This window comes from Actinacidiphila yanglinensis (assembly GCF_900107965.1).
Taxonomy (GTDB): domain Bacteria; phylum Actinomycetota; class Actinomycetes; order Streptomycetales; family Streptomycetaceae; genus Actinacidiphila; species Actinacidiphila yanglinensis.
On record NZ_FNVU01000003.1, the window covers coordinates 460,354 to 515,757 of the forward strand.

Genomic DNA, 55,404 nt, shown 5'->3' on the forward strand with positions numbered 1-55,404 from the left:
CCGGAGGGGCCGCCGAAGAGGTCTGGACCACTGAAGTTATCCACAGGCTGAGAGGGGGGCTGGCACGGCCGTCCGCGGGCCGCGTAACGTGACGTGCCATGACGAAGATCCTCATCTCGGCGGACATGGAAGGTGCGACCGGCGTGACGTGGCCGGCCGACGTCCTGCCGGGCAGCGAGCAGTGGCAGCGCTGCCGCCATATGTTCACGTCCGACGTCAACGCGGCGATCGCCGGCTTCTTCGACGGCGGCGCCGACGAGGTCCTCGTCAACGAGGCGCACTGGTCCATGCGCAACCTGCTGCTGGAGAAGCTGGACGAGCGGGCCCAGATGCTCACCGGCCGCCACAAGGACCTCTCGATGGTCGAGGGCGTCCAGCACGGCGACGTCGACGGCATCGCCTTCGTCGGCTACCACACCGGCGCCGGCACCGAGGGCGTCCTCGCCCACACCTACCTCGCCAACTCCATCACCGGCGTGTGGGTCAACGGGGAGCCGGCCAGCGAGGGCCGGCTCAACGCCCTGGTCGTCGCGGAGTACGGCGTGCCCGTCGTGCTCGTCACGGGCGACGACCGCACCGGGATCGACGCGCGGGGATACGCCCCCGAGGCCCACACGGTCGCCGTCAAGGACTACGTGTCGCGGTACGCCGCGGTGTGCCGCCCGCCCGCCCGTACCGCCGCCGACATCCGGGCCGCCGCCAAGGAGGCCGCCGCGCTCGCCGTGCGGTACGAACCCTCCGCCGCCGGTCCGTACACCGTGGAGCTGGAGTTCGACGCGGTGCACCTGGCCGGGGCCGCCACCGTGGTGCCCGGCGTCGAGCGCACCGGAGAGCGGCGGGTGGCCTACACCCTGCCGACCATGTACGAAGGAATCCGTGCCTTCAAGGCCGTGACCACACTCGTTTCGCAGGCCGTGGAGGAGCAGTATGGCTGAGCAGTCCGTCGACACGCAGGCACTCGACGAGGTGGTCCGCTTCACCTCCGACCTGATCCGGATCGACACGACCAACCGCGGCGGCGGCGACGGCAACGAACGCCCGGCCGCCGAGTACGTCGCCGAGCAGCTCGCCGAGGCCGGCATCGAGCCGCGGATCCTGGAGTCCGCCCCGGGCCGGGCCAACGTGATCGCCCGCATCCCCGGCACCGATCCGTCCGCCGACGCCCTCCTGGTGCACGGCCACCTCGACGTGGTCCCGGCCGAGGCCGCCGACTGGAGCGTCCACCCGTTCTCCGGCGAGATCCGCGACGGCGTGGTCTGGGGCCGCGGTGCCATCGACATGAAGAACATGGACGCGATGGTGCTCGCCACCGTCCGCAGCTGGGCCCGGGCCGGCCACCGACCGGCCCGCGACATCGTGCTCGCCTTCACCGCCGACGAGGAGGACAGCGCCTCCTACGGCTCGGGATTCCTCGCCGACAAGCACCCCGAGCTCTTCGAGGGCTGCACCGAGGGCATCAGCGAGTCCGGCGCCTTCACCTTCCACGCCAGTGACACCCTGCGGATCTACCCGGTCGCCGCCGGCGAGCGCGGCACCGCGTGGCTCAAGCTCACCGCACACGGCCGGGCCGGCCACGGCTCGAAGGTCAACGCGGAGAACGCGGTCAGCCGGCTCGCCGCGGCCATCACCCGGATCGGCGAGCACCGCTGGCCGATGCGGCTGACCGGCACCGTGCGCGCCGCCCTGGCCGAACTCGCCGCACTCCAGGGCGTGGAGGTCGACCTCGACCGCATCACCGACGGCGACGGCGCGACCGACCCCGACAGCATCGACGCGCTGCTCGACAAGCTGGGCCCGGCCGCCACCCTCGTGCGCCCCACCGTGCGCAACAGCTCCAACCCGACCATGCTCCAGGCCGGTTACAAGGTGAACGTCATCCCCGGCTCCGCCGTGGCCTACGTCGACGGGCGCGTGCTGCCCAGCGGCGAGGAGGAGTTCACCACCACCATGGACCGGCTGACCGGGCCCGACGTCGACTGGGAGTACCACCACCGCGAGGTCGCCCTCCAGGCCCCCGTCGACTCGCCCACCTACGCGGCGATGCGCGAGTCCCTGGAGCACTTCGACCCCGACGCGCACGTGGTGCCGTACTGCATGTCCGGCGGCACCGACGCCAAGCAGTTCTCCCGCCTGGGCATCACCGGGTACGGCTTCTCGCCGTTGAAGCTGCCGCGGGACTTCGACTACCACGCCCTCTTCCACGGAGTGGACGAGCGGGTCCCCGTCGAGGCACTCCACTTCGGGGTCGAGGTGCTCGACCGCTTCCTGCGCCGCACCGGTTCACCGGCCGCCGCCCTGCCCGGTGCCGCCACGACCGCCGGCGAGGTCCGCCGATGACCGCCGGCCGGCCGGAGAGCGGCCAGGACACCACCGTGCGGGCGCCCGTCGGCCACGGCAGCTGGCCGTCGCCGATCGACGCCGCCACCGCCGCCTCGCACGACGGCAGCCCGGAGTTCGTGGGCATGGTCGGCGACGAGGTGTGGTGGACCGCGCCCCGGCCCGCCGAGGGTGGCCGCCGCGCGCTGGTCCGCCGGCTGCCCGACGGCAGCGAGCAGTGCCCGCTGCCCGCGCCGTGGAACGTCCGCAGCCGCGTCATCGAGTACGGCGGCACCCCCTGGGCGGGCGCGGTCGTCGACGGCTCGGTGCTGATCGTCTTCGCGCACCACCCCGACCAGCGGCTCTACGGGTTCCGGCCCGACCTTCCGGGCAGCGAACCCCGCCCGCTCACCCCGGTCTCGCCGGTCGGCGGCGGGCTGCGCTGGGCCGACCTGACCATCGACCCGGTGCGGGGCGAGGTCCGGGGCGTCCTGGAGGAGTTCACCGGGGACGGCCCGTCCGACGTGCGCCGGGTGCCCGCCGCCGTCCCGCTGGACGGCTCGGCGGCCGGCGACCGCGGCGCCGTGCGCGAACTCGCCGCGGACTCGCACCGCTTCGTCACCGGACCGCGCCTGTCGCCCGACGGCACCCAGGCGGTCTGGCTCGCCTGGGACCACCCGCTCATGCCGTGGGACGGCACCGAGCTGCGGATCGCCGGCGTGACCGCCGACGGCGGGTTCGGCCCGGCCCGTACCCTCATCGGCGGCCCCGAGGAGTCCGTCGCGCAGGCCGAATGGGCGCCCGACGGCACCCTGCTCGCCGCCACCGACCGCACCGGCTGGTGGAACATCCACCGGGTCGACCCGGCCAGCGGCGAGGCGGTGAACCTCTGCCCTCGCGAGGAGGAGTTCGCCGGTGCGCTGTGGAAGCTGGGCCACCGCTGGTTCCGGCCGCTGGAGCACGGCCTGATCGCGGTGCTGCACGGCGTGGGCGCACCCCGGCTGGGGCTGCTCGACACCGCGACCGGCGCCGTCACCGACGCACCCGGCCCGTGGACGGAGTGGAACCCCACCCTCGCCGCCACCGGCAGCCGGGTGATCGGTGTCGCCGCGAGCGGCCGCACCTCCTACGAGGTGGTCGAGCTCGACACCGTCACCGGCCGTACCCGCGTGATCGGCAACGCCCACCACGACACGGTCGACCCGGCCTACCTTCCCGACCCGGTCGCCCGCACCTTCACCGGCCCCGGCGGCCGCGAGGTGCACGCCCACATCTACCCGCCCCGCCACCCGGACCTCACCGCCGACGGCCCCGCGCCGTACGCGGTCTGGGTGCACGGCGGGCCGACCAGCCGTTCCCCGATGGTGCTCGACCTGGAGATCGCCTACTTCACCTCGCGCGGCATCGGAGTCGCCGAGGTCAACTACGGCGGCTCCACCGGCCACGGCCGCGCTTACCGCAACCGGCTGCGCGAGCAGTGGGGCGTGGTCGACGTCGAGGACTGCGCCGCGGTCGCCGCCGGCCTGGTCGCCGAGGGCGCCGCGGATCCGGACCGGCTCGCCATCCGCGGCGGGAGCGCCGGCGGCTGGACCAGCGCGGCCGCCCTCACCACCTCCGACACGTACGCCTGCGGCACCGTGATCTACCCGATCCTCGACCTGCTCGGCTGGTCGAAGCAGGGCGGGGAGACCCACGACTTCGAGTCGCAGTACCTGGAGTCGCTGATCGGACCGGTCGACGAGGTGCCCGAGCGCTACCGCGACCGGTCGCCGGTCCACCTCAGCGACCGGATCTCGGTGCCGTTCCTGCTGCTGCAGGGGCTGGACGACGTGATCTGCCCGCCCGTGCAGTGCGAGCGGTTCCTCGAAGCGGTCGCCGGGCGCGGCATCCCGCACGCCTACCGCGCCTTCGAGGGCGAGAGCCACGGATTCCGCCGGCTCGACACCATGGTGACCTGCCTGGAGTCCGAACTGTCCCTCTACGGGCAGGTGTTCGGCTTCACCCCGGCCGGGGTGCCGAAGCTGGAGCTGACCACATGACCGGGCAGGAGCAGACACCATGACCGAACGGCTGCGACGGGTCGCCGACGTCGTCGGCGTGCCCGTCCCCGCGCTGATCCGGCCGCGCCGGCTCACCGCCGGCGACCGGATCTCCGTGGTCGCCCCCAGCGGGCCGGTCCCGGCCGACCGGCTCGACGCGGGCCTGGCGGTGCTGCGCGGCTGGGGCCTGGAGCCGGTGGTGGCCCCGCACGTCCTGGACGGCCACACCTCCGGGTACCTCGCCGCCACCGACCAGGCCAGGGCCGACGACTTCCAGGACGCCTGGTGCGACCCCACCACCACCGCGGTGCTCTGCGCCCGCGGCGGCTACGGGGTGCAGCGGATGGTCGAGTTGCTGGACTGGGACGAGATGCGGGCCGCGCCGCCCAAGTCGCTCATCGGCTACAGCGACATCACCGCTTTGCACGAGGCCGTCGCCACCCGGCTCGGCCTGGCCACGCTGCACGGCCCGATGGCCGCCACCGGCACGTTCCTCGACGACGCCCCGACCCGCGACGGGCTGCGGCGCACCCTGTTCGAGCCCGAGACGGTCCAGGTGCTGGCCCCGCCCACGGCCCGCACTCTCGTGCCCGGCCGCGCCGAGGGAGTCACCCTGGGCGGCTGCCTCTCGCTGCTGGCCGCCGACCTCGGTACGCCGTACGCCCGCCCGTCGGCGGCCGGCGGCATCCTGCTGATCGAGGACGTCGGCGAGGAGCCCTACCGCCTCGACCGCTACCTCACCCAGCTGTTGCGGGCCGGCTGGTTCGACGGCGTCAGCGGGATCGTGCTCGGCTCGTGGGCCGAGTGCGGTCCGTACGACGCGGTGCGGGAGATGTTCCTCGACCTGCTCGGGCCGCTGGGGGTGCCCATGGTCGAGGAGTTCGGCTTCGGCCACTGCCCCTCGACCCTGACGATGCCGCTGGGCGTCCCGGCCGTCCTGGACGCGCCGCCGCCCGGCGCCCCGGAGACGGCCGGGCCGGTCCTCAGCGCGGGCGTGCCCGCGCTGGCGTGACCGGGGCGGCCGTGCCCTGGCCCGCGCTCTGACCGGCGGCCGGGCCCTTGCCCGTGCCCATCTCGCCGTCCCAGCGGGCGAGATCGCGCAGCCAGGCGCGCGCCGTGCCGTCCGACGGCGCGCGCCAGTCGCCGCGCGGCGAGAGGGAGCCGCCGGCCGAGACCTTCGGGCCGTTGGGCATCGCCGACCGCTTGAACTGCGCGAAGCCGAAGAACCGGCGGCAGAACACCTCCAGCCAGTGCCGGATCTCCGCCAGGTCGTAGGCCGCCCGCTTCTCCTCGGGGAAGTGGGGCGGCCAGGCGCCCGCGTCCCGGTCGTGCCAGGCGTGCCAGGCGAGGAAGGCGATCTTCGACGGGCGCAGGCCGTACCGCAGCACATGGAAGAGGACGAAGTCGTGCAGCGCGTACGGGCCGATCTGTGACTCCGTGGACTGCAGTTCCTCGCCGGGCACGAGTTCGGGGCTGATCTCCGTGTCGAGGATCGCGGCCAGCGTCGCGCCGGTCTCCTCGTCGAGCTGCCCGCTGCCGATGACCCAGCGGATCAGGTGCTGGATGAGGGTCTTCGGCACTCCGGAGTTGACGTTGTAGTGGCTCATCTGGTCGCCGACGCCGTAGGTGCACCAGCCCAGCGCCAGTTCGGACAGGTCGCCGGTGCCGAGCACGATGCCCCCGCGCTGGTTGGCCAGCCGGAAGAGGTAGTCGGTCCGCAGCCCGGCCTGCACGTTCTCGAAGGTGATGTCGTACACCGGCTCGCCCGCGGAGAAGGGGTGGCCGAGTTCCTTCAGCATCAGCCGCGCGGTGGGGGTGATGTCGAGTTCGGCCGCGGTGACACCGAGCGCGTCCATCAGCCGGAGGGCGTTGGCCCGGGTGTGCTCGCTCGTGGCGAAGCCGGGCAGGGTGAAGGCGAGGATGTCGCTGCGCGGCCGCCCCGCGTCGTCCATCGCCCGAGCGGCGACGATCAGCGCGTGGGTGGAGTCCAGGCCGCCGGACACCCCGATGACGACCTTCGGCTCGCCGATCGCGGCCAGCCGCTGCCGCAGCCCCGCGACCTGGATGTGGTACGCCTCGTAGCAGTCCAGGGCCAGGCGGTCGCGGTCGGCCGGCACGAAGGGGAACCGCTCGACCCGGCGGCGCAGCCCGAGATCCGCCGCCGGCGGCCCGAGCCGGAACGCCACCTGCCGGAAGTCGCCGGTCCGCGCGGCGTGGGTACGGCGGTTGTCGTCGAACGTGCCCATCCGCGACCGCTCCTGCCGCAGCAGGTCCAGGTCGACGTCCGCCACCGCGTACTGCTCCTCCCGCGGGAACCGCTCGGTCTCGGCCAGCAGGACGCCGTTCTCGTGGATCATCGTCTGGCCGTCCCAGGCCAGGTCGGTGCTCGACTCACCCTGCCCGGCGGCCGCGTAGACGTACGCGGCCAGGCAGCGCGCCGACGCCGAGCGGCACAGCAGCTTCCGGTCCTCGGCGCGGCCGACCGTGATCGGGCTGCCCGAGAGGTTGGCGAGCACGGTCGCACCGGCGAGGGCCGCCTCGGCGCTCGGCGGCACCGGGACCCACATGTCCTCGCAGATCTCCACCGCCAGGACCAGGCCGGGCACGTCCTGCGCCGCGAAGAGCAGGTCGGCACCGAACTGCACGGTCGCCTCGCCGACCCGGATCGTCCCGCCGCGCTCGTCGTCGCCCGCGGCGATCTGCCGCCGCTCGTACAGCTCGCGGTAGTTGGGGACGTACGACTTGGGGACCACGCCGAGGATGCGGCCACGGTGCACGACCACCGCGCAGTTGTAGATCCGGTTGCGGTGGCGCAGCGGGGCGCCGACGACGAGCACCGTCATCAGGTCCGCGGACCCCGCCACGAGGGTGCGGACGGCCTCCTCGACTTCGTCGAGCACCGCGTCCTGGAGGAGCAGGTCCTCGATCGAGTAGCCGGTCAGGCCGAGTTCGGGGAAGACCGCGACGGCGACCCCCTCCTGCGCGCACCGGCGGCCCTGCCGCAGCACCGCCTCGGCGTTGGCGGGCGGGTCGGCGAGGGCGGTGTGCCCGGTGCACGCGGCGACCCGCGCGAAGCCGTGCTGGTAGATCGACCAGAAGTTCATCGGGACCCCGCGTCCAGCCACGGCCGGCGCCCGGGTCCGGTGGGGTGCGTGCCGGTGACCCCCATGACCACCGAGTACAGGCTGGTCCGGGCGGCGATGAACAGGCGGTTGCGCTTGGCCCCGCCCCAGGCGATGTTGGCCACCCGCTCGGGGATGACGAGCCGGCCGATCAGCGTGCCGTCGGGGTCGTAGCAGTGCACGCCGTCGTCGAGCGCGGCCGCCCAGAGCCGTCCGGCCTCGTCGAAGCGGAGGTTGTCGAAACGGGCCGCGGGGCGGGCCGAAGCCTCGGCGAAGACCTCGCCGTCCGACAGCGTGCCGTCCTCGCGGACGTCGAAGACCCGGATGAGGCCGGCGCCGGTGTCGGAGACGAACAGCCGCCGCTCGTCGGCCGAGAAGACCAGGCCGTTCGGGGCACCGAAGCAGTCCGCGACCAGCCGCACCTCACCGCTGGCCGGGTCGACGCGGTAGACGTTGTTGGAGCCGATCTCGCTCGCCGCGCGATAACCCTCGTAGTCGCTGGTGATGCCGAAGTCCGGGTCGGAGAACCAGACGGAGCCGTCCGACGTCACCGCCGCGTCGTTCGGGCTGTTGAGCCGCCGGCCCTGCCAGCGGTCGGCCAGCACCGTGACGGTGCCGTCGTGCTCGGTGCGCGTCACCCGGCGGTTGCCCTGCTCGCAGGTGATCAACCGGCCCTCGCGGTCGAGGGTGTTGCCGTTGGTGTGCCCGGCGGAGCGGCGGAAGACGCCGACGGCGCCGGTCTCCTCGTCCCAGCGCAACATCCGGTCGTTGGGGATGTCGCTCCACACCACCTGCCGCCAGGCGGGCACGTAGAGCGGCCCCTCGGCCCAGCGGCAGCCGGTGTAGAGCACCTCCAGGTCCTTGTCGCCGTTCATGCACCGACCGGTCCGGAATCGTTCGTCGAGCATCTCGTACAGCGGGGGTGGCGCGCCGGTCATGCGGGTCCTTCCCATCCGGAGAGGATCTGCCGAACATCCTTCGGCTTGATGGGCATCCTGCAAGATGGGATATGGTCCTCACAAGGCACGGCTGAACGGAGAGTCGTGGATCACATCGACCGCGAGCTGCTGGCGCACCTCCAGCAGGACGCCACGCTGTCCTATGCCGCACTCGGCCGGGCGGTCGGGCTGTCCACCGGTGCCGCCCACGAACGGGTGCGGAAGCTGCGCGAGCGCGGCGTGATCCGGCGCACCACCGTGGACGTGGACCCGGAGGCGCTCGGCAGCTCCGTCCTCGCCTACGTGATGGTCGACTCGATCGCCTGGATGGGCGATTCGGCGCAGAGCTTCGCCGCGCTCCCGGAGGTCGTGGAGGCGCACGTCATCGCGGGCAGTGCGTCGATCCTGGTGAAGGTGCGGACCGCGGACACCGGGCAGTTGCAGGACGTGCTGCGCCGCATCCACGCGATCGACGGGGTCAGCGGGACGCGGGCGACGGTCGTACTGGAGACGTTCTTCGAACGGCCGGTGTCGCCGCGGTAGTCGCCCTTCCCCCCGGCATCGTGTCCGACAGTCAGGGCGTATCAGGGCGCCGCGGGGAGCAGGACCTCGAAACGGCAGCCACCCGGCACGTTCTGCACCGAGGCGCGGCCGTGGTGCGCCTCCACGATGCCGCGCACGATGGCGAGTCCGAGCCCCGCGCCCGCGGGCGGCGTGCGCGCCCCGGTACCGCGCCAGCCCGTGTCGAAGACCCGTGGCAGGTCGTCCGCCGGGATGCCGCCGCAGCCGTCGGTGACGGACAGCACCACCGAGTGCGACGCCGAGTCGTGCCGCGCCGAGACCGCCACGGTGCCGTCGGCCGGGGTGCGGTGGATCGCGTTGGCCAGCAGGTTCGCCAGTACCCGGGTCATCTCCCGGCCGTCCACCTCGATGGGCACCTGCTCCACCCGGTCGCCGACCAGCCGCACCCCGTGCTCGGCGGCCAGCGGGTTGGCGCCCGCGATCGCGTCGCCCACCAGGTCGTAGACCGACATGCGGGCGGGCGCCAGCGCGAGCACCCCGGCCTGGATGCGGGACAGCTCGAACAGGTCGCCGACCATGCCGCTGAGCCGGTCCACCTCGGCGCGGATCTGCCGGTGGTAGCGCGCGGGGTCCTCCGCTATGCCGTCCTCCAGCGCCTCGGTCATCGCCCGCAGCCCGGCCAGCGGGGTGCGCAGGTCGTGCGAGATCCACGCGACGAGCTCCCGCCGGGACGCCTCGAGGGCGCGCTCCCGCTCCCGGGAGGCCGCCAGCTTCGCGCTGGTCGCGGCCAGCTCCCGCCCCAGGTCGGCGAGTTCGGCGGTGGGCGCCAGGGCGGGAGCGGCGAAGGGGTCGCCGTCGCCGAAGGCGCGGGTCGCCTCGGTCAGGGCCCGGCTGCCCGCCACCACCCGGCGGCCCAGGATAAGGGCGACCGCGAGCGAGACGACCGCGGCTATGGCGCACACCGTGGTCACCACCCCGAGGTCGTGCTCGGACAGGAACATCGCCCAGGCCACCGACAGGGTGCCCGCGAGCATCGCCGCGACCGTGACCGCCGCGACCACCGCGAGGGACAGCGCGAAGGAGCGGTGCCGCAGCACCCGCAGGGCCAGCGCGCCCAGCAGGCCGGCCGCCGCGGCGCCCATCGCCGCGTAGGCCGCGATCAGAAGGAGGTCATGCACCGCGGGCCTCCCTCGCACCGCTCGCGCCCGGATGCACCTCCGAGCCGTCACCGCGGTCCCGGTCCCCGGCCGGCCCCCGCAGCCGATCCGCTTCGGTGGCGCCGGTGGTGTCGGCGGTGGTGTCCGATGTGCCGGTCGTGCCGGTCGGGCTCGCAGCGTCACCGGGGTCGGCCGGGTCGAACCGGTAGCCCACCCCCCATACGGTGCTGATCAGCCGCGGCCGGGCCGGGTCGTCCTCGATCTTCTCCCGCAGCCGCCGGACGTGCACCGTGACCGTCGACAGGTCGCCGAACTCCCAGCCCCACACCCGCCGCATCAGCTCCTCGCGGCCCAGCACGCGGCCGGGCTGCCGCAGGAAGAAGGCGAGCAGGTCGAACTCGCGGATGGTCAGGGCCAGCTCCGCGCCGCCCCGCAGCGCGCGGCGCGCGGCGGGATCCAGCGCCAGCGACCCGGACCGCAGCCACGGCCCCGCGGCCGGCGGGCTGCCCGCCCGCCGCAGCACGGACTCCACCCGCAGCACCAGCTCGCGGGGACTGAAGGGCTTCGTCACGTAGTCGTCCGCACCGACCTCCAGGCCGAGGATGCGGTCGTCCTCGTCGCCACGCGCGGTGAGCATCACCACCGGCAGGGGGCCCGCCTCCCGCAGCCGCCGGCACACCTCCAGCCCGTCCATGCCCGGCAGCATCAGGTCGAGCACCACCAGGTCCGGCCGGCTCACCGCGGCCCGCGACACCGCCGACGGACCGTCCGCGACCCGCTCCACCGCGAAGCCCGCCCGGTCCAGGTAGCTCGCGACGACCTCGGCCACGGTCGGGTCGTCGTCCACGACCAGGACCCGCCGCCGCGGGTCCCGCGGCGGCGGCGATACGGATACGGGTGCGCTGCTCATGGTCCCGAGTCTGACACCCGCCACTGACAGTGACCATGGCCGAGGGTCCGTACCGCCCCGCCGTCCGCGTTTCGTAAGGACCGGCCGTCCGATATGTCCGGTGGGCGTCCCTAGGGTGTGACGGGTGACCGAGCCCGCGCCAGCCGCCGACATCGTCCTGCCCTGCCTCGATGAGGCCGCCGCTTTGCCCTGGGTGCTGGGGCGCATCCCCCCGGGCTGGCGGGCGATCGTGGTCGACAACGGCTCCACCGACGGCTCGGCGCGGATCGCGGAGGAGGCCGGCGCGCTCGTCGTCCGCGAGCCGGTCCGGGGATTCGGGTCCGCCTGCCACGCCGGGCTACGGGCGGCCACCGCCGAACTGGTCTGCTTCTGCGACTGCGACGGCTCCCTCGACCCGGCGCTGCTGCCGGACCTGGCCGCGCCCGTGCTGGCCGGCCGCGCGGACCTGGTGCTCGGGCGCCGCCGGCCCACCGCGTTCGGCGCCTGGCCGCCGCACGCCCGCCTCGCCAACTTCCAGCTGGCCCGGATGGTCCGCCGCCGCACCGGCCTGCGCCTGCACGACCTCGGCCCGATGCGGGCCGCCCGCCGCACCGCGCTGCTCGACCTCACCCTCACCGACCGCCGCAGCGGCTACCCGCTCCAGATGGTGGTCCGGGCCGCGGACGCGGGCTGGCGGATCGCCGAGACCGACGTCCCGTACACCCCGCGCTCCGGCCGCTCCAAGGTCACCGGCACCTGGCGCGGCACCTGGCACGCGGTGCGCGACATGTCCGCGGTGCTGCGGGACATCCCCGTCGCTCCCACAGTTCTCCCGCCGCCGCGCCCCGCACCGGAGTCCGGCCCGCACCTGCCCGCCCGGCCGCCGGACCCCGCCGTGGGCGACCCGGCCGCCTCCCGTGCGACGGGAGCGGGCCGATGAGCGGTGCCACCACCGCGCCCGCGGGGCCCGCCCCGTCCTGGGGCGGCGACCCCTACGGCCGGGCGCTGGCGCGGGGCCGCGGCCCGCTCTTCCTGCGCCGGCACGACGGCTGGCTGCTGCCGCTGGAGGTCGAGCGCTGGTGCGCGCCGCCGGACGAGGCCGACAGCACGCTGCTGGCGCGCTGCCGCGGACCGGTCCTCGACATCGGCTGCGGCCCCGGGCGCCTGGTCGCGGGCGTGGCCCGGCGCGGTCTGCCGGTCCTGGGCCTGGACGTGAACCCGATCGCTGTCGAGCGCACCAGGGTCGCCGGTGGCGCGGTGCTGCGCCGGTCCGTCTTCGACCGGGTGCCGGCGGAGGGCCGTTGGGGCACCGGGCTGCTCGCCGACGGCAACATCGGCATCGGCGGCGACCCGGTGGCGCTGCTCCGCCGGGTGCGCCGGATCGTCGCGCCGGCCGGACACCTGCTCGCCGAGGCCGCCGCGCAGGAGGTCGACGAGCGGCTGACGGTACGCGTCGAGGACGGCCGCGGCCGGTACGGGCGGGAGTTCCCCTGGGCCCGGCTCGGCCCCCGGGCACTGCGCGCCGCCGCGCGGGCGGCCGGCTGGCAGATCGCCGAGGAGTGGTCGGTCTCCGGCCGCCGCTTCGCCGCGCTGCTCAACTCACCGCTGCCCGGACCCAGGTCGGCGCCGACTTCGTCAACGCGCCTTCTATCAGGCTGACTTGACGTACCGTCACGCCAACATCGCTGATCGTCCTCCTCCCTGGCGCAGCCGGCCGGGTCCGGGTCGCCGGCGGCCGAAGCGCTCCGCGCGGGACGGCGCGAGGTCCGCTCATCCCGTGATCGGGTCCCGGCCCCGGCCCACCTGCGTATCGACCCTGCGGCGGTCGCCGTCGTCCCGCTGGGGTATCTGCCGTAGTTCGTTCGGTCCGGACCTGGGGGACGCAGCGCCCGGGGGAGCGGCGAACAGGGGGGCGCCGCGCGGGTCGTGGGCGGACGGGTCGAGGGCGTGGCCGGGGCGCCGGGGCGGAACGCGCGGTCGGCGACGGCGCCCGGGCGGCCGGCGCGGCGGGGGAGCGGGGTCGCGGGCGCGGCGCCGTACCGGCACGTCGCGCGGGTGCATCACCGCTGCTCCGTGGCATATTCCGGCTGCACGTGGTGCGAGCGCCGTGGCCGGGCTCCCGGGTGGGCGCCGGGCCGCCGGGGCACGCTCGTCCTCGCCGCCGTCCCGGATCCGCGCGGAGCCGGCGCCCTGCGGTGGCGGTCCGACGTGCCGGAAGGGGCCGCGCGCCGGCCAACGGCCGCTGCCCGGGGCAGCGGTGGCGGTTGCGGCACGGCTCGGGAACGGTGTGGGTAGCACCGTTGACACCCCCGCAGGGCCGTGACCTACTAACGGAACCGGACTCGGCGATGTCACGAGGGGAGCGGACTCGGGGGTCCGCGACAGGGGGGTTGCGGTGGTGGGAGAGCACTATCCGACGACAGCAGAAGTCACTGAGGGTGCGCGTTTGCTCACCCTTTGCCATCCGGGGATCTGCCGGCTGGGGGAGGTCGGCAGATCGAGGGCCGGCCGTCCGCTGCTCCTGCTGACGGTCGGCCCCGAAACGGCACACGAGAGAACGCGCGACGTCCTGGTGGTGGCCGGGCCCCACGCCAACGAGGCGGCGGTGGGCGGCGCGACGGTCCTGCGGCTGGCCGGGCAGATCGCCGAGGCGTGCCGGTCCGGCAGCTGGGACGGCAGTACCTGGCACTTCCTGCTCTGCATCGATCCCGACGGCGCCGCGCTCAACGAGCCCTGGCTGTCCGGTCCGTACACCCTGCGCGACCACTACGAGCACTTCTTCCGCCCGTGTGCCGCCGAGCAGCCGGAGTGGCTGCCGCACGAGGGGGCGGCGGGGTCCGCGATGCTGCCCGAGACCCGCACCCTGGTCGGGCTCCTCGACCGGCTGCGACCGGTGCTCCAGTGCTCGCTGCACGGCATCGACGTCGGCGGCAGCTTCGTCCAGCTCACCCGGGACGTACCCGGCGTGCCCGAGCGGATCGGCAAGTCCGCGGCCGAACTCGACATCCCGCTCGAGAGCGGGTCGTCCGACGCCTTCCAGTGGCCCAGCCCGGGCCCCGGGGTCTACGTCATGCCGCCCGCGTCCGATCCGGCCGCGGGCGACGGCGCCCACTCCACCTGGGCGCACGCCGAGCGGTACGACGGCATGACCGCCATCATCGAGGTGCCGATGTGGGCCTGCGACCGGGCGGCCGACACCACCCCGCACCCCGACGCCGACCGCGCGCTGCGCACGGCGGGGGCCGCGCTGCGCCGCGACCTTCCCGCTGTGGCGGAGGTGCTGGCCCGGCTCGACCCCGAGACGATCGGCGACGACGGGCCGCTCCTGCGTACGGTGCGCGAACTGGTCGGCATCGGACCGCAGTTGAGCGCGGAATGGGACCCCGCGGTACGCCCGCCCGGCGCCGCCCCGCTGCCGGAGATGACGACCGCGCGCGTCACCAGCATCGAGGTCTACGCGCAGCGCATCCCGCTGCGCGCCGCCGCGATGCTGCGCCGGATCGCCGCGACGCCGGCCGTGACCGCCCTGGTCGACTCCTGGTGCGAGGCCTACGAGACCGCGTACCGGCCGCGCTGGGTGCCGGTCGCCGACCAGGTGGAGCAGCAGGCGCGCAGCGTGCTGGCGGTCTACGAGGAGCTGCTGCTGTGAGCGGCCCCCGCCCGCCGGCCGTGCCGTAGCGGTGGCCGTAGCCGGCCGCTCACCGTCCGCACTCACCCGTTCGGAGTAGTCTGCGGCCCCTCCGGGGGCCGCTGCGGCGACGATGGGTAGGGCGAAGGTGATCGCGGAGCGGGAGGCGGGCGAGCGCGATGAGCAATGACAAGGTGCCCAGCAGTCGCATGCGGGAGATGATGACGCCGCGCCGGATCGTCGCGCTGGTGCTCACGGTCCTCGCCCTGGTCTTCATCTTCGAGAACACCCATGACGTGCGGATCCGGGTGATCGTCCCCGAAGTGACGATGCCGCTGTGGTTCGCCCTGCTGATCACGTTCGTGGCCGGCGGGCTGATCACGCTGCTCCTGCGGTGGAGCGGCCGGAGGCGCAGGCGGCGCGCCGCAAGGTGAGACGGACCGCCGACTGGCCGTCGCCCTTCACCTGCTGCCCGGCCCTCCCCGCGACGGGCGGAGGGCGGTCAGGGGGTGAGGGGCTTGCCCATGTGCACGCTCAGCGGCTCGTGCCGGTAGTAGCCGAACGCGCCCACGGGCAGGTAGCCGCAGGAGGCGTACAGCGCGATCGCCTCGGGCTGCTTCTGCCCGGTCTCCAGCACCATCCGGGTGCGCCCGGCGGCGGTCGCGGTGGCCTCCAGTTCGGCCAGCACCGCCCGCGCGAAGCCCAGGCCGCGGGCCTCCCGCAGCACGAACATCCGCTTGATCTCGGCGTCGCCGGCCTCGAACCCGTCGGCCGGCGCGTCCTGCGCCCGCCAGCCGCCGCTGGCGACCGGCTTCCCGTCGGCGTCGTACCCCAGCAGGTACAGACCCTGCGGGGGCTCGAAGTGCTCCGGGTCCATGTGGGTCATGTCCCCGTCGCCGTACCGCTCGGCGTACTCCAGCTGCACCAGGTCGTTCAGACGTATGGCGTCGGCGTGGTCGAAGCGGGTCTTTCTGATCTCCATCCGGCCATCCTAGACGGACCCGCCGGACCCGCCGACAGGGCCGTAAGCCCGCCCAGCCCCTTACCGAGGGAAAGGCGTGGAAGGCGGGCGCGGGGCGGTGGGATGCTGGTCACGTGAGGCGAAACAGCGAGGGCCTGCCGCGGATCAGCCTGCGGATCGCCCCTGAACTGCGGGTTTTCGTGGCGGTCGAGAGACGCGGGGACATCACCGACGTGTCGACGGACGGAGCGTCGTCGCTCGGGCACGTGGTGGAGTCCCTGGGCATCCCGCTCACCGAGGTGGGCCGGCTGAGCGTCGGCGGTCTCGACGTACCCGTCGGGCACGTGCCCGCGGCGGGCGAGGAGATCACCGTCGAGGCGGTGCGGCGGCCGCAGCGGGTGCCCGGCCCGTCGCCGACGTTCCTGCTCGACGTCCATCTGGGCACCCTGGCACGGCGGTTGCGGCTGCTCGGCGTCGACGCCGCCTACGAGAACGAGGACATCGGCGACCCCGCGCTCGCCCGCCGGTCCGCGCTGGAGCGGCGCGTGATGCTCTCCCGGGACCGGGGCCTGCTGCGCCGGCGCGAGATCTTCGCCGGGGGATACGTCTACAGCGACCGGCCGGAGGACCAACTCCGCGACGTGCTGGGCCGGTTCGCGCCGCCGCTCGCCCCCTGGACCCGGTGCGTGGCGTGCAACGGCACCCTGACCGCGGCGGACAAGGACACCGTCCGCGACCGCCTGCGCGACGGCACCCGGAAGTCCTACGACGTCTTCGCCCGCTGCACCGCCTGCGAGCGCGTCTACTGGAAAGGGGCCCACCACGCCCACCTCGAGGCGGTCGTGGAGTGGGCGATGCGGGAGTACGGTCCCGCGCCGACGGCCCTCGGCTCCGCCGGCTGACCCTTGCGCCCGTCCCGCCCTCCCGATCCGGCCGGGCGGGAGGGCACCCGGTCCACCGCCCCCTCCCGTCGTCCGGCCTGCTCAGTCGCCGTCCGCCGCCTGTCCCCGCGCGGCCAGCCCGGACCGTACGGAGGCGAGGGAGGCGGCGGCCTCGGGCAGGTCCGCCTCCTCGCAGCGGGCGATCGCCGCGGTGAGGCGGGCGTCGGCCGCGGGGACGTCGCCCAGTGCGTTGCCCTCGATCAGGGCGGCGACCCGGACGGCCTCGGCGCGCGGCTCCTCGCCCGCCCGGCCGCCCTCCGTGTACGCGGCGATCGACCGTTCCATCTCGGCGAGGGCGTCGTCGTACGACCCCGCCGCGGCGTAGGCGCGGGAGCGCTGGTACTGAATCGCGCCGGAGTGGTACCAGTGGGCGAAGTCCGCGTTTTCGGAGGGGACTTCGGCGCACAGCGTGTCGGCGTCCGCCAGGTGCCGCAGCGCGGCGGGAAGCCCATCGGCCTCCTGCGCGGCCATCGTCAGCCGGGCGAACTCGCGCATCATGCCCACCACCGGAGCCGGGCGCGGTGCCCGGGCGTGGGAGGCGACGGCCCGGTCGTACGCGGTGCGCGCGGCCTCCCACTGCCCGGACGCCGCCAGGGCCACCGCGGCCTCGCACGCGACCAGGGTGTGGGTGAAACGGTCGTCCTCCCAGCCGGCGACCACGTCGGCGAGCCCGACGAACTCCGCCGCCGCCTCGCGCAGTTCGCCGAGCGCGGCGAGGCCGCGCGCGAGGTCGAGCCGGACCTGGGCGAGCAGCCGCGGGTCCAGCGCCGCGGTGTCGCCGAGCACGATCGACTCCAGGACCGCGACCGCGTCGGCCCTGCGGCCCTGATCGCCCAGCAGTTCGGCGAGCTCGAGGCGGACCTGCGCCGCGTGGTCCTCGGCACCCTCCCGGTCCATCCGGTCCGCCGCCTCCGACAGGTGCCGGACGGCGCCCGCCGGGTCGCCGGCGTGCGCGTAGGCGTGCCCCAGCAGCGCGTGGAACGGGCCCAGCGACAAGGACGCGTCCGGCCAGCGGGCGGCCGCCGACAGCGCCTGGTGCATCAACGGCACGGCTTCCGCGGCCCGGTCGCCGCGCATCCTGAGCTGCGCGAGCAGTGCCAGCGGCCGCGGGGTGCGCCACGGGTGGCCGGCGCGCTCCACCAGGTCCAGCGCGTCGGCGAGTTCGGCCTCCGCCCGTTCGAGGTCGCCCACACGCGCGGCCACGTCCGCGGCGTACTGCCGGGCGGCCGACGCCCGGGGCAGCGACTCCAACCGCTCCGCCTCCGCGCGCAGCCGTGCCACGGACGTCTCGAAGGCGGCCGTCAACGCCGCGTCCGGCTCGGGCAGGTCGCCGATCAGGCGGTGCCGTGTGGTCATCGCCTCGCACTGCAGGACGGCCAGGTAGCGGTCCGGCTCGATCCGGCCGGCGGCCATCAGGTCGGCGGCGAGCCCCAGTTCCGTGGCGAGTTCGGCGAGGGGGAGCGCCAGGTCGGTCTTCGGGTCCGGTACGGTCGCCGCGACCGACGCCGTGGCGGCCCTGGCCCGCGCGGCACAGGCACGCCCCGGCAGGTCCGCCTCCTCGTAGAGCCCCGCCGCCTGCAGCATGTCCGTGCGGGCCTGCGCCCACTCCTCCCGGTCGATGCCGCCGAAGGCGGCGCGCTCGGTGAGTTCGGCGGTCAGCATGAGCTCCACGCCCAGCGCGTCCTCGTCGTGGACGTGCCCGTCCTCGGCAGTACGGGCCCGGACCCGTTCCCACAGCCGGTCGGCGTCGGGACGACCCTGCGCCGCCAATTTCCTTGTCAGGAGGACGAGTTCGGTGAAGTCCGCGGGTATCGGCTCGGTGTCGGCGCTGGTGGAGGCGGCTCCGGCGATCCGTTCGGTGCCCGGTTCCGCGCCGGTGCCGGGCGCGGACGTCGCCGTACCGGTCTTCGCCCCGGCTCCCGTCGAGGGCGCCGCGTCCGGCGCCGCCGCCCGTACCCCCAGCGCCAACGGACCGTCCAGCAGGGGACGTTGGGCCAGCCGCTGCCTGCGGCGGGTACCGATCTCCGCCGTGCCGTTGCGCCGGTCGAAGGCCGCGGCCAGCGGATCCGCCTCCGCCCGGACGTGCGCCAGCAGCGCGTCCACCGTCCACGTGCGGCCGGGCGGTCCGGCGACCGCCAGCCCGCCGTGGCCCTGGTCGGCCAGCCGCGCGAGCAGCACCTCCACTCCGGTCAGCCAGTTCAACCGGTCCAGCGGCGAGCCCACCACGTCGAACATCGACCGGTTCTCCGCCAGCACCTCCAGCCCGCGGCCCTCGTTGCGGGACAGCGCGCAGAACTCCAGGTGCAGGCCGAGCGCGTGGGGCATGTCCGGCTTGCCGCGGGCGAACCGGTAGCCGACCAGGTGGTGCGAGCGCGCCTCGTCCAGCCGGCCCGCCCGCAGCAGCGGCAGCAGGGCGTGCGCCATGCTCACATACGGCTCCTCCATGCAGGTCTGGCCCCCGTCGAGGACCGGCTGCCACTCCTCCAGCGCCCGCGCCTCGTCCCCCGACTCCGCGTGGTGCAGGGCCCGGTGCCGCGTCTCGCAGGCCTCGCAGTCGCTCAGGTCGGTCCGCGGGCGGGTGGCCCACAGGTCGTAGCCGTCCTCCCGGCCGGCCCCGATGTGCGCGGCGATGTGGTGCCGCATCGCGTAGACCGGCTGGAGGCCGTGCCCGGCCGCGCGGTAGCGCTTCTCCATCTCCCGGGTCCAGCGCCGCACCGCCTCCAGCGGCACGTCGGGGACCTGGAGCAGCGCGGTGGTCACCCACTTGAAGCGCCAGTACAGCTGGCGCTCCTCCCACTCGCTGAAGTCCGACGGGTGGTCGTCCCACATCCGCACGATCCGCGCGAAGACCACCGGGGACTTCCGCTCCTCGCCCGCGTAGGTGTACGCCGACATCAGCTCGAACAGCGACGTCACCAGGGCGCCCCTGTCGTCGAGTTGCTCCGCGGCCTCGACCAGTTCCTCGGCCCGCACGGTGCGCTGCCGCCCGAACGGCCGCTCGTTGTTCTCCCGCAGCGCGTCGAAGACCGCATCCGCAGTGTCCAGCATCACCGCATCACCCCTCCTCGTGCATCGCGTGGTCGAGCAGGCCGATGAAGGCACGGTTCAGCAGTGCGCTCTCCGAGGCGCGCAGCGGGCGCCGGGCCAGCAGCAGCGCCTGCCCGTAGAGCGCCTCGACCGCGGTCACCGCCAGGCCGTGCTCCCCGATCGAGGCGGCCCTGCGCACCAGCGGGTTGAGATGGTTGAGCACCAGTTGGGCGCGCGGTGCCTCGGACCGCAGGGAGCCGAGGATGTCCGCCCACAGCCCGTCCGTCTGCCCGGCCAGCTCGCCGCGGGCACGCTCGTGCCTGGCCTCGCGGTTGTCCAGGAGCAGCGACGGCGCGCTGACCGGGTGGAAGGCCCGCAGCACCACGTCGCAGTCGAACTGCGCGACCACCTCCCGCGCGGTGTGCAGGAAGGCCGCCGCCGCCAGCTCCGCGGCCGGGTCCACCGCGTCCAGGTGCGCGGTGACCGTCGCCGGGTCGAGGTCCACCACCGATGTGCCCGGCCGTACCTCCGGCAGCCGGTGCACCAGGTCCCGGTCGTACGCGTAGCCGCCGTTGACCACCCCGAGCCCGGCCGCCGCGGCGATCGGCGCGACCTGCCGGAACTCCTCGACGGTCTGCGTCACGAGGACCACCGGGTGGGCGCGCGCGAACTCGTCCAGCGTGACCTGCCCGTCGGTGGTCTCGAACGGCAGCCACGGAAGCAGCAGCCGCAGCAGCTCGTCGTCGTAGCGGGCCAGCGCCTTGACCGCGAGATGGTGGACCGCGATGAACTGGTGCAGCAGGGCCGGATCGCTCGCCGAGATCCCGGTCAGCCAGTCCCGGATGCGGGCCCCCAGCGTGTCCCGGATCGCCGCCAGCGTCTCGTCCTCGTACAGCGCCTCGCGGGACGCGGTCGGCCGCAGGCTGTCGGCGTCGACCACGCAGCGCACGAAGAACGCCCACTCCGGGAGGAGTTCGGGCGCCTGGTCGGACAGCAGCATGCCCTTCAGGTGCACGCGGTGGCCGGCCTGCCGCGACGGATGCACCGACGTGGGAAGCACGTAGGCGACGCCGCGCAGTCCCACCACGGGCAGGTCCAGCTCGATGCTGTCCAGGGGGACGAAGTCGAACGTCCTGCGGCAGTAGTCGGCGAGGGCCTGGCGGCGGGCGGTCGGGGACGCGTGCGGAGCCTGCCAGGGCGGCGGCGTGCCGTTGACGCGGGTGACCGTGCCGCGCTCGTCGGTCACGTCGACCTCGTGCCGCAGCAGGCTGCCGTAGTGCCTCGCCAGCGCGACCACCCGGTCGTGCCGGGTCCACTCCGCCCCGTCGGCACGGGGCACCAGCGTCACCTTCGTGCCCGGGCCGGGCAGCGCGGATCCAGGCAGCGTGCTGATCGTGTAGCGGCCGTCGGAGGTGCCGCGCCACTCCACCGCGGGTGCCGACGGGTCGGCCGCCGACCGGGTCAGCACGGTGATCTCGTCGGCCACCACGAAGCAGGCCAGCAGGCCGATGCCGAACTGGCCGATGAAGTCGGAGCGGGACGCGGCGAGTTGCTCGCCGTCCAGGGGACCGCCGCCGGAGGCGCGCTTGGAACTGCGCCCGATCGTGGCCAGGAAGCGGTGGACGTCCGCCTCCGTCAGGCCGATCCCGGTGTCGGTGACGGTGAGTCGGCTCTCGCCGGCCCGTACGGTGATCCGGGCCGGCGCCGTCGGGTCGAGCGCCTGCCGCGCGGTGATCGCGTCGACCGCGTTCTGCAGCAGCTCCCGCAGGTAGACCCGGGGGCTGGAGTAGAGGTGGTGGGAGAGCAGGTCGACCAGGCCGCGCAGGTCGACCTGGAAGGTATGGGTGGTCTGTGCGTCGTCTGACACCGATCCGGGCTTTCTGTGGGGAGTCGGGCGGGAGTACGAGGGGCACGAACCGCCGCGCTGGGCGCTGCGGCGGGAGCGGCCGGGGCCGAACCCGCCGACGTCCCGCGGGTGAGGCGGTCCGGCGGCACCGCAACGGGTGTGCGGTGGAGGGGCGTTCGTGAACGGGCCGCCGTCAGCGGCCCGTTCGTGGGGCAGCGGCCCGGTCAGGCCCCGACGCGGTTGCGCCAGGCGAGGAACGGCACCACGGGCGACCTTCCGTTCAGGTAATTCCAGGGCGACTCGGTCGGCTGCTTGGCCACCATCCGGAACATGGTCCGGGCCGCGGCGTCCTCGCCCGCCAGCCCGAAGGCCAGCGCGAAGCTGTTGACCGCGATCGCCCAGTCCCGGCTCCGCTCGAAGGCCGGGTGGTGCACGGAGCGCGCCCCCGCCTCGTGCAGGGCGCGCACCACGCGCGGGTCGCGCAGCCGCGCCGAGTCCGGGTCGCCGCCGGCGTCCAGCCACTCCTCCAGGTACGCCTCGGCGACGAGCTCGCCGAGGCGGCTGCCCTCGGGCGCGCCGAGCATGGACTCCCGCGCGAAGGCGTGCATCCGCTCGTGCGAGCCGCCCCACTTCTTGCTGAGCTGCTGCAGGTACTGCCGGTGCGCGGCGGCATGGCCGGGGGCCCGGCGGCAGGTCGCCTCGAAACGGCGCAGGGCCACGTCCGGCCCGACCTGGAGGCCCCGGCCGGCGATCTGGAGGAAGTACCAGGGCGTCGCCCAGGACGGCTCGCGCTCGGCCACGTCCAGCAACTGCTCCTCGGCGACCACGAGGCGCTCGCGGAAGAGCGTCCATCCGTCCTCGGTCACGGAATCCGCCCGACCCGAGCCGCGCGCCTGCCAGGCCCAGGTGACCTGACGGGCGGCGGAGACCAGCAGCGCCAGGGTGTCGTCGGGTCGGGCGGCGACCACCTCGCCGATCCACCGCTCCATGCCCACGACGTCGTGCAAACCGCCGACCAGGAAGGTCAGGTCCTCCTGGCCCTCCGCCGCCGCCAGATGCCCGCGCACCTCCGGCCACCCGGCCGCGCCGCCGTGCAGCGCCGCCGTCCTCATCGCGGCGAGCCGCGGGTCACCGTAGGCCCGGTCGATCACCGGGACGCGGTTCTTGCGGCGCAGCAGGAACCTGGCGCCCTCCGGATGACGTGCGGTCCGTCTGATCCCGCCGCGTGTCCACCACACCCACACCGTGCCGGCCCCCTCGTCTGTGCTCCAGCCGGACGACCGCCCCCGCGGTGCCCCCGAACGACTGGATATCACGCTCACCCGACTCCTACCCACCCGCCCCGCCCGCGCACGGGCGGAGGTGCTTCCCGGGAGCGCGGCGGGGTACTTCCCGGGGTGGTCAGGGGGCCTTCCCGACTCGCCGACAAGAAAAGTGCGCTGGACAAAAAAAGTGTTCGGTGCAACGGTGGAGACATGTGGGACGTGACGGTGATCGAGGACGCGGCGGCCGCTGCCGCCTCGCTGGACCCGATCCGGGCCCGGTTGCTGGCCGAGCTGGCGGCGGGACCGGCGTCGGCGGCGATGCTGGCCGCGCGGGTCGACCTGCCGCGCCAGAAGGTGAACTACCACCTGAAGGCGCTGGAGCGGCACGGGCTGGTGGAACTGGCCGGAGAGCGCAGGAAGGGCAACGTCACCGAGCGGATGATGCGTGCGACGGCGGCCTCGTACGTGATCTCGCCGAGCGCGCTGGCCGCGGTGCAGCCCGACCCGGCCCGGGCCCGGGACCAGCTGTCGGCGCGGTGGCTGCTGGCGGTGGCCGCACGGCTGGTGCGGGACGTGGGTGCGCTGATCACCGGCGCCTCGCGGGCCGGCCGGCGCGTCGCGACCTTCGCGCTCGACGCCGAGGTGACGTTCGCCTCGGCGGCCGAACGTGCCGCGTTCGTCGAGGAGTTGACCCGCGGCGTGAGCGCGCTGGCGGCCAAGTACCACGCCCCCGACGCGGAGGGGGGCCGCCCGCACCGCGTCGTGGTCGCACTGCACCCCTCGGTCAGGCCCGAGACCCTGGCCGAGGCGGCCCGCCCGGCGGCTCGTGCGGCGGACCGTCCGGAAGGCGAGCCGGCGGGGCGGCCCGCGGCCGGTCCTCCCGTACCGCCGGCCCCGGCGCGGCAGGCGCTTTCGACCGGCGGCGAGCCCGGCCGCGACCCCGACAACCCTGAGGAGCGATGATGCGCAAGTTGATCGTCACCGAGTTCCTGACCGCCGACGGCGTGATGGAAGCGCCCAACGAGTGGCACGGACCGTACTTCGACGACGACATGGCCCGTACCGTCGCCGCGCAGATGGCCGCGTCCGACGCCCTGCTGCTCGGCAGGACCACGTACGAGGGTTTCGCCGCCGCCTGGCCCGCGATGCCGGACGCGCCGGGTGCGGACCATATGAACGGCGTCGCGAAGTACGTCGTGTCCAGCACCCTCGACAAGGCCGAGTGGAGCAACTCGACCCTGCTCGACGGCGCCGACCAGGAGGAACTGGCCGGCCGGATCGACGGGTTGAAGCGGAGCGAGGGCGGTTCCCTCAGCGTGATGGGCAGCGCCGCGCTCGTGCAGTGGCTGCTGATCCGCGGACTGGTCGACGAACTCGACCTGTTGATCGACCCCGTGGTCGTCGGCCACGGCAAGCGGCTGTTCCGGGACGGGATGCCGGCGATCCCGCTGACCGTGGCGCGGTCGCAGATGTTCGGATCGGGTGTGCACCACGTGGTCTACACGGTGGGCACGCCCCGGCAGGAGGGTGAGGGCGGCAGCGATGCCTGAAGAGTTCGAGATCGTCCGGGAGTTCGAGGTCGACGCAGGCCCCCAGGAGGTGTGGGACGCGATCACCTCCGGCACGGCGGGCTGGCTGTGGCCGATGGAGTACGAACCCGTGCAGGGCGGCGCCGCTCCCTTCGGCGGCACCCTCACCACGTGGGACCCGCCGCACCGCCTCGTCGCGCGCACCGAGGACGTCGAGGGGATGTCCCAGCAGACCCTCAACCAGCTCGACCACCTGATCGAACCGGTCGAGGGCGGCGGCTGCCGGGTGCGGTACGTGCACAGCGGCATCTTCGTCGACGACTGGGAGAACCAGTACGACGGCGCGAACAAGCACACCGACTTCTACCTGCACACCCTGCGGGAGTACCTGCGGCACTTCACCGGCCGCCGCGCCGCCTTCGCGACCGCTGACGGCCCGGCCGCGGCCGGCGCGCCCGACGCCTTCGACGCCGCCGCCCGTGCGCTCGGCCTGCCCCAGGGGGCCGCCGCCGGGGACACCGTCACCGTGACGCTGCCCGGCGCCTCCGCGCCCTCCACCGCGGTGCTGGACTACCGCGACCGCTACTTCATCGGGCTGCGCACCGAGACCGCGATGTACCGGGTCTTCGGCCGCAACCACTTCGGCGCGACCGTCGGCCTGTCCGTGCACGACTTCACTCCGGGCCGGGACCGGGCGGCGGACATCGACGCCGCCTCCGCCGCGCTCGCCCGTACCGCGGAGTCCTGGCTCGCCGCCGTCTACGCGTGACGGCGGGCGGTCGGGCGTGTGCTCGGCCGGGCGACGGGTCGGGCGGCGGATCTCCGGGCCGGTGTCACCGGGCGGCCTGCGGCAAGGTCACTTGTAGACCTTGCCCGGCTGCGGCGTCCCCGGCGCGAGGAGCTGCTTCACCGTGACGAAGGTGTAGCCGCGCGCCTGGAGCGCGGAGATGATCGGGGCGACCGAGGCGACCGTGCCGTTGTAGCCCTTGTTCGTCTTGTCGACCAGGTCGTGCAGCAGGATGATCCCGTCCGGCCTGGCCGTCTTGAGGATGCGGGACGCTATCAGCTTGGAGTCCGTGGTCTTGTAGTCCGCACCGTTGGAGTTCCAGACCACCTCGGACATGCCGAGTTCCTTGGCGATCTTGGTGACCTTGGAGCTGGTGCGGCCCTGCGGCGGGCGCAGCAGGGTGGGGGTCACCCCGGCGGCCTTGGTGACGGCGTCCCGGCCCTCGGTGATCTCCTTGCGTATCTCGGCCGAGCTGATCTTGGTGAGGATCTGGTGGCTCCAGGTCAGGGTCTCCACCTCGTGACCCTGCGCGACCATGTCCCTGACCATCTGCGGGTGCACGCGCACGTGGTTCTTGCCGAGCGTGAAGAACGTCGCGTGCACGTGGTACTTGCTGAGGATGCTCAGTATTTGCGGGGTGCGCACGCTCGGTCCGGCGTCGAAGGTGAGCGCTATGCACTTGACCTTGCGGCAGTCCACCGTGCCGTTCCCGCCGGACGCGAACGCGGCCTGCCCGCCGCTGCCGATGTGCTTGCGTGCGGCGGCCGGCGACGTGCTGTCGTAGCCGTTGCACCCGGTCAGGGTGAAGGCCATGGTGGCGGCGGCCAGCAGCGTGGTCAGCGCGCGGACTCGACGCGCCGTGGTCCTGCGCATGCGGAATTCCCCCTCGTCGTGATGGAGGGCCCGCTCGGGCGGGCCCGCAGGAACTATACACAGGGGGTATACATACGGCGTCTAGTGGTCCCGCCCGCCCTGTGCGATGACGCTCCGCACAGCTTTCACCCAGGATTCTCCCAGCCGTGCCCCCGCGGTCCCCAGGCGGCCCCGAAGTGACCCCCCGAATGCCGGCCGGGCGCTGGGCCGGGTTCGTCCCGACCGCCGGGTGTCGCGCCGCGGTGTTCTGCGGTCGTATGAGGTGATGTGCGACGCTTCGTGCGGAGTTGGCGACGATCCGCGGCCGGGCGAGGTGAGAGCGGGGCCGCCCGGGAGGCCCCGTCCGGCTCGGACTCGGCACAACGTGCCCTTGCCGCAAAGGCGTTCGGTGCCACGCACCCCCGCGTCGGGCGGTGCTTGCTCCGGCGGTCCGGCTGGACCAGAGTGGGGAACCGTCTGTCGGACGCCGGTTCGACGAACGGGAGAGGGCTCGATGGCGACGTACGTACTCGTTCCCGGTGCGGACGGCACCGCCTGGTACTGGCACCTGGTGGCGCCCCTGCTGCGGGCGGAGGGCCACGAGGTGGTGACCCTCGACCTGCCGTCGCACGACACCGCGAACCTCGACGAGTTCGCCGAGGCGATCGCGGCGGCGGTGCACGCCGCCGTGCCCGACGCCGCCGCGCCAGGGGCCCCGCTGGTGCTGGTCGCGCAGTCGCTCGGCGGGTTCTCCGCTCCGCTGGTCTGCGGGAAGCTGCCGGTGGACCGGCTGGTGCTGGTGAACGCCATGGTGCCTTCGCCCGGCGAGAGCGCGGGGGAGTGGTGGGGCAACGTCGGCCAGGCGGAGGCGCGCGAGGCGTACGCGGCCGCGCTCGGCCGGACCGGCGCGGACGCCGAGTTCGACCCGCGCACCGACTTCTTCCACGACGTGCCGGCCGCGCTGACCGAGGAGGCGTTCGCGTCGGAGCCGGCCGGTCCGCCGCCCGGGGTGTTCGCGCAGCCGTGGCCGCTGCCCGCCTGGCCGGACGTGCCCACCCGCTTCCTCCAGGGGCGCGGGGACCGCTTCTTCCCGCTGGAGTTCCAGCGCCGGCTGGCCCGCGAACGCCTCGGCCTCGACGTCGAGGAATTGCCCGGCGGCCATCTGGTCGCACTCAGCCACCCGCGTGAACTCGCCGACGCCCTCCTGCGTTCGGCGTGAAACCGCCGTCCCGGTCCGGCGGCCTCCGGCGTTCTCCTGGCGTTCCCCCGATGTCCTGCCGGCGTCCACCCGACGCCCTCCCGGGGCTCGGCCGGAGGTGCCCGGACGTCCGAGATGCCCTTGGGGTCCGAGGTGTTCGGCGTCACCGTAGGGCGCGCGCCGTTCGATGTGACCCGGAGTAAGTCGGGCCGAAACCCGCACATCTGTGCGCCACGAAGGTGACTTGTGGGGCGAATCGGGCGTCGGCGGGGGTCGAATGATGTACTCCGGCCGCTGGTTTGCGAGGATCGCACCGATGACTGCCGCTCCCCCTGACGCGATTGTCGAGCGTCCCGACCAAGACGACCGTGGCCCCCGTCGGCACCGGCGGCCTCGCCGTGGCGCGAGGCGCTGGGTGATCGCCGTGTCGGTCACGGCCGTCGGCCTGACCCTGCTCGGCGCCGGGTACGTGGCCACCGACCGCTACGGCACCGGGTCCACCGAGAACAACCGGGACGCCGCCTCAGGCCGTCCCGCGGGGGGCGCCCCCGCGCACGCCGGTTCGAGCGCCGTGCGGTCCGCCGACCCGATGCCGACTGCCATCCCCGGCCTCGGGCCCAAGACCCTCGCCGAGATCCCGGCGGCGAGCCGGCAGGTGCTGGTGGCCTCCGGCCAGGCCAAGGACTCGTCCAACTCCCTTGTCACGCTGTGGTCCCGGCAGGCCGACGGCCACTGGCACCCGGGTGAGACCTGGCGGGCGCACAACGCCAAGGACGGCTGGACCGGCGACCACCACGCGGGTGACCTGCACAGCCCGATCGGCGTGTTCACGCTGCACGACGCGGGCGGGTTCGACGCCGACCCGGGCACCAAGCTCCCCTACGACCACTCGTCGAGCTTCCACGCCGGCGGCGTCGGCTTCGACGGCGAGACGCTGGACGAGGCGTTCGACTACGTCATCGCGATCGACTACAACCGCGTCCCCGGCACCTCCCCGCTCGACGGCACCCAGCCGCTGGGATCCGACAAGGGTGGCGGCATCTGGGTGCACGTCGACCACGGCGGGCCCACCCACGGCTGCGTGAGCATCGCCGCGCCCCACATGGTCACCCTGCTGCGTACTCTGCTGCCCGCGGACCACCCGGTGATCGTGATGGGCGACGGGCAGTCGCTCGCCGAGTGAGGCGCCGCCGTCTCCCGGCGCCCCGGCGGGCGACCTCGCGGTCGGGCTCCTCGGCCCCTTGCTTCGGTTGCTCCGGTTTCTCCGGTTACTCCGGCGGGAGTACGGCGCCCGGCGTCCGGACGTACTGCGAGGAGTAGCGCGGTGGCCTACCGCCGGCCGATGTCACGAAAACCCTCCTGCGGAAGTCTTCTTGGTGGGGACCCCGCGGGAGGCACACGTGCAACGGAGGCCGGAGATGGCGGAGATGCAGGAGATCGAAGAGGTCGCTGAGCTCGCTGAGAGCGCGGAGATCGGGGACATGCGGAGCCGGAAGGAGCTCGCCGACTTCGGGCGGCGCTGGGCGGAGGCGGAGCGGCTGGGCGACGTGTCCGCCCTCGACCGCCTGCTCACCGACGACTTCACGGCGGTCGGACCTCGTGGCTTCGTGCTGGGCAAGGCACAGTGGCTCGACCGCTACGCCTCCGGCGCGCTCGTGCACGACGACTTCACCTGGACCGATGTGACGCTGCGTCAGTACGGCCGTAGCGCCGTCGCGGTGGGCGTGCAGGGCCAGCAGAGCGTCTATGACGGGCGCGACGCCGACGGGCGCTTCCGCATCACCCAGACCATCGTCGAGGTGGACGGCCGCTGGCAGCTCGCGGCCGTCCACCTCAGTCCGACCGGCGCGCCCTGACCTCCGGGCGTCCGGATGCCCCGAGCGCCTTCGGCGCGCGCGCCGGTCGTGTCATACCCGGTCAGCCGCGCGCGAGCACCGTCGACTGGACCCCGGTCAGGCCCTTCCAGTCGTTCGACGCGATCGACGCGTGCGCCTTGGCCAGTTGGGCGACCCGGGCCTGCGCGTCCGCGGAGGTCGGGTTCACGTCGTCGAGGGTGGGGGGCACGTTCTGCGCGTCGGTCATGATCAGCAGGTAGTGGTGGGTGTCGTACCAGCTCGTGTCGATGCTGCCGTTGAGGTAGGTGGCGGCGTCACCGTCGAAGACCACGAACCAGGGGCGGATCGAGGTGTCGGAGTAGCGCGAACGCGGGTCGCCGGCCTGTGCGTTGTGCACGGCGGGGAAGACGTTCGCCTGCGCCAGCCTGCCCTGGCTCTGCAGGCCCTGGAGGTAGTCGGCGTACTCCTGGTCCGTCCACAGGGAGTCGGTCGGGTTGGCCTCCTCCACGGTGCCGGGGATGACCTCCAGCAGTACCTTGCCCGCGAGTTGCTGCCTGGTGGGCCAGTTCCCCGCGGTCGCCGCCGCGTCCAGCGACGCGTACTGGCCGCCGCCCGGCTTCGCCAGCAGGTCCGACGGCTTGTAGACCAGGCTGCCCAGGTGCGCGCTGATCGACTGGTCCAGTTTCGCCGGGCTCATCCCGAACGTGGCCTGGAAACCGGCCTTCATCTCCAGCTTGATGATCAGAGGCCCGTGGCCCGGGTGCGCGCCCAGCCACACCCGGACGTCGTCCAGGCAGCTCTCCAGGTCCTTGTTGGCGCCCCCGGTGTAAAGGTCGGCGGGGGACGACGCGTTGACGCAGTTGTTGCTGTTGCCGAGCGGGTTGGAGTGGCTGACCTTCCACTCCTGGGTGGCGAAGTCGTCCCAGACGTCCAGCTCGATCATGGACGTCCCGGTGTCCAGCGCCTGCGCGAGGTAGGTGAAGGTGCCCGGGTCGTAGGTGTTGTGCAGCCCGGACCCGGTGCTGCCCGAGAACGGCAGTGAATCGGTGTCGGCGGCGGACGCGGCGGCGCCGCCTCCCGCACCGGCGACCGTGAAGGCGAGGCACAGCGTCAGCACGCCCAGCAGCGCGGCGCGAACTCGTAGGGAAACTCGGCGGATCGACGGACCGGTCACGTGTCCTCCTGTGGGGGATTCTCTCCGCTCCGAAGGTGCCCGGCACCCATGAATCGACGGAGACATGACACGTAACACGATCTGTCTTCCCTCTGTCACCTCCCCTACCGGCCATACGACGGGGCCCCACGCGTCCGAACTCCCCCACGGGTGGGCGGTGTTCCGGCAGTGTGCGGTCGGCGTTCGGTCGGCCTTCAGTCCGTGCCGAGCAGCCGCAGTGCCGCCGCGGTGACCGCCGCGGCCAGGACGACCACCACGAACGGTGCCCGGCGCCAGGCGAACAGCCCGCCCACGGCGACCCCGGCGGTGCGCGCCACGCCGGAGAAGCCGTGGCCCTCGGTCAGCGCGGACGTGGCCACGAGTGCGGCCAGCAGCACCACCACGGCCGTCGACATGAGCTGTTCGACCCGGGCCGAGAGGGTGGTCCGGGAGCGGAGCGCCGGGCCGGCGAGGCGGAACGCGAAGGTCCCGGCGCCGAGTACGGCGGTGGCCGCGACGAGTCCGGTGTTCATCGGGACGTCCCTTCGTGGACCGGGTTCGGAGGTCGGTCCTGGTGCGGGTGGTCGTGTGCGTGCGGGCCGGGTCCGCGGCGGGCGGGTCCCGCGTCGTACGGGAAGCCGGCCGCGACTCCCGCGAGGGCGAGCAGGACCGGCAGTCCGGCCGGGAGGAAGGGTGTCGTGGCGAGCGCGATCGCCACCCCGGCCGACGCCGCCCGCCGGCTGCCGACCCGGTCCAGCGAAGGCAGCAGGAGGGCGAGCAGCACCGCGGGGAAGGCCGCGTCGAGCCCGAAGGCGTCGGTGTCGCCGACCGCGCGCCCACCGAAGGCTCCGGCCACCACCCCGAGGTTCCAGGCGGTGAACAGCCCCGCCCCGCAGGCCCAGTACGCGGTGCGCCGCCGGGCCGGCGTGTGCTGCGCCAGGGTGAAGGCCACCGTCTCGTCGACCATCAGGTGGCTGCCCGCGAGCCGCCGCGGCCATCCGGTGCCCGTGAGCACGTCCGCGACCGCGAAGCCGAACGGCACATGCCGCACGTTGACCAGCAGGCCCGCCGCGAGCGCGGCCAGAGGGCTGCCGCCGGCGCCCACGATCCCGATGAAGAGGAACTGGGCCGCGCCCGCGAACACCACCAGCGACATCACCATCGGAAGCCACAGCGGCAGGCCGAGCCCGACCGCGATCGCGCCGAAGGACACGCCGACCAGCGCGTCGGCCACGCAGACGAGGGCGATGTCGCGCAGCAGGTCCGTCAGGTCCTTGTCGGGGGTTCGCCATATCGAACGGATCACCGTATAGAATGAACACGGCCAGCGGTCGTTCGTCAAGGCGAACGCTGAGACTTTTCTACCGAACGGACGGGGTCATCCGCATGACGACGGAGGACAGACCACGCGGCGGCCCGCCGATCGCCGCCATCGCCGCCTCCCTGCAGCAGGAGCGGCGCCGCGCCGGGCTCTCCCTCGCGGAGGCCGCCCGCCGCGCGGGCATCGCCAAGTCCACCCTCTCGCAGCTCGAATCGGCCACCGGCAACCCGAGCGTGGAGACCCTGTGGGCGCTGAGCGTCGCCCTCGACGTGCCGTTCGCCCAGCTCGTCGACCCGCCCCGGCCGCGGGTGGAGGTGATCCGCGCCGGCGAGGGCCCGACCTTCAGCGCCGAGCACTCGTCCTACGTGGCCAGCCTGCTCGCGTCCTGCCCACCGCACGCCCGCAGGGACATCTACGTCGTCTCGGCGCAACCCGGCAGCGACCGCGAGTCCGAGCCGCACATGCCCGGGCTGGTCGAACACGTGGTGCTCTGCGCCGGGCGCGCACTGGTCGGCCTCACGGACGACCCGGTCGAGCTGCACCCCGGCGACTACGTCAGCTATCCCGGTGACGTCCCGCACGTCTTCCGCGCGCTCGAAGCCGGCACGTTCGCGGTCCTGCTGTCCGAGCACAACTGACCGCTACGGCCGACCGGGCAACGGCCGCACCCGGCCGACGCCCGCCGATCCCGGCCGCCGCCCACTCGTGAGGAGTACCGCGCCGTGACCGAACCGTCCGCAGCAGGGGAGCCGCCCGCGGTCCGCAGCGAGCGCGCCGGACCCGTCACCACCGTGGTGCTGTCCCGCCCGCGGGTGCGCAACGCCGTCGACCGGGAGACCGCCCAGGCGCTCGCGGACGCCTTCCGGGCGTTCGACGCGGACCCGGACGCCTCCGTCGCGGTGCTGTGGGGCGAGGGCGGTACGTTCTGCGCCGGCGCGGACCTCAAGGCGGTGGGCACCGAGCGCGGCAACCGGCTCGAGCCGGACGGCGACGGTCCGATGGGGCCCACCCGGATGCGGCTGGGCAAGCCGGTGATTGCCGCGATCGCCGGCCACGCGGTCGCGGGCGGGCTGGAGTTGGCCCTGTGGTGCGACCTGCGCGTGGTCGAGCGGGACGCCGTCCTCGGGGTGTTCTGCCGCCGCTGGGGAGTGCCCCTGATCGACGGCGGCACCGTGCGGCTCCCGCGGCTGGTCGGCGCGGGCCGGGCGATGGACCTGGTGCTCACCGGGCGCCCGGTCGACGCGGCCGAGGCCCTTGCCATCGGTCTGGCCGACCGGGTGGTCCCGAACGGCACCGCTCGCGCCGCCGCCGAGCAACTCGCCGCACAGATAGCGGCGTTCCCGCAGACCTGCCTGCGCGAGGACCGGTTGTCCCTGCTGGAGCAGGAAGGGCTGCCCGAACCGGAGGCGATGCGGGTCGAGTTCGCGCACGGCCAGGTCTCGCTCACCGAAATGGCCGCGGGGGCGGCCCGGTTCACGGCGGGCGAGGGAAGGCACGGGGCCTTCGGCGCATGAGGAGGTGGCGGCGCCGGACCGGGGCCGCTGCCGGGTCAGTGCCGGAAGAGCCGAAGTCCGGTGCGCACCAGGGTCATTCCCTGCCGCTCGCACGCCCGCGCGACCCGGCCCGAGCGGATCGACCCGCCCGGCTCGGCGATCCACCGCACCCCGTAGCGCGCCGCGTGCTCCACGTTGTCCTCGAAGGGCAGCGCCCCGTCCGACGCGAACGCCACGCCCGACAGCCGATCCAGCCATGCCTTCCGCTCGCCGCCGTCCGGGAGGAGCACCGCCGACGGCGGCGGCCCGACCAGTACCTCCCGCAGCGCTTCGACCTCGTAGGGCGTCAAGTCGCCTTCGGCGCAGCGGACCTGCCAGTTGACACGGTCCTGCCGCCGTACCGCCGAGTCGAACTCCATGGCGCGTACGGCCGGGTGGCGGCGCATCCACCAGGTGTGCGTCTTGCGGCCTGCCAGGCGCGTGCAGTCCACCCGCGACTGCTGGCCCGCACCGATGCCCACGGTCACCCCGTCGCGCACGTAGCAGACCGAGTTGGACTGGGTGTGGCGGACCACGACGAGGCCCAGCAGCAGGTCGTCGGCCGCGGCCCGCGGCAGGTCGCCGCACACCACGTCCGTGAGCAGGTCATAGCCGATCGCCACGTCGTCGCGTGCCTGGGTCAGCCGCAGGCCGTACTCCTCGCGGGTGTCGGTGGGCGGCGGCACGTAGCCGGGATCGGCCTCCAGCACCAGGAAGCGTCCCCGGCGCTTGCGGCTCAGCGCGGCGACGGCGCCTGGTGTGTAGCCGGGGGCCACGATCCCGTCGCAGACCAATCCGCCGAGCAGCGCGGCGAGTTCGTCGTCCACGGGGTGGGAGACGGCGGCCAGGTCGCCGTAGGACGACCTCGGGTCCGCGTCCCGGGCCCGGATGTACGCACTGGTCAGCGGGCCGGGGGCGGCCGAGCCGAGGCCGTAGCGGGCGGCGGTGTCCGCCTCGACCGGGCCGGCCAGCGCCGCGCCCGCGGGGGAGACGTGCTTGAAGGACGCAGCCGCGGGCCGGCCGAGCGCTCCGGCCGCCTCCCGGACCAGCTGCCAACCGCCCAGCGCGTCCAGCAGGTTGATGTAGGACGGGGCGCCGTTGAGCACCCGCAGGGGCCCCGCCCCCGAACCCGGCCCGGTCTCCACCGGCACCGCGCCGGCCGGCTGTTGCTGGGGGTTGAGCCCGTACCGCAGTTCCACTGTCGGTCCTCCTCGGTCGCGTGTGCTGATCCGAGGCGCCCAGGCGGTCGACGCGTCCGAAGGTCGTCATGCCGCTCCCCGGTGGTGGCCCACCCTCGCCAGTCGCGGCGCCGCGATCGTACCCAACCGCGCGGAGGGAGCCGGACGTCGGGCACCGTCTAGGCTCGCGAGATGATCGTATGGCTCAACGGCACGTTCGGCGCGGGTAAGACGACCACGTCGAAGCTGCTCACCGAGATGCTGCCCGACGCCCGGATCTTCGACTCCGAGTACGTCGGGTACATGCTCCAGCCGTTCCTGACCGACAGACCCGTGCGGGACTTCCAGGACCACCCGCCCTGGCGGCCGCTGGTCGTGCAGACCGCGGTGCACCTGCTCGACTACGTCGGCGGCACCCTGGTCGTCCCGCAGTCGGTGCTCGTCCAGGCGTACTGGACCGAGTTGTCCGCCGGCCTGGCCGAAGCCGGACTGCCCGTGCACCACTTCGTGCTGCACGCCGACCCGGCCGAACTCGCCCGGCGGATCGAGCGGGACACGGTCGAGACGGCGGCGCGGAAGTGGCGGCTCGACCATCTCGCCGACTACGAGGCGGCGTTGCCGTGGCTGCGCGAGGCGGGCACGGTGGTCGACACGGAGACGAGGACGCCGGAGGAGGTGGCACGGCAGATCGCGGCCGAGGTGACGCGGGCGGCGGCCGCGGCCTGAGCCCCGATCGGGTGCGGCGGCTCCGAGCGGTGGGGCGCGGGGCTCCGGACCTGCCGGGGGCGCGGGGGTATCGGGGGCGCGGCGCCGTGCCCGGGCGGTCCCAGGCGTGGCACACCCGTCGTTCCTTCCGCACGATCCGGGGCGGACTGTTTAGTCTGACCACATGAAAGAGTGGGACCTCAGAAAGCTCCGGATCCTCCGCGCCCTGCACGACTCGGGCACCGTCACCGCCGCGGCGGGCGCCCTGAGGATGACGCCGTCGGCTGTCTCGCAGCAGCTCACGATGCTCTCGAAGCAGATAGGGGCGCCGGTCGTCGAGGCCCACGGCCGGGGGGTGCGGCTGACCGGCGCGGCGCACGTCCTGCTGCGGCACGCCGAAGTGGTCTTCGCCCAACTGGAGCGGGCGGGCGCCGAACTGGACGGCTACGCCCGCGGCGACGCGGGTCTGGTCAGGATCGGCACCATCGCCACCGCGATCAGCCGGCTCGTGGTGCCCGCGGCCGAACTCCTGCGCCGGTCCGCGCCCGCGATCACCGTGTCGGTGCGCGAGGTCGAGGCCGCGGCGGTCTTCGAGGAGCTGGCGGCGGGTGAGGTGGACGTCGCGGTGTCGCTCGCGGTCGACGCGCCCACCGCCCGCGATCCACGGTTCGTGGTGTCGCCCTTGCTCACCGACCCGTTGGACATCGCCCTGCCGATCGGCCACCCGCTGGCCTCGGCGCCCGGGCTGCGGCTGGCCGCGCTCGCCGAGGAGCGCTGGATCTTCGGCAGCAGCGGGCCGTGGCGCACCCTCACGCTCGCGGCCTGCGCCGACGCGGGTTTCGTGCCCGAGCAGGCGCATGCCGCGGCGGACTGGCCTGCCATCTTCTCGCTGGTGGCGGCGGGGATGGGCATCGCGCTGGTGCCGCAGATGGCGAGCGTGGGCGGGTGGCGGCGCGAGGTGGCGGTCCGGCCGCTGGACGCGGACCGGCCGGTGCGCCGGATCGTGGCGGCCGTGCGGGGCGGTACGGACGAGGGGGCGCTGCTCCGCCGGGTGCTGGGTGCGCTGCGGCAGGCCGCTGAGTTGGACCCATTCGTGAAGTTGAACTGAAAGAAACGTTCAAAAAGATTCGATGGACCTGAAGTGTCGGAGGAGGGAGGGTGGGGGCATGAAACGGAACGAGGGTGACGGCGGGCGGTAGCGGCCGGAGCGGGAGCCCGAGCGGTGCCGCGGCTGCGGATGCCCCGGCGGCGGAGACGAGTGCGGCGCGAGCCGCGAGGGAGGGGACCGGGATCATGGCGCGAGAAGCGGTGTTCACCGCACTGACCGATTTCACCGGGGACGCTTTGCCGTACGGCGGGGGGAACCCGTTCGCGGACTACCGCCGGGCCGCGTTGCCCTTCACCGGGCTGGCCGACCTCACCGACCGGCGGCTCGGCGCGGGCGTGATCGCGGCCAATGACGAGTTCTTCGCCGAGCGGGAGAATCTGCTGGTGGCCGGGCCCGCGGTGTTCGACCCCGAGCGGTTCGGCCACAAGGGCAAGGTGATGGACGGCTGGGAGACCCGCCGCCGCCGGGGCCGCTCGGCGGGGGAGCCGCACCCCGATCCCGAGGACCACGACTGGGCGGTGATACGGCTGGCGGTGCCCGGCGTGGTCCGCGGCATCGTGGTGGACACCGCGCACTTCCGCGGCAACTACCCGCAGTCCGTCTCGGTGGAGGCCGCCACCCTCTCCTCGGCGTCCGGCCCGGAGGACCTGGCGGACCCCGGGGTGGAGTGGACCGCGCTGGTGCCGCGCACCCCGATCGGCGGTCACGCGGAGAACGCGTTCGCCGTCCACCTCGAGCGGCGCTTCTCGCACCTGCGCCTGCGCCTGCATCCGGACGGCGGTGTGGCCCGCCTGCGGGTGTACGGCGAGGTGGCCGCCGACCCGGCCTGGCTGGCCGCGCTCGACACCGTCGACCTCGTCGCGCTGGAGAACGGCGGCAGCGTGCAGGACGCCTCCGACCGCTTCTACTCCCCGCCCGAGCACACCATCCTGCCGGGCCGCTCGCGCACGATGGCCGACGGCTGGGAGACCCGCCGCCGCAGGGACACCGGGCACGACTGGATCGAGTACCGGCTGGTCGAGCAGGGCCTCATCCGGGCCGTCGAGATCGACACGGCCTGCCTGAAGGGCAATGCGGCCGGCTGGGCCGCCCTGTCCGTCCGTGACGGAGAGGAAGGGGAGTGGATCCCGCTGCTCGCCCGGGTGCGGCTGCACCCGGACACCCTGCACCGCTTCCTCGTCGACGGCGCCCTCCCGGCCACCCATGCCCGGATCGACATCTACCCCGACGGCGGCATATCCCGGCTGCGGCTGTACGGCTCGCTGACCGGGCAGGGCGCGGCGCGGCTGGCCGAGCGCGCCGAGGCGATCGGCTGAGGCGCTGTCCGGCCCGGGCCCCGGGGGGCGGCCCGGGCAGCCCTCACCGCATCGTCGGACCGGAGCCCGCCGGTCCGCCGGCTGAACCGGCCCGCCCTGAGCGAAGACCTTGCGTGGTCGTGCCGAGCGAGGCGGTGCGAGGCGGGGCGGTGGGTGCGGGTCTACTCCGCGCCGAGGAGGGACAGCAGGTCTGTCCTGCCGAACACCCGGGCGGTGTCGATCGCGGACGGGCTGCCCGCCGACGGGTCGGCGCCGGCGTCCATCAAGGCGCTGATGACGTCCCGCTCCCCCTTGAACACCGCACCGGCGAGCGGGGTCTGGCCGCGGTCGTTGGCCCGGTCCACTTCGGCGCCCCGCTGGATCAAGGCGTGCACCGCCGGGGTGTGTCCGTGGTAGGCGGCGAGCATGACCAGGCTGTCACCGCTGTCGTTCGTCAGGTCGACCGGCACCCCCGCGTCCACGTACGCGGCGAGCTTGTCGGTGTCGCCCTTCCGGGCCAGATCGAAGGCCTGGGAGGCGAGTTGGAGGACCTCGGGGTCGTGTGCGGGCTCGCCGGCGGGCCCGGAAGCGGAAGCGGGGTCGGGGCTGGACTCGGTCATGCCACCCAGCCTACGCAGGGCAGCGTCCGCTGAAGAAGGAGATCACCACGTGCCGCGCCGGGGCGTCGCCGACCCGGACGTCCAGCGGGACGCAGGCGCGGCCGTCGCCGGCGACGAAGAAGGAACCGCGAAAGGAGGTGGGACTGCCGGGGCAGGCGTGGAAGGTCACCGCGGGTGTGGGCGTGGAGCCGTACTCGCCGCCGAACTCCAGGCCGGCGCGGGCGCGCTGCTGAGTGCCGACCGTGACGGTGACGACGGCGCCGGGGCTGACCAGGGACTGGATGCGGTAGTGCCAGCCGCCGGAGTTGGGCACGCCCTGGTCGCGCTGATCGCCGTCGGCCAGGCCGCGCAGGCCCTGCCAGGTCAGCGGGCCGACGGTGACATCCAAGTCGGCGGACGGTGTCGATGTGCCGTGGGACGTGCCGCGGGAAGTGCTGGGGGTGGGGGCGTAGTGGGTGCTGCGGGTGGGCGGGTGTGCGGTCGGCGTCGGGGGTGGGGCGGCCGAGGCGCTGGTGGGGGAGCCGGCCGGGTTGGTGGGGCGGCGCGGCGGGACGGGGGTGCCATTACGGTAGGGGGTGCCGTCGACGCACTCCACCGGTCGGGGATGTTCGACGCTGCCGACCGGGGGTGGCGCCGACGCCACCGACGGCGACGCGGTGGCGGTCGCATCCGAGTGCGTGCCGAGCGAGCAACCGGAGAGCAGGATCAGCGCTCCGCCCACCGACCAGCCCACACGTAACGCTCGTCCTGACATGAGCATCACTCCTCAGTCAGGACGGTACGTCCTCAACCGAGCGGCGGCCAGACCACCAATTGCCGCACCAACTCCGCCTCGCCGCTGATCCGGAGGCTGCCGGCGTCCCACGGGATCCTCCGGAACAGCGACAGCAGCAGGTCTCCGGCGGACCCGGTGATCGCCGCGCCCGGCTCGGGACCGTCGCCCGGGCCCATGCGCACCGCGGAGGCGCCGGTCGCGTCGAGGATCAGCGTCCAGGCCGGCCCCTCCTCGGAGATCAGGGCGACCCGCGCGGGGGAGTGCGGCCAGCCGTCCATCGTGCCGAACCCCACGTGCAGGAACTCGTCGATCGCGTCCAGTGCCAGCCCCGCAGGCAGGGGCTCGGGGGCGCCCGCCGCGTCCTGGGCGTCGCGGGCGTGCACTGCGGCCTCCTGCACCTGGTGGCGTGCGACGGCGCCCGCGGTCGACGGGTTCCCCGACTCCGACCACCACGTCCAGCACTCCCGGTCCGGGCCCGCGGCGCGCAGCGAGTCCAGTAGCAGTTCGGTGGATCGGGCCGACCACGGCAGCAGTTCGCCGCCGGGCGGCGGGCCCTCCGCCGACTCCGGTGGCCGCCCGGTCGCGCCCGCCGCGACCGCGGCCGCCCAGAACCGCTGCACCTGGCCGAGATGCGCCACGAGGTCGCGCACCGTCCAGTCCGGGCAGCCCGGGATCTGTGCCTGCTCGTCGGCGGTCTCCACCGCTTTCCGCAGCGCGGCCGACCGGTCCTCGACCAGTTCCAGCCAGTCGGGAAAGCGCAGGACCGGGAACGCGGCGGCAGGCGGAGGAGTGCCGAAGGATGTCATGGGCAATGTTCTAGCAGCGCGCACGGACACGGATGGCGCAACCGATTCGAACGCCGATCGTGCCGGGATCCGGTCCGTGGGGCGAGGAGGACGGTTCACCCGGGTTTCCTGGGTTTTGCCCAACCCTGACGGGCGCGGACTCTGTTCAGCGGGCCGGGAACCCTGTTCCATGGTCATCACACGGCCGCCGTGCCGAAGGCGGCCACCCGTGCCGGATGAGGTGGCCTTGGCCAGGACCGCGACGACCGCGACGACCGACACGACCGACACGACCGTGCGGCGCACCACCGTGCGCGTCCCCGCCGCGCCGCTCGGTCCGGAGAACCCGCTGCCCGCGCTCCGCGAGCGACCCGAGCAGCACCGCCTCGACTCCCGCGAACGTGACGCCATGCCCCCGGACATGGCCCGGCAGATCGGCTACGCCCCGCTGCGCACCGTCCTGCCGGTCCGGGTGCTCGACGGGTACGGCCGGGACCGCGCGCCCGCGGATCTGGACGCCGTGGTCCTGGAGAACGACCGGCTGCGTGCCACGGTGCTGCCCGGCCTCGGCGGCCGGCTGTACTCGCTGCTGCACAAGCCGACCGGCCGTGAACTGCTCTACCGCAACTCGGTGTTCCAGCCGGCGGACTTCGCGCTGGCGGGTGCCTGGTTCTCCGGCGGCGTGGAGTGGAACCTCGGCGCCACCGGTCATGCCGCGCACACCTGCGCCCCGCTGCACGCCGCCCGGCTGACCGCGCCCGACGGCGGGGAGATGCTGCGGCTGTGGGAGTGGGAGCGGCTGCGCGACCTGCCGTTCCAGGTGGACCTGTGGCTGCCGTCCGGTTCCGACTTCCTCCACGTCGGCATCCGAGTGCGCAACCCGCACGGCCGGACCGTGCCGGTGTACTGGTGGTCCAACACCGCCGTGCCCGAGACCGCCGGCACCCGGGTGCTGGTGCCCGCGGACGCCGCCTGGCATTTCGACTACCACCGCACCCTCACCCATGTCCCGGTCCCGTGCCCGCCCGGAGGACCCGACAGTACGGACACCACCTACCCCGCCCGGTTCGCGTACGCCGCCGACCACTTCTTCGACATCCAGGGCGACGACCGCCGCTGGATCGCCGCCCTCGACGGGGACGGCCGGGGCCTGGTCCAGACGTCCACCGACGGGTTGCGGGGCCGCAAGCTCTTCCGGTGGGGCCGCGGCCCCGGCGGCCGGCGCTGGCAGGAATGGCTCACCGAACCCGGCACCGGCGGCTACCTGGAGATCCAGGCCGGGCTGGCCCGTACCCAGCTCGAACACATCCCGATGGCCGCGGAGTCGGAGCTGTGCTGGCTGGAGGCGTACGGCCCGCTCGACGCCGACCCCGCGCTGGTGCACGGTGCCGACTGGTCCACCGCCCGGGCCGAGGCCGCCGCGAGGCTCGAAGCGGCCCTGCCCCGGGCCGACCTCGACGCCGCTCACGCCGCCTGGCTCACCCGGGCCGACGCCGACCCCGACCCCGCGGACATCCTCGCCACCGGCTCCGGCTGGGGCGCGCTGGAGGTCGAGCGCGGACGTTTCGCGCTGCCCGGCACCCCCTTCCGGCCCGCCACCCTCGGCCCGGCGCAGAAGCCCTGGCTCGAACTGCTGGTGGCCGGAGTCTTTCCCCGGCCCGCCGCGGCCGCCGCCGCGCCCGGCCCGACCCTGGTCGCGGCCGAGTGGCGCGAGTTGATGGAGGCCGTCGACACCTACCCGGGCAACGAGTGGTATCGCGACTACCACCTCGGTATCGCCCAGTGGGCGGCCGGCGACCGGGCGCAGGCGGTCCGCAGCTGGGAGCGTTCGCTCGCCGCCCACGCCTCGCCGTGGGTGCTGCGCGCCCTCGCCGTCGCCGACACCGCCGCCGACCGGCCCGAGCGGGCCGCGGAGCGGTACCTCGCCGGCTACGACGCGCTCGCCGCCACCCTGACGGATGCCGTCACCCTCACGGATGCCGTGACCGTCACCCCGGCGGACCCGGTTTCCCTTCCCGCGGACCCCGGACTGCCCGACGAAGCAGGGCAGTCCGCCCGCACCGTCCTGCGCGCCTTCGCCCTGGAAGCGGTCCCCGCCCTGCTCGCCGCCGGCCGCGCCGACGACGCCGCCCGCGTCCTCGACCGCCCCGTGCCCGGTCCGGACGGGGCCGTGACTCCTTTGGACGGCGGGCGGGTGGAGTTGCTGCGGGCCCGTACCGCGCTCGCCCAGGGCGACCCGGGCCGGGCCCGGGCCATCCTCGACACGGGCGTGGTCGTCGAGGACCTGGCCGAGGGCGACGAGACGCTCAGCGACACGTGGTACGCCGTCGCCGAGGCCCTCCACACCGACCAGGCCCCGGCCGGAAAGGGCGCGGACCAGCAGGACGGCGCCTCGGGCGATGCACGGGCCCGGGCCCGCCAAGCCCATCCCCTGCCCCCTGGCTACGACTTCCGGATGCGCCCGGAGGACCCGCAGAAGCGACAGGACCCGCAGAAGCGACAGGACCCGCAGAACCCGTCGGACCCGCACTGAGACCGCGCACCGCTCACCGCACTACCGGCCCGCGCTCAGCAGCTCCTCGCGCTCCCCGGCGGACAGGTCGCCGGGGGCGCGGCGCTCCCGGGCGGCGCGGTTCGCGGCCTGGCGCAGCGCCTCGTTGACGGGGGTGGGCACCCCGAACCGGCGGCCGAGCAGCACGATCTCGCCGTTGAGGTAGTCCGACTCGATCGACCCGGCTCCCCGCGTCAGGCTCTGCCAGGTCGAACTGCGGTTGCCCGGAGGCGAGTTCACCTGATCCCCGCGCGTCCGGCTCTGCTCCTCCGCGCCCACGTAGGCGATGCCGGCCGCCGCCAGTGCGGCAGCTCCCTCCGCCCTTGCCCGGGTGACCAGTTCGTGCTGCGCGTCCTCGTCGGGGCCGAGCACCGCGTCCGCCGCGTTCACCAGGTTCGCCAGCAACTTCGCGTACTTCCAGGCCATCACGTCGTCGGTGACCGGCGCCGCGAAACCCGCGCCGGTCAGGTCGTCGGCGATGGCCCGCGCGGTGGCGTCCGAGCCCGACGGGTAGCGGCCCAGGTGCAGCATCCCGGGCAGCGGGGTGCACAACGCGCGCACCACGCCCGGTTCCAGGAAGGACGACGGGAGCCACACGCACATGCCGTAGACGTCGGCGAACCGGCGCAGCGCCAGCCGCTCGTTCTCCACGCCGTTCTGCGCGCACACCACCGCGGGCCCGTGGCCCCGGCGGGCGCCCGTGCCCGTGCCGCAGCCGTAGGAGGCCCACGTGTCCAGCACACCGGGGGTGTGCTGCGTCTTCACGCAGAGCACCAGGACGTCGTCGTCCCGCGGGGTCAGCTCGTCCGGGCCCGCGACCGCCGGGATGCTCAACTGCCGTTCGCCGTCGGCGAGCTGGAGCCACAGCCCGTGCGCGCGCAGTGCCTCCAGATGCGGGCCGCGCGCCACGAGCACGACCTCGCGCCCGCTGCCTGACAGCAGCCCTCCGATGGCGCCGCCCACCGCTCCGGCGCCGATGATGATGTATCGCATAACGGAACCCTCATTGGTGATTCTGACGATCATAGCTGCTGGGTACGGACCGCGACCGCGGCCGACTTCGGTTCGGCCGAGTACGTGGCGCAGCCGGATGCGGCTTCGGTGGTCCTTGGTCCGATCCTCAACTCCGGTGTGGAGCAGGGAACATGGGCCGTGAAGTGCACATCCTCACGAGGCGGGCGGTATCGCTGGGCCAAGCGCTGCCCGGCCCTCGATTGAGCTTCCTGTGCGCCCACGCTGGCTCTCGGCGACTGTCAAGGGCGGGTGGCTCGTTGAGTTGGGACTCGCGGGTCTGGTTGTCTCTCGACGTCTTAGGCAAATCTGATGCTGACTCAATGCTGACTTCGCTGACCAGTCGTCAGATTCGAATTTGCTGTGGACACACAGCACCGGCCTCGGGCGTGCCTCCTCCGTCAGGGCGGGGGCATCCAAGGACGGAGGGGCGTTGGGGCGGGGTCGCGCTGGACGCCAGGCGGTAGGCTGGATGGCCGCTCGCCGTCGCAGTGGCGGCCGCCGTGCACAGATCGGCGCCGACGACGCGCCGCGCTGATCTCCCCATTGGCGGGAAAAGGGGCCGTCCACGCGTTCAAACTGTTGCACGCGCCACAGGCTGCCGAACCGGATGTCACCATCGTCACCGTCGCCGTGGACTTCTGCGGCGTCGCCGTCCGCCGGCTTCGACCGGACCAGTTGAACGTCGCCATCGAGGGTGACCGGACGCTCGGCGACCTGGTTCTCACGTCAGTCGTGGAGGCATGCGGTGCTGGGCATGTTCATGGACGATGCCCGGCGGCGGACCGGCAAGCTGAGCGATGCGCGGCGAACGGAGCTCACCGCACTGGGGATGCGCTGGGCAGGGGCGGGAGCGTGATGAGCAACACGGGCCGGGGCGGGCCGGGCGCGGTCAACCGGGCTCGGGAATCCAGGGAGCGAATGCGTTAGTCCGTGCCGCGCGCCCGACCATTCGGGAGCGGGGCGCACTGCAGATCGCCCTCCCCTTTTCCCGACGGGTGCCCCACCGTTGCAAATACCTCCTTCCCCGCCTGCTCCAGGGCGAGAAGAGGTGTCGCAGCCGTGGGAGTCGGCTGGGCAAGTGGCCTGGCCAGGGGTGATGCCTGCCGCTGGCGGAATGAGTCCGGGGCTTGCAGCAGGGACCGCCGCGTGGCCGGCTTCGGGGGCTCGCTGCGGCGGAGAGCCCCCGAAGCCGGCTCGGGTGGATCGGGTGGTGCAGGTCCATAGAGGCCGGGTCCAGGTGGAGGGCGGACATGCTTCGGCCGTTGCCTGCTACAAGTGCTGAACGATCATCCCGTGTGACAGCCGACCCGAGGTACCTTCCAGTCGGCGATGATCAGTCCTGGTGCGCCATGGAGAAAGTGCGTCGGCGGGCTTGGCCAAGCGGTGGGCAAGCTGGTCGGCCTCTTCTCCGGCAGTGCGCAGTTCCCGGGCGGCCGATCGCGCAGCGACGGCCGGGTCCTCCTGCCTGTCCATCCGGATGGCGCCCTCACCTGCGCGCAGAAGGAGGTGAGCAACCTCCCCGGTTGCTCACCCGCTTGCCCGGGCCGCCGCTTTCCACCGTTCCAAGTCCCTGACCTGCGGTTTTGATGTCGATGGAACCGTCCTGGGCTTGGCCGCCAGGCCGAGAAGTTCGGGGGCACGGCGGTACGTTTGAGCTATGAAGTCGAGCGGCGCTGACTCGCGGCCGGTCGGTTGGAGGGTGTGGAAGTCCCGGCCGATCCTGCTCACCGTCGCTCTGGTGTCTCTCGCCGTGATGCTCGGCGCGGACCTGGTCAGCGGGGAAAGGATCCGTATCGGCGGTCTGCTGGTCGCGGTACCTGCCCTGTCCGCGGTGTTCCTCGGCCCGCTCGACGTCCTCCTGCTTGCCTCCCTGACCGTCGGTGCGGTCGTCTGGATCTCCGCGGACAGAAACGTCCTGGGCACGGCGAATTTTCCCGTGGTGCTGGCGACCGCGGTGCTGGTCGGCGCCGGGGCCGTGCTGGCCGCACGCATCCGCGCGCGCCGCGAGCGCCAGCTGGCGAAGGTCAGGAAGGTCGCCGAGGCGACCCAGCGGGCGCTGCTGCGCCCGCTGCCGGGCCGGCTCGGGCGGGTGACGATCTCCTCGATGTACCTGGCCGCGGAGGAGGAGGCGGCGATCGGCGGCGACCTCTACGCCGCCGGCGTCGACGAACGGGGGGACACCCGTGTGCTCGTCGGCGACGTGCAGGGCAAGGGCCTGGCCGCCGTGGAGGTGGTGGGGCTGCTGCTGAGCTCGTTCCGCCGGGCGGTACGCTCCGGCGTGCCGCTGGAGGCGCTGCCGGGCTACCTCGACGAGGGCCTGCGTGACGACCTGGTCGACCTGGAGGAGAACGGCGCGCCGGGCACCGTCGACTCCCGCCCGGTCGAGACCGAGTTCCTGGAGCGGTTCGTGACCGCCGTCGTCGTGGACATCGCCGACGACGGCGGCACGGTGCGTATCGCGAACTGCGGGCACCCCCCGCCGCTGCTCATCCGCGGTGACCGCGTCATCCCGCTGCTGCCGGACGTGCCCGAGCTCCCGCTCGGCCTCGGTGACCTCGGCCGGGGCGGCCACCACGTCGACAGCTACGACCTGGCGCTCGGCGACATCCTGCTGCTCTACACCGACGGCGTGATCGAGGCCCGCAACGTCCAAGGTGCCTTCTACCCGCTCGCCGACCGCCTCGCGCACAGGACCCGCGACACCCCCGCCGTCCTGCTGGAGGACGTCCGCAACGACCTGACGCAGTACACCGCCGGGCTCAGCGACGACATCGCGATGGTCGCCCTCCAGCGAGTCGCCTGAGACCGCGGCATTCAAGGCCCCGTGACCGCCCGGACACCTCCGGCCGGATCACCGGTGTCGGCATCGGCATGGTCGGGCCCCGCGACCACGCGCTCGGCATCGACCGCGATGCGCACCGCCTGCGGCACTGGCACGACGTCCCTTTGCGTGAACGCGCCGAGGAGGCCCTCGGCCTGCCCGTCCACCTCGACAAGGACGTGACCGCCGGCGTCACGGCCGAAGCCTGGCGGCGCGGCCCAGCTTTTGACGACGCGGCTCTGATCATGGGGGGATCAGCCCACCAAGGTGAAAAGCTGGGTGCCCGGAGTCGCGCCGTTTTCCGTTGCCGGGCGCAGCGAACGCCGATGCTCCGTTCAGGGCACCAGCACGATCCTCCCGAAGACTTCTCCCGCGTCCATCTTGCGGTGGGCCACAGCCGCCTGGTCCAGCGGCAGCACCTCGTCCACCATCGTGCGCAGGTCCCCGAGCGCTGCATCGGCGAACTGGGTCGCCCGCACCGCCTGCCGGTCGGGGCCGGGCACGGTGTCGGAACTGAAGGTGGCGAACGTCAGTGATCTGCGGAAGCCGTCCATCAGCCGCATGCCGAAGTCCGCCGGCGGCTGCCCACCGACCACGCCGACGGCCACGTACCGCCCGTTGGCGTTCAATCTGTCCAGGAAGAGGGGAAGCTGGGGACCCCCCACGATATCGATCACCACGTCAAAGCCCGCCGGTGCGTCCGGGCCGCCCTCGCCGGAGCGGTTCAGGACGTGCGTGGCACCCAGTTCCTCAAGTCGCGCACCACGCAAGGCCGATGAAGTGGTGACCGCCACCGAGCCCGCCCCGTTCCTGGCTGCGAGCTGGACCGCTGTGATACCGATGCTGCCCGCCGCACCACGCACGAGCACCGTCTCCCCGGTTGCGAAGCGGGCCCTTTCCAAGGCGAAGTGGGCGACCACGCCGGACCCACCGAGAGCGACCGCTTGGGCGCAGGTCAGACCGTCGGGCAGCGGCAACACATCATCGACTGAAGCGGCGGCCTGCTCGGCATACCCACCGGACAGGCCGGTGAACGCCCATACCCGCTGCCCGATCCATGAGGCGTCCACGTCCTCTCCCACCGCGGTGACCCTTCCCGCGACCTCGCTGCCGAGGAGATGGCCCTCCCGGAAGCCGTAGGTGGCGAGCGTTCCCCGGCGGATCACGGCGTCCACACCGCCCACACCGATCGCTTCGGTGCCGATTCGCACCTGCCCCGGGGCGAGAATCGGCACGGGCACGTCGACGACCTCCAGGCCCTCAGGGCTTCCGAACGTCCTGATGGCGACGGCTTTCATCTCTGCTCCTTGGGTCGATGGACGGCCGGGCGCGATTGCTGCGACCGTGGGTATCGAACGGGCCCCACCGTCGGGCCCCCGCTGGATCGCCGGGCGGGGCGGCGGCACCGCCATTCGGACCGTAACGGACGCCCCCGTCCGTTTGGCTGAAGTGAGAGACGATGACTGGCTACTTGCCTCAGACCGTGCGCGCCGATGCGCGCGACAACCGGGTGCGCATCCTGGACGCTGCCCGCAGGGTGTTCGGCGAGGAGGGCCTGAGCGCACCCATGCGCGAGGTCGCCCGGCACGCGGACCTTGCCCCCGCCACGCTGTACCGGCACTTCCCGACCAAGGAGGCGCTGATGTCGCAGACGTTCACCGAGCAGCGCCGCGCCTGCCACGCTGCCGTCCGCGATGCCCTCACGCGGTCGGACCCGTGGTACGGATTCCAGCTCCTGATCGAGCGGATCTGCGAACTGCACGCAGAAAGTCGCGGATTCGCCGACGCTTTCATGGCGGCCTTCCCCGAGTCCATGGACTTCGTCGCCGACCGTGAGCGAACCGTGCGCGCCGTCGCCGAACTGGCCCGCCGTGCCCAGGAGAGCGGCCGGCTGCGCCCCGACTTCGTCGTCGACGACCTGATCCTCATGCTCACCGCCCACCAGGGCCTCCAGCACGCGCCCCGCCCGGCCCGGCTCACGTCCTCCCGCCGCTTCGCTGCCTACGTGATCGAGGCGTTCCGCGCCGCACCGGAGACGGGATCACGTGGGGTTGTGGCGTGACCCGCCGACGTTGCCGTGGCCGCGTGGGTCAGGTCGCCGGGTCTGCCCGCGAGTCGGCGGCACTCGCGGTTCAAGGTTGCCGATCCGTGCGTCCCGGCACACCATGCCTCGCCGTGCAGCGGCCGTTGGACGCTTTCGCCTTACACCAACGTCATCTCGCTGTCCGGCGCGCCATGACGGCGACCAGCGCGGCGTCATCGCCGAGGTCGTGGCTGTAGTCGAGCAGGTCGTCGCGAACCAGGTCCAGCAGTTGGCGGGGAGTGCGGCCCGCGCCGAAGAATGCGAGGCGGTCTGCCAGGGGGTAGAAGTGCCCTTGCGCGTTGCGTGCTTCGCTGGCGCCGTCGGTGTAGAGCAGCAGTATGTCGCCGGCGGTGAAGGGGAAGGTGTCGACGGTCGCGTCCCCGGCCGGCGTCAGGTCGACGCCGATGGGCAGGGCGGGATCGGCGGGGCTGAGAGCCTCGACCTGTCCGGAGTGCAGCCGCAGCGGCGCTGGGTGCCCGTTGTTGAGGATGTGCACCACCGGGATGTGGTCGGGGATGTCGATGAGGACAACGGTGATGAAGGTCTCGTCCGCCCGGGTGTCCTGGCGCGTCGGTTGCGCCAGCCCCCATACGAGGGTGGATTCCAGTTCCTGCTGCAGTTCGGGCAGGCTCAGCTCGCGGTGCGCGGCGCCGCGGAACGCACCCAGCAGCAGCGCCGCGTCGTCGATCGCGCCGAGCCCCTTGCCGCGGACGTCGCCCATCAGCAGCCGGGTGCCATTTCTGGCGCGGACCGCCGCGTAGAGGTCACCGCCGATCCTGGCCTGGTCGGCGGCTGCCTGGTACGTGGCGGCGAGCCGCAGTGCGCCCATCCCTTCGGGTATCGGGTGCAGCATTGCCTGTTGGGCCGCCTCGGCTACTGATCTGACCTGCTGTAGTTCAGCACTGTGCCGTTCCCGCAGTCTGCAGAAGATCACCGTGAAGACCGAGATCAGCACCAGCGCCACCAGTTGCGATATGTGGTTGGCGGTGGTGATGCTGTTGCGCACCGCGGCGATCGTCAGCAGGGCACCGACGGCCAGCGCACCGATGGCGGCGGTGAACCGGGATCCACCGAAGGACGCGGTCAGTGCTGGGGCGACGACCAGCAGCGGGCCGAGGTGAATGTCCTGCGGGGAGAGCACGTCGGCGAACGTGATCATCAGAATCAGCGCGAGCGGAACCCACACCAGGCCCCGGTTCTGGTGCCAGGACCAGTCGCCGTCGCCGGGCTGGTACCGCATCCTTCCTGCATACACCCTGATGCCGCGCTGCGCCCGGCACAGCGGGTGGAATGTGGGTGATCATTGCGGCTCGGCGCCGCCGGGCAGGGGCTGCCCCGCCACGGGTTCGAGGTCGGAGACGCGGACTTCGTAGTGCAGCGATCGGCTCACGGTCCCTCCCGTCGGCCCTGGAGCTTGTCGATGTCCTCCGGCTGCAGGAAGTGGTCGGCGTAGTCGGTGCCGGCGAAGTGCTCGCCCATCAGCTTCGACCACAGCAGCACCGAGTTCAGCGGCCGATGGTTGATCACGATGTTCTGGGTCTGGCCGGCCTCGTTGAACCGGACCACGACGATGCTGCCGATCGGCTCCCCGTGGACCGTCGCGGTGTAGTCCTCGACGAAGTCGGCGTCACCGTAGCGCCCGATGACGTGGAAGTCCTGGTAGTCGTACAACGTCCGCGCGAACGAGAGGATCTCGCGTACGGCCTGCGGGCCTTTGATGATGCCGGTCAGTACCGACGCCTCCATGGTGACGTCGTCGGCAAGGTTCCCCAGCCACTCCGGCGTGTAGTCCCTGCGCTGCCTGGCGGCGTCGCCGCTGCCCGGATAGCTCGTCATTGCTCCTGCTCCTTCCTTGAAAGCCACTGACATCACCGTAACCCTTTTGCCCCTGTCGCACGACAGGGGCAAAAGGGTTACGATTGCGTCATGGATGATGGTGGCGCGCGGACCCCGGGGACGAGGGAGGGGATGGCCGACCGTTTTCGTGTCGCAGCAGCCCCGGGTGGACTGCGATTGGTGCAGGAACTCTTGAACACTGCGGCACCCAAGGCGCGCTCGAACTCTCCGGATCTGCTCGCAACGCCGGAGCGCGCCGACGCCTGGATGCACGGACGGGGGATCCCTGCCGGAACGGTGGACACGGCGGCGCTGCGCTCGTTGCGTGATGCCCTGCGTGCCGCGCTGGTCCACCGGGAAGAAGGCGGACCGGCCCCCTCGGCCGGCGACGGCCTCCTTGAGGCACCGATCGCCTTCCGGTTGTCCCCGGATGGCTCCGTGCACACCCCAGGGGCATCCAGTGGCGTCACGGCTGTTCTCGAGCGCGTCCTGCTTGCCGTCCATGACGCACAGCTGACCGGGGCCTGGGCCCGGCTGAAGGTGTGCCGCAGCCCAGAGTGCCGAGTCGCGTTCTGGGACCAGTCCCGCAACACGAACGCGGTCTGGCACGACTCGCAGACCTGCGGGAACATCGCGAACCTGCGAGCCTCACGAGCTCGCCGCAAAGCAGGAGAACAGGACAACACCCCATGAACCACAGCCCCCGAGTCCTGGTCGTCGGAGCCGGCGGTACCGGCGGATACTACGGCGGCCGCCTCCTGCAAGCCGGCCTACCCGTGACCTTCCTCCTGCGCCCCGCCCGGGCCAGTGCCATCCGGCAGAACGGGCTACGGCTCGTCACGCCCTCCGAGACCAGCCTCCTGACCCCGGAAGTCATTACGGCAGCAGAACTTGATTCGCCCTTCGATGTCGTCATCCTCGCCACCCGCGCCGACGCCATCGACGCCGTGACAGCGCAGATCGCCCCGGCAGTCGGCGAGAGCACCCGCATCCTGCCCCTCCTGAACGGCGTCGACCACCTCGCGGTCCTCACCGACAAGTACGGAGAGGACCGCGTCCTCGGGGCCGTCGCCATGATCGCGGCAGCCCAACAGCCTGATGGTTCGATCCATCAGCTCACCTCGATGGCAGGCCTGACCGTCGGCAGTCCCACCGGGCAGCCGGTACCAGATGCCGTGCACAGGCTCGACGTGCCCGGAATCAGCTTCACCCTCAGCGAGGAGATCCTCGCCGACATGTGGCAGAAGTGGGCGTTCATCGTCTCCACCACCTCCCTGACCACGCTCATGAGCGCCCCTGTCGGTGAGGCGATCGCCACACCCGACGGGCTGGGCATCGCCAGGGCGATTGCCGCCGAAGCTGCCTCCGTGGCCGCGGCGGCCGGGCACCCACTCGGCGCGAAGCGCCTGCAGAGCATTACCGGCACGCTCACCCAGGAAGGATCACCGGCCACCACATCCGTCTTCCGCGACATGACCGCCGGACGCCCCGTAGAAGTCGAACCCATGCTGGGTGCTTTCCTCAACTACGCCGCCGCGCACGGAGTGGATGTCCCGCGAATCCAGCTCGCGACAGCCCGCCTTCGCGTCTACCAGAACCGACTCGCCACCCTCTGAAGTCCTCCAGGTGCGCCGGCGCGGAAGGGGAACTCGGTCCGTGCTGAGGCGTCGAGGCAATACCCGGTACCCGTGGGTTCGGAGACTCGGCGTGGCAGCAGGCCGAGGACCTACGGGTTCGATCCCTTGGACGCCACGGGGGACTCGGCGATCGACTTTGGCTCTGCCTCCTGGGCTGCGGGACGAAGGCAACTCACACAGGTCTGTCGCCTCACGCTGCGCTCAACGTGTGTTCACCCGGCTGGGCCCCCTGGTTGGTGCTGCGGATGCGGGCGTTCCATGACGGTATCGGCAGAGCCCGAGTGCGTTGCGCCCCGCCCGTCAGTCGTGCTTCGCTCGCGCGATGAACCTTCTGCTGACGGCGAGTGGCCTGCGCAACGAGACGCTGCGGGACGCACTGCGGGACATGCTGGGAAAGCCGTTCGGATCGGCGAACGTCGTGTTCGTTCCCACGGCGTCGGTCGCTCAGCCCGGGGACCACGGATGGTTCGTCGCGGACATGAACCGGCTGTACGGCCTCGGCTGGCGGGAGTTCGACGTTCTGGAGCTGAACGGGCTGCCCCGGCAGACGGCGCTCGACCGGCTGCTCCACGCCGACGTCATCCATGTCGAAGGCGGTAACCAGTACCACCTCGCGCGCAGCATCACCGGCAACGGCCTGGCCGGCGGCTTCCTGGAGGCGCTGGAGAGCCGGGTCTACGTGGGGGTCAGTGCCGGGTCGATGGTGTTCAGCCGCAATCTCACCGGACACTCCGCCGACGTCATCGGGGACACCGCGGACCTCCACGTGCTCGGCGCGACGGACGTGGAGCCGCCCTTCGGCCTCTTCGACTGGTACCTCAAGCCCCACCTGTACTCACAGGACTTTCCTGAGCGCGACGACGCGTGGGCTGATCGCATCACCGCGCGAGCGGACTTTCCGATCTACTTCATCGACGACGAGACCGCCGTGCGCGTCAGGGACGGCAAGGTGGACGTGCTCTCCGAGGGCCGGTGGCGATTCCAGCCCTGACGCAACGTGGGGCGGTGAGCCCCGGAAGCAGTGGTTTCCTGCGACGGCGTCAGCATCGGCATAATGGCGGCGCGCGAACCTGCAGGGTCAGCCGGGTCTCGGCATCCCCGGAGGCCACCGCGCCGACGGCGTTGCCGACCCGGCACCACGAGCCGTCGTCGGCACCGCAGTCCGCGCGCTGGGCAGCGGGATCGACACCTGGTTCCACGACGCCGGGCCGGACACCGCGACGGCGCTCGCACGGTACGAGGCCGAGCGCACCGCCCGCTTCGACGAGGTCCGTGTGCACGCGGACGCCGTTGAACGGGCAGCCGACGCCGAGGAGTTCGCGGCCCGGTACGCGGCCTTCAGCCGCTGGATGCTCACCACGGCACCCACCGTCTGAAGCGGGTCCCACAGGGACGGCGCATGACCCTGCGGCGCCGATGTCCGCGGCGGTGACCAACGCCCCCAACAGCGCCTCGGCCCGGCCGCATCAGCAGTTCCCCGTGCTCGGCCGCGCCCCCGCCCTCACCGGCGGGCCGCTCGCAGCTCGCGGATCAGCGCGCGGACGGGAGTGGTGGCGGCCAGCTCCGGGGTGGTGACGTAGCCGACGGTACGGGTCGGGGGTTCGGGCCCGAGAGCGGCGGTCTCGACGCCCTCCGGTGCGCCGTCGAGGGAGAGCGCGGGCATGATCGCCATGCCGAGTCCGCTGCTCACCATCGAGAGCACGGCCCCGTCGTCCTCGGCCAGGACGGTCGCCTTCGGTATCCAGTCCTGTCCGGCCCACCAACGGCGCGTGGCGGAACCGCAGTTCTCGTGCCAGTCGACCAACGGCAGGGAGCGCGGGGCGGGGTGGCCCGCCGGATGCACCAGCCGATACGGGTCCTCGACGAGCACGTCGCCGATCAGCCCGGCGGCTGCGGGCGGGGCCGCGCCGAGCGTGGCGATGCCCACGTCCGCGCGCCCCTCGGCGACCTCGCCGGCCACGCCCGCGCCCAGCTCGCGCACGACCCGCACCTCGGGCTCGATACCCGGGTGGCGGGCGGCTAGGCGCTCAAGGACGGGAGGCAGCAGGTGGAGGGCGGCACTGCGGAAGGCGGCGATCCGCAGCGGGCCGGCGACCGTGCCCCGTTCGGCGCCCCGGGCCTCCGCGGCCAGGGCCTCCAGCAGCCGCAGGATCCGGCGGGCGTGGGCGGCCGCGGCGGCGCCGGCCGCGGTGGGGGTCGCGCCCTTGCGGCCCCGCTCGAAGAGCACCGCCCCGACCTTGCGTTCGGTCCCGCGGACGGAGTGCGAGACCGCGGACTGGGTCAGGCCGAGCGCCCTGGCGGCCGCCGAGAAGCCGCGCTCGCGGTCCACGGCCACCAGGATGCGGAGCTCGTGCGGCGCCAGGTCGGCGGCGGCCGCCGCACCGGGCACGGGAGGCAGCAGGGCGGCTGAGATGGCTGAGGCGGCTGCCAACGGGTTCCCACCTGCTTCTATGAGGGCTCTTCATGGATCGGGCCGTTCCATGAGCCCAACCCCCTCCTCGGGCTCCGCATTCCTCCCTACCGTCGCCGCCATGACCGAGACCGCGCTCACCGTGCACCAGACCGCCCGCCCCCACGGCTTCCCCACCCCCGGCCACTTCGCCTTCGTCGAGTCCGCGCTGCCGGTGCCCGGCCCGGGAACGGCGCTGGTGGAGAACCTGTACTGGTCGGTCGACCCGTACCACCGCGAGATGATGGACGCGGACTTCGCGCTCCACGCCCCCCTGGAGGGCCGCACCCTCGGCCGGGTCGTGGACTCCCGCGATCCGGCGCTCCGCGAGGGCGAGATCGTGCTGCACCGGCTGGGCTGGCGCACCCACGCGGTCGTCACCCCCGAACAGACCCGTGTGATCCCGCGGTTCGACGGAGCGCCGCTCTCGGCGCACCTGAGCATCCTCGGAGGTACCGGCCTGACCGCCTACGTGGGACTGACGCGAATCGCCGAACTCCGCGAGGGCCAGGACCTGTTCGTCTCCGCGGCGGCCGGCGGCGTGGGGACGGCCACCGGGCGGCTCGCCCGGCTGATGGGCGCGGGACGGCTGGTCGGCAGCACAGGCAGCGCGGCGAAGGCCGCCCACCTCACCGGGCAGGTCGGGTACGACGAGGTCTTCGACCACCGCTCCGGCCCGTCGGCCGAACTCCTCGCCCGGGCGGCGCCCGACGGGATCGACCTGTACATGGACAACGTCGGCGGGGAGCAGCTCGAAGCGGCGATCTCCTCGCTGCGGCCGTACGGCCGGATCGTGCGGATCGGCACGATCTCCCAGTACAACAGCACCGGTACGCCCTACGCGCTGCGCAACCTGCCCGACATCGTCGAGAAGAGCCTGCGCATGGAGGGCTTCCTGGTGAGCGACTACCGCGACGTGCAGGACGAGTTGTACGCGTTCGTGGTGCCGCACCTGCAGAGCGGGCGGATCGGGCTCGACGAGACCGTGGTGGACGGATTCGGCGGCATCGTGGACGCGTTCCTGGGGATGCTGCGCGGCGAGAACCAGGGGAAGATCATCGTCCGAGCGGCCGGAGCGGCCGGAGCGGCCGGAGCAGGCGCCTGACCGGCCGGGGCGGGCGCCTGCGGCAGGTGCGAGCCGTCGACCGCCGGCCGGGGCCCGGGCCGGGTCCTGGCGGCCCCATCGCGGGACCGCCAGGACGACCAGCCCCGGGCGGGAGACTCAGTACAGGGTCGACCACTTCGACCGCGGCCACGCGAGCACCGCGAAGATCTGCGCCGACGCGGCCTGCTGGATCGACTGCGTGGTGCCGCCGGTATCGAAGCGCACCAGGCCGGTCTTCGGGTCGCGGGCGCTCGTCCACACCCAGTCGGCGTACGCGGCCGTCGCCTTCTGGTAGGTGTCGCCGCCGGTGACGGACTCCAGCAGCAGCAGGTTCTTGAAGAAGATCGAGTTGAAGTACACCGGCTGGCTCTTCAGCCGGTCGCCGGTGACGTACCAGTCGTACGCCGCCTTGGCGATCCGCTCGGCGCGCGCCAGGTAGGTGCGGTCGTGGGTCGCCTGGTACAGAAGGACGTTGACGCCGATCGGCACGCCCTGGTTGTAGGACCAGACGGTCTGGTCGATGTCGCCGGTCAGCGAGACGTGGTCCCAGTAGAGCCCGTCCGGGCTCTGCAGGTTGGCGTTCG

General features: G+C 73.2%; 51 protein-coding genes and 1 riboswitch (1 of these 52 only partly in view). Of the genes, 28 read left to right on the plus strand and 23 right to left on the minus strand.

All coding sequences use genetic code 11. The features are described 5' to 3' along the window. Nucleotides 1-98 precede the first annotated feature (98 nt). From C4U44_RS08930 to C4U44_RS08945, 4 genes are read left to right on the plus strand one after another with little or no spacing between them, the layout of a single operon-like run. Nucleotides 99-935 (plus strand): M55 family metallopeptidase, encoded by an 837-nt coding sequence (locus tag C4U44_RS08930; RefSeq protein ID WP_103885112.1) that lies wholly within the window; start codon nt 99-101, stop codon nt 933-935. After that, the gene (locus tag C4U44_RS08935; RefSeq protein ID WP_103885113.1) at nt 928-2,337 is read left to right on the plus strand and encodes a M20/M25/M40 family metallo-hydrolase; all 1,410 of its coding nucleotides are present in this window, start codon (nt 928-930) and stop codon (nt 2,335-2,337) included. Before C4U44_RS08930 ends, C4U44_RS08935 begins: the two co-directional genes overlap by 8 nt. Beyond that, nucleotides 2,334-4,355 carry a prolyl oligopeptidase family serine peptidase gene (locus tag C4U44_RS08940; protein WP_103885114.1) on the plus strand — a complete coding sequence of 674 codons (2,022 nt, stop codon included), beginning with the start codon at nt 2,334-2,336 and terminating at the stop codon, nt 4,353-4,355. Before C4U44_RS08935 ends, C4U44_RS08940 begins: the two co-directional genes overlap by 4 nt. 19 nt (nt 4,356-4,374) lie before the next feature. Then, the gene (locus tag C4U44_RS08945) at nt 4,375-5,367 is read left to right on the plus strand and encodes a S66 peptidase family protein (RefSeq protein WP_103885115.1); all 993 of its coding nucleotides are present in this window, start codon (nt 4,375-4,377) and stop codon (nt 5,365-5,367) included. Here C4U44_RS08945 and C4U44_RS08950 read toward each other — a convergent pair. After that, entirely contained in the window at nt 5,339-7,459 is a 2,121-nt protein-coding gene (locus C4U44_RS08950; RefSeq protein ID WP_103885116.1) for an NAD(+) synthase, read from the minus strand. The two genes, C4U44_RS08945 and C4U44_RS08950, sit on opposite strands and share 29 nt — an antisense overlap. Then, the gene (locus tag C4U44_RS08955; protein WP_103885117.1) at nt 7,456-8,415 is read right to left on the minus strand and encodes an SMP-30/gluconolactonase/LRE family protein; all 960 of its coding nucleotides are present in this window, start codon (nt 8,413-8,415) and stop codon (nt 7,456-7,458) included. Before C4U44_RS08955 ends, C4U44_RS08950 begins: the two co-directional genes overlap by 4 nt. A 105-nt stretch (nt 8,416-8,520) precedes the next feature. Here C4U44_RS08955 and C4U44_RS08960 point away from each other — a divergent pair, with 105 nt between their 5' ends. Next, on the plus strand, nt 8,521-8,958 hold the full coding sequence (locus tag C4U44_RS08960) for an Lrp/AsnC family transcriptional regulator (RefSeq protein WP_103885118.1): 438 nt from the start codon (nt 8,521-8,523) through the stop codon (nt 8,956-8,958). A gap of 41 nt (nt 8,959-8,999) precedes the next feature. On the opposite strand, the gene C4U44_RS08965 is transcribed toward C4U44_RS08960, so the two are convergent. Next, nucleotides 9,000-10,115, minus strand: coding sequence for a sensor histidine kinase (locus C4U44_RS08965; RefSeq protein ID WP_200823181.1), 1,116 nt, complete (start codon nt 10,113-10,115; stop codon nt 9,000-9,002). Then, on the minus strand, nt 10,108-11,004 hold the full coding sequence (locus C4U44_RS08970) for a response regulator transcription factor (RefSeq protein WP_103885119.1): 897 nt from the start codon (nt 11,002-11,004) through the stop codon (nt 10,108-10,110). The genes C4U44_RS08965 and C4U44_RS08970 overlap by 8 nt, the downstream gene beginning before the upstream one ends. A 124-nt stretch (nt 11,005-11,128) precedes the next feature. Here C4U44_RS08970 and C4U44_RS08975 point away from each other — a divergent pair, with 124 nt between their 5' ends. The 4 genes from C4U44_RS08975 to C4U44_RS08990 all read left to right on the plus strand — a co-directional run bounded on the left by C4U44_RS08975 (nt 11,129) and on the right by C4U44_RS08990 (nt 15,045). Continuing rightward, the gene (locus C4U44_RS08975) at nt 11,129-11,923 is read left to right on the plus strand and encodes a glycosyltransferase family 2 protein (protein WP_103885120.1); all 795 of its coding nucleotides are present in this window, start codon (nt 11,129-11,131) and stop codon (nt 11,921-11,923) included. Next, nucleotides 11,920-12,642: a class I SAM-dependent methyltransferase gene (locus C4U44_RS08980; RefSeq protein ID WP_103885121.1), complete on the plus strand. Its 723-nt coding sequence runs from the start codon at nt 11,920-11,922 to the stop codon at nt 12,640-12,642. Before C4U44_RS08975 ends, C4U44_RS08980 begins: the two co-directional genes overlap by 4 nt. A 787-nt stretch (nt 12,643-13,429) precedes the next feature. After that, nucleotides 13,430-14,632, plus strand: coding sequence for a M14 family zinc carboxypeptidase (locus tag C4U44_RS08985; protein ID WP_235031922.1), 1,203 nt, complete (start codon nt 13,430-13,432; stop codon nt 14,630-14,632). Nucleotides 14,633-14,790: 158 nt separating this feature from the next. Then, nucleotides 14,791-15,045 carry a lipopolysaccharide assembly protein LapA domain-containing protein gene (locus C4U44_RS08990; protein WP_235031923.1) on the plus strand — a complete coding sequence of 85 codons (255 nt, stop codon included), beginning with the start codon at nt 14,791-14,793 and terminating at the stop codon, nt 15,043-15,045. A 68-nt stretch (nt 15,046-15,113) separates the two neighbouring features. Here the strand turns inward: C4U44_RS08990 and C4U44_RS08995 are convergent, their stop codons facing one another. Beyond that, on the minus strand, nt 15,114-15,593 hold the full coding sequence (locus C4U44_RS08995; protein WP_103885124.1) for a GNAT family N-acetyltransferase: 480 nt from the start codon (nt 15,591-15,593) through the stop codon (nt 15,114-15,116). A 113-nt stretch (nt 15,594-15,706) separates the two neighbouring features. Between C4U44_RS08995 and C4U44_RS09000 the strand changes: the two genes are divergently transcribed. After that, nucleotides 15,707-16,474: a Mut7-C ubiquitin/RNAse domain-containing protein gene (locus C4U44_RS09000; protein WP_235031924.1), complete on the plus strand. Its 768-nt coding sequence runs from the start codon at nt 15,707-15,709 to the stop codon at nt 16,472-16,474. 81 nt (nt 16,475-16,555) lie between these two features. Here the strand turns inward: C4U44_RS09000 and C4U44_RS09005 are convergent, their stop codons facing one another. From C4U44_RS09005 to C4U44_RS09015, 3 genes are all read right to left on the minus strand, one after another. Continuing rightward, nucleotides 16,556-19,561, minus strand: a complete 3,006-nt coding sequence (locus C4U44_RS09005; RefSeq protein WP_103885125.1) for an alpha-2-macroglobulin family protein — start codon at nt 19,559-19,561, stop codon at nt 16,556-16,558. Between the two features lie 7 nt (nt 19,562-19,568). Continuing rightward, complete coding sequence (locus tag C4U44_RS09010; protein WP_103885126.1) at nt 19,569-21,407, minus strand: HSP90 family protein; 1,839 nt, start codon at nt 21,405-21,407, stop codon at nt 19,569-19,571. A gap of 203 nt (nt 21,408-21,610) precedes the next feature. Then, nucleotides 21,611-22,624, minus strand: a complete 1,014-nt coding sequence (locus C4U44_RS09015; RefSeq protein ID WP_235031925.1) for a hypothetical protein — start codon at nt 22,622-22,624, stop codon at nt 21,611-21,613. A gap of 237 nt (nt 22,625-22,861) precedes the next feature. On the opposite strand from C4U44_RS09015, the gene C4U44_RS09020 reads away from it, so the two are divergent. From C4U44_RS09020 to C4U44_RS09030, 3 genes are read left to right on the plus strand one after another with little or no spacing between them, the layout of a single operon-like run. Next, a complete protein-coding gene (locus C4U44_RS09020) occupies nt 22,862-23,614 on the plus strand; it encodes an ArsR/SmtB family transcription factor (protein WP_103885127.1) in 753 nt (250 codons plus the stop codon). Then, a complete protein-coding gene (locus C4U44_RS09025) occupies nt 23,614-24,201 on the plus strand; it encodes a dihydrofolate reductase family protein (RefSeq protein ID WP_103885128.1) in 588 nt (195 codons plus the stop codon). The genes C4U44_RS09020 and C4U44_RS09025 overlap by 1 nt, the downstream gene beginning before the upstream one ends. Continuing rightward, complete coding sequence (locus tag C4U44_RS09030; RefSeq protein ID WP_235031926.1) at nt 24,194-24,949, plus strand: SRPBCC family protein; 756 nt, start codon at nt 24,194-24,196, stop codon at nt 24,947-24,949. Before C4U44_RS09025 ends, C4U44_RS09030 begins: the two co-directional genes overlap by 8 nt. An 87-nt stretch (nt 24,950-25,036) precedes the next feature. On the opposite strand, the gene C4U44_RS09035 is transcribed toward C4U44_RS09030, so the two are convergent. Beyond that, nucleotides 25,037-25,840 carry a polysaccharide deacetylase family protein gene (locus C4U44_RS09035; protein WP_103885129.1) on the minus strand — a complete coding sequence of 268 codons (804 nt, stop codon included), beginning with the start codon at nt 25,838-25,840 and terminating at the stop codon, nt 25,037-25,039. 493 nt (nt 25,841-26,333) lie between these two features. On the opposite strand from C4U44_RS09035, the gene C4U44_RS09040 reads away from it, so the two are divergent. From C4U44_RS09040 to C4U44_RS09050, 3 genes are all read left to right on the plus strand, one after another. Further along, on the plus strand, nt 26,334-27,038 hold the full coding sequence (locus C4U44_RS09040; RefSeq protein WP_103885130.1) for an alpha/beta fold hydrolase: 705 nt from the start codon (nt 26,334-26,336) through the stop codon (nt 27,036-27,038). Between the two features lie 403 nt (nt 27,039-27,441). Beyond that, nucleotides 27,442-28,200: a L,D-transpeptidase family protein gene (locus tag C4U44_RS09045; protein ID WP_407642811.1), complete on the plus strand. Its 759-nt coding sequence runs from the start codon at nt 27,442-27,444 to the stop codon at nt 28,198-28,200. Nucleotides 28,201-28,435: 235 nt separating this feature from the next. Then, entirely contained in the window at nt 28,436-28,873 is a 438-nt protein-coding gene (locus C4U44_RS09050; protein ID WP_200823182.1) for a nuclear transport factor 2 family protein, read from the plus strand. A 61-nt stretch (nt 28,874-28,934) separates the two neighbouring features. Here the strand turns inward: C4U44_RS09050 and C4U44_RS09055 are convergent, their stop codons facing one another. From C4U44_RS09055 to C4U44_RS09065, 3 genes are all read right to left on the minus strand, one after another. Further along, entirely contained in the window at nt 28,935-30,026 is a 1,092-nt protein-coding gene (locus C4U44_RS09055) for a phosphatidylinositol-specific phospholipase C domain-containing protein (RefSeq protein ID WP_235031927.1), read from the minus strand. Nucleotides 30,027-30,220: 194 nt separating this feature from the next. Beyond that, entirely contained in the window at nt 30,221-30,538 is a 318-nt protein-coding gene (locus C4U44_RS09060) for an AzlD domain-containing protein (protein WP_103885132.1), read from the minus strand. Beyond that, nucleotides 30,535-31,311: an AzlC family ABC transporter permease gene (locus C4U44_RS09065; RefSeq protein WP_456051682.1), complete on the minus strand. Its 777-nt coding sequence runs from the start codon at nt 31,309-31,311 to the stop codon at nt 30,535-30,537. The genes C4U44_RS09060 and C4U44_RS09065 overlap by 4 nt, the downstream gene beginning before the upstream one ends. A gap of 80 nt (nt 31,312-31,391) precedes the next feature. Here C4U44_RS09065 and C4U44_RS09070 point away from each other — a divergent pair, with 80 nt between their 5' ends. Together C4U44_RS09070 and C4U44_RS09075 are read left to right on the plus strand one after the other, a co-directional pair. Beyond that, a complete protein-coding gene (locus C4U44_RS09070; protein ID WP_103885133.1) occupies nt 31,392-31,964 on the plus strand; it encodes a helix-turn-helix domain-containing protein in 573 nt (190 codons plus the stop codon). 84 nt (nt 31,965-32,048) lie between these two features. After that, nucleotides 32,049-32,840: a crotonase/enoyl-CoA hydratase family protein gene (locus C4U44_RS09075; protein WP_103885134.1), complete on the plus strand. Its 792-nt coding sequence runs from the start codon at nt 32,049-32,051 to the stop codon at nt 32,838-32,840. Between the two features lie 35 nt (nt 32,841-32,875). Here the strand turns inward: C4U44_RS09075 and C4U44_RS09080 are convergent, their stop codons facing one another. Continuing rightward, the gene (locus C4U44_RS09080; RefSeq protein WP_103885135.1) at nt 32,876-34,057 is read right to left on the minus strand and encodes a phosphoribosylaminoimidazolecarboxamide formyltransferase; all 1,182 of its coding nucleotides are present in this window, start codon (nt 34,055-34,057) and stop codon (nt 32,876-32,878) included. Nucleotides 34,058-34,087: 30 nt separating this feature from the next. Continuing rightward, nucleotides 34,088-34,173: riboswitch (ZMP/ZTP riboswitch) on the minus strand. Nucleotides 34,174-34,228: 55 nt separating this feature from the next. Between C4U44_RS09080 and C4U44_RS09085 the strand changes: the two genes are divergently transcribed. The 3 genes from C4U44_RS09085 to alc all read left to right on the plus strand — a co-directional run bounded on the left by C4U44_RS09085 (nt 34,229) and on the right by alc (nt 37,165). Next, nucleotides 34,229-34,762: an AAA family ATPase gene (locus C4U44_RS09085; RefSeq protein WP_103885136.1), complete on the plus strand. Its 534-nt coding sequence runs from the start codon at nt 34,229-34,231 to the stop codon at nt 34,760-34,762. Between the two features lie 163 nt (nt 34,763-34,925). Further along, complete coding sequence (locus tag C4U44_RS09090) at nt 34,926-35,849, plus strand: LysR family transcriptional regulator (RefSeq protein ID WP_103885137.1); 924 nt, start codon at nt 34,926-34,928, stop codon at nt 35,847-35,849. A 185-nt stretch (nt 35,850-36,034) separates the two neighbouring features. Further along, nucleotides 36,035-37,165, plus strand: a complete 1,131-nt coding sequence (gene alc / locus C4U44_RS09095; RefSeq protein ID WP_103885138.1) for an allantoicase — start codon at nt 36,035-36,037, stop codon at nt 37,163-37,165. A gap of 161 nt (nt 37,166-37,326) precedes the next feature. Here the strand turns inward: alc and C4U44_RS09100 are convergent, their stop codons facing one another. From C4U44_RS09100 to C4U44_RS09110, 3 genes are read right to left on the minus strand one after another with little or no spacing between them, the layout of a single operon-like run. Further along, nucleotides 37,327-37,764: an ankyrin repeat domain-containing protein gene (locus C4U44_RS09100; RefSeq protein WP_103885139.1), complete on the minus strand. Its 438-nt coding sequence runs from the start codon at nt 37,762-37,764 to the stop codon at nt 37,327-37,329. 10 nt (nt 37,765-37,774) lie between these two features. Next, complete coding sequence (locus tag C4U44_RS09105; RefSeq protein WP_146088220.1) at nt 37,775-38,518, minus strand: hypothetical protein; 744 nt, start codon at nt 38,516-38,518, stop codon at nt 37,775-37,777. A gap of 32 nt (nt 38,519-38,550) precedes the next feature. After that, nucleotides 38,551-39,345, minus strand: a complete 795-nt coding sequence (locus C4U44_RS09110; protein WP_103885141.1) for a maleylpyruvate isomerase family mycothiol-dependent enzyme — start codon at nt 39,343-39,345, stop codon at nt 38,551-38,553. Between the two features lie 274 nt (nt 39,346-39,619). Here C4U44_RS09110 and C4U44_RS09115 point away from each other — a divergent pair, with 274 nt between their 5' ends. Next, complete coding sequence (locus C4U44_RS09115) at nt 39,620-41,857, plus strand: DUF5107 domain-containing protein (protein WP_235031950.1); 2,238 nt, start codon at nt 39,620-39,622, stop codon at nt 41,855-41,857. A 21-nt stretch (nt 41,858-41,878) separates the two neighbouring features. Here the strand turns inward: C4U44_RS09115 and C4U44_RS09120 are convergent, their stop codons facing one another. Beyond that, entirely contained in the window at nt 41,879-42,868 is a 990-nt protein-coding gene (locus tag C4U44_RS09120) for a ketopantoate reductase family protein (RefSeq protein WP_103885143.1), read from the minus strand. A 1,678-nt stretch (nt 42,869-44,546) separates the two neighbouring features. Here C4U44_RS09120 and C4U44_RS09125 point away from each other — a divergent pair. Then, complete coding sequence (locus C4U44_RS09125) at nt 44,547-45,692, plus strand: PP2C family protein-serine/threonine phosphatase (RefSeq protein ID WP_103885144.1); 1,146 nt, start codon at nt 44,547-44,549, stop codon at nt 45,690-45,692. 11 nt (nt 45,693-45,703) lie between these two features. Here C4U44_RS09125 and C4U44_RS41480 read toward each other — a convergent pair whose 3' ends face one another. Together C4U44_RS41480 and C4U44_RS09135 are read right to left on the minus strand one after the other, a co-directional pair. Then, nucleotides 45,704-45,877: a hypothetical protein gene (locus C4U44_RS41480; RefSeq protein WP_160145000.1), complete on the minus strand. Its 174-nt coding sequence runs from the start codon at nt 45,875-45,877 to the stop codon at nt 45,704-45,706. Nucleotides 45,878-46,045: 168 nt separating this feature from the next. Further along, complete coding sequence (locus C4U44_RS09135; protein ID WP_103885145.1) at nt 46,046-47,008, minus strand: zinc-dependent alcohol dehydrogenase family protein; 963 nt, start codon at nt 47,006-47,008, stop codon at nt 46,046-46,048. 161 nt (nt 47,009-47,169) lie between these two features. Between C4U44_RS09135 and C4U44_RS09140 the strand changes: the two genes are divergently transcribed. Next, on the plus strand, nt 47,170-47,772 hold the full coding sequence (locus C4U44_RS09140; protein WP_200823183.1) for a TetR/AcrR family transcriptional regulator: 603 nt from the start codon (nt 47,170-47,172) through the stop codon (nt 47,770-47,772). Nucleotides 47,773-47,923: 151 nt separating this feature from the next. Here C4U44_RS09140 and C4U44_RS09145 read toward each other — a convergent pair whose 3' ends face one another. Both C4U44_RS09145 and C4U44_RS09150 read right to left on the minus strand, forming a co-directional pair. After that, a complete protein-coding gene (locus C4U44_RS09145; RefSeq protein ID WP_103885146.1) occupies nt 47,924-49,033 on the minus strand; it encodes a PP2C family protein-serine/threonine phosphatase in 1,110 nt (369 codons plus the stop codon). 146 nt (nt 49,034-49,179) lie between these two features. Further along, a complete protein-coding gene (locus tag C4U44_RS09150; RefSeq protein WP_103885147.1) occupies nt 49,180-49,629 on the minus strand; it encodes a hypothetical protein in 450 nt (149 codons plus the stop codon). 180 nt (nt 49,630-49,809) lie between these two features. On the opposite strand from C4U44_RS09150, the gene C4U44_RS09155 reads away from it, so the two are divergent. The 3 genes from C4U44_RS09155 to C4U44_RS09165 all read left to right on the plus strand — a co-directional run bounded on the left by C4U44_RS09155 (nt 49,810) and on the right by C4U44_RS09165 (nt 52,257). Continuing rightward, the gene (locus C4U44_RS09155; RefSeq protein WP_160145001.1) at nt 49,810-50,322 is read left to right on the plus strand and encodes a CGNR zinc finger domain-containing protein; all 513 of its coding nucleotides are present in this window, start codon (nt 49,810-49,812) and stop codon (nt 50,320-50,322) included. Then, nucleotides 50,319-51,245 carry a 2-dehydropantoate 2-reductase gene (locus tag C4U44_RS09160; RefSeq protein WP_103885149.1) on the plus strand — a complete coding sequence of 309 codons (927 nt, stop codon included), beginning with the start codon at nt 50,319-50,321 and terminating at the stop codon, nt 51,243-51,245. Before C4U44_RS09155 ends, C4U44_RS09160 begins: the two co-directional genes overlap by 4 nt. Before the next feature lie 343 nt (nt 51,246-51,588). Continuing rightward, entirely contained in the window at nt 51,589-52,257 is a 669-nt protein-coding gene (locus C4U44_RS09165; RefSeq protein ID WP_103885150.1) for a Type 1 glutamine amidotransferase-like domain-containing protein, read from the plus strand. Nucleotides 52,258-52,767: 510 nt separating this feature from the next. Here C4U44_RS09165 and C4U44_RS09170 read toward each other — a convergent pair. Continuing rightward, nucleotides 52,768-53,655, minus strand: coding sequence for a LysR family transcriptional regulator (locus C4U44_RS09170; RefSeq protein WP_103885317.1), 888 nt, complete (start codon nt 53,653-53,655; stop codon nt 52,768-52,770). A 142-nt stretch (nt 53,656-53,797) separates the two neighbouring features. On the opposite strand from C4U44_RS09170, the gene C4U44_RS09175 reads away from it, so the two are divergent. Beyond that, on the plus strand, nt 53,798-54,820 hold the full coding sequence (locus C4U44_RS09175) for an NADP-dependent oxidoreductase (protein ID WP_103885151.1): 1,023 nt from the start codon (nt 53,798-53,800) through the stop codon (nt 54,818-54,820). 117 nt (nt 54,821-54,937) lie between these two features. Here C4U44_RS09175 and C4U44_RS09180 read toward each other — a convergent pair whose 3' ends face one another. After that, a protein-coding gene (locus C4U44_RS09180) for a glycoside hydrolase family 76 protein (RefSeq protein ID WP_103885152.1) crosses the window boundary here: on the minus strand, nt 54,938-55,404 show its 3' end. Its footprint extends 751 nt past the window's final position; the window shows 467 of its 1,218 coding nt (coding positions 752-1,218); its start codon lies beyond the right edge, outside the window; the stop codon is at nt 54,938-54,940.

What these genes read in the sequence shown, in the direction of transcription:
- C4U44_RS08930 (WP_103885112.1), top strand. Translation starts at nt 99, where the DNA reads ATGACGAAGATCCTCATCTCGGCGGACATGGAAGGTGCGACCGGCGTG.
- C4U44_RS08935 (WP_103885113.1), top strand. Translation starts at nt 928, where the DNA reads ATGGCTGAGCAGTCCGTCGACACGCAGGCACTCGACGAGGTGGTCCGC.
- C4U44_RS08940 (WP_103885114.1), top strand. Translation starts at nt 2,334, where the DNA reads ATGACCGCCGGCCGGCCGGAGAGCGGCCAGGACACCACCGTGCGGGCG.
- C4U44_RS08945 (WP_103885115.1), top strand. Translation starts at nt 4,375, where the DNA reads ATGACCGAACGGCTGCGACGGGTCGCCGACGTCGTCGGCGTGCCCGTC.
- C4U44_RS08950 (WP_103885116.1), bottom strand. Translation starts at nt 7,459, where the DNA reads ATGAACTTCTGGTCGATCTACCAGCACGGCTTCGCGCGGGTCGCCGCG.
- C4U44_RS08955 (WP_103885117.1), bottom strand. Translation starts at nt 8,415, where the DNA reads ATGACCGGCGCGCCACCCCCGCTGTACGAGATGCTCGACGAACGATTC.
- C4U44_RS08970 (WP_103885119.1), bottom strand. Translation starts at nt 11,004, where the DNA reads ATGAGCAGCGCACCCGTATCCGTATCGCCGCCGCCGCGGGACCCGCGG.
- C4U44_RS08980 (WP_103885121.1), top strand. Translation starts at nt 11,920, where the DNA reads ATGAGCGGTGCCACCACCGCGCCCGCGGGGCCCGCCCCGTCCTGGGGC.
- C4U44_RS08990 (WP_235031923.1), top strand. Translation starts at nt 14,791, where the DNA reads ATGAGCAATGACAAGGTGCCCAGCAGTCGCATGCGGGAGATGATGACG.
- C4U44_RS08995 (WP_103885124.1), bottom strand. Translation starts at nt 15,593, where the DNA reads ATGGAGATCAGAAAGACCCGCTTCGACCACGCCGACGCCATACGTCTG.
- C4U44_RS09005 (WP_103885125.1), bottom strand. Translation starts at nt 19,561, where the DNA reads ATGCTGGACACTGCGGATGCGGTCTTCGACGCGCTGCGGGAGAACAAC.
- C4U44_RS09020 (WP_103885127.1), top strand. Translation starts at nt 22,862, where the DNA reads ATGTGGGACGTGACGGTGATCGAGGACGCGGCGGCCGCTGCCGCCTCG.
- C4U44_RS09025 (WP_103885128.1), top strand. Translation starts at nt 23,614, where the DNA reads ATGCGCAAGTTGATCGTCACCGAGTTCCTGACCGCCGACGGCGTGATG.
- C4U44_RS09030 (WP_235031926.1), top strand. Translation starts at nt 24,194, where the DNA reads ATGCCTGAAGAGTTCGAGATCGTCCGGGAGTTCGAGGTCGACGCAGGC.
- C4U44_RS09035 (WP_103885129.1), bottom strand. Translation starts at nt 25,840, where the DNA reads ATGCGCAGGACCACGGCGCGTCGAGTCCGCGCGCTGACCACGCTGCTG.
- C4U44_RS09040 (WP_103885130.1), top strand. Translation starts at nt 26,334, where the DNA reads ATGGCGACGTACGTACTCGTTCCCGGTGCGGACGGCACCGCCTGGTAC.
- C4U44_RS09050 (WP_200823182.1), top strand. Translation starts at nt 28,436, where the DNA reads ATGGCGGAGATGCAGGAGATCGAAGAGGTCGCTGAGCTCGCTGAGAGC.
- C4U44_RS09060 (WP_103885132.1), bottom strand. Translation starts at nt 30,538, where the DNA reads ATGAACACCGGACTCGTCGCGGCCACCGCCGTACTCGGCGCCGGGACC.
- C4U44_RS09070 (WP_103885133.1), top strand. Translation starts at nt 31,392, where the DNA reads ATGACGACGGAGGACAGACCACGCGGCGGCCCGCCGATCGCCGCCATC.
- C4U44_RS09085 (WP_103885136.1), top strand. Translation starts at nt 34,229, where the DNA reads ATGATCGTATGGCTCAACGGCACGTTCGGCGCGGGTAAGACGACCACG.
- C4U44_RS09090 (WP_103885137.1), top strand. Translation starts at nt 34,926, where the DNA reads ATGAAAGAGTGGGACCTCAGAAAGCTCCGGATCCTCCGCGCCCTGCAC.
- alc (WP_103885138.1), top strand. Translation starts at nt 36,035, where the DNA reads ATGGCGCGAGAAGCGGTGTTCACCGCACTGACCGATTTCACCGGGGAC.
- C4U44_RS09100 (WP_103885139.1), bottom strand. Translation starts at nt 37,764, where the DNA reads ATGACCGAGTCCAGCCCCGACCCCGCTTCCGCTTCCGGGCCCGCCGGC.
- C4U44_RS09105 (WP_146088220.1), bottom strand. Translation starts at nt 38,518, where the DNA reads ATGTCAGGACGAGCGTTACGTGTGGGCTGGTCGGTGGGCGGAGCGCTG.
- C4U44_RS09110 (WP_103885141.1), bottom strand. Translation starts at nt 39,345, where the DNA reads ATGACATCCTTCGGCACTCCTCCGCCTGCCGCCGCGTTCCCGGTCCTG.
- C4U44_RS09120 (WP_103885143.1), bottom strand. Translation starts at nt 42,868, where the DNA reads ATGCGATACATCATCATCGGCGCCGGAGCGGTGGGCGGCGCCATCGGA.
- C4U44_RS09125 (WP_103885144.1), top strand. Translation starts at nt 44,547, where the DNA reads ATGAAGTCGAGCGGCGCTGACTCGCGGCCGGTCGGTTGGAGGGTGTGG.
- C4U44_RS09135 (WP_103885145.1), bottom strand. Translation starts at nt 47,008, where the DNA reads ATGAAAGCCGTCGCCATCAGGACGTTCGGAAGCCCTGAGGGCCTGGAG.
- C4U44_RS09140 (WP_200823183.1), top strand. Translation starts at nt 47,170, where the DNA reads ATGACTGGCTACTTGCCTCAGACCGTGCGCGCCGATGCGCGCGACAAC.
- C4U44_RS09145 (WP_103885146.1), bottom strand. Translation starts at nt 49,033, where the DNA reads ATGCGGTACCAGCCCGGCGACGGCGACTGGTCCTGGCACCAGAACCGG.
- C4U44_RS09150 (WP_103885147.1), bottom strand. Translation starts at nt 49,629, where the DNA reads ATGACGAGCTATCCGGGCAGCGGCGACGCCGCCAGGCAGCGCAGGGAC.
- C4U44_RS09160 (WP_103885149.1), top strand. Translation starts at nt 50,319, where the DNA reads ATGAACCACAGCCCCCGAGTCCTGGTCGTCGGAGCCGGCGGTACCGGC.
- C4U44_RS09165 (WP_103885150.1), top strand. Translation starts at nt 51,589, where the DNA reads ATGAACCTTCTGCTGACGGCGAGTGGCCTGCGCAACGAGACGCTGCGG.
- C4U44_RS09175 (WP_103885151.1), top strand. Translation starts at nt 53,798, where the DNA reads ATGACCGAGACCGCGCTCACCGTGCACCAGACCGCCCGCCCCCACGGC.